The following is a 56,189-nucleotide window of genomic DNA, read 5'->3' as shown; positions in this document are numbered from 1 at the left end:
ATGATCCGGCTGAATTCCTCGGCACGTTGAAGGGCAAGGTTTTCGCCATCCACGCCAAGGACAATGCACCGGCCGGCACGGCGGAAAACGAGCGCGGCTTCGCCACACTCGGCACCGGCGTTCTCGACTGGAAAACGATCCTGCCGGCGGCCAAACATGCCGGCGCAAAATGGTTCATCCTTGAACACGATCTTCCGCTCGATGCTGAAGCCGTCGTGACCAAGGGCAACGCGTTCCTCAATGAGCACCTGCCGACCATTCAGTAAACACTGCAAGTAAAAACCAGAACCGCTCCCCGGCGGCCGGTTTCGGCGGGGAGCATGAGGTTCGACAGACGCATGACCATTTTCCGCCGCGCCGCGACGGGAAGCGCTTTGTCTTGTCGTTTTTTCCAAGCTCACATCGGAGGAGTTATCATGGCAAACAATCATTATGATGCGATTGTTGTCGGCTCGGGCATCAGTGGAGGCTGGGCCGCAAAGGAACTTACGCAAAAGGGCCTGAAGGTCCTGATGCTGGAGCGCGGCCGGAATATCGAGCACATCACCGACTATCAGAATGCCGACAAGGAAGCCTGGGATTACCCCCATCGCAACCGCGCCACGCAGGAGATGAAGGCGAAATACCCCGTTCTCAGCCGCGACTACCTGCTGGAAGAGGCGACGCTCGGCATGTGGGCCGATGAGCAGGAAACGCCCTATGTCGAGGAAAAGCGCTTCGACTGGTTCCGTGGTTACCATGTCGGCGGCCGCTCGCTGCTCTGGGGCCGCCAGACCTATCGCTGGTCGCAGACCGATTTCGAGGCCAATGCGAAAGAAGGCATCGCCGTTGATTGGCCAATCCGCTATGAGGACGTCTCTCCCTGGTATGACTATGTCGAGCGCTTCGCAGGCATTTCCGGCAGCCGCGAAGGGCTGGATATTCTCCCTGATGGCGAATTCCTGCCGCCCATTCCGCTCAATTTCGTGGAGCAGGATGTGGCCAGCCGGCTGAAGAAGGCGTTCAAGGGCACGCGCCACCTCATCAATTCGCGCTGCGCCAACATCACCCAGGAACTTCCCGATCAGGAGCGCACGCGCTGTCAGTTCCGCAACAAATGTCGGTTGGGCTGTCCCTTCGGCGGCTATTTCAGCACGCAGGCATCCACCCTGCCTGCGGCGGTCGCCACCGGCAATCTGACGCTCAGGCCTTTCTCCATCGTCAAGGAAATCCTTTACGACAAGGACAAGAAGAAGGCGCGGGGCGTCGAGATCATCGATGCTGAAACCAACCTGACCTACGAATACACCGCCGACATCATCTTCCTCAACGCCTCGACGCTGAATTCGACATGGGTGCTGATGAACTCGGCCACCGATGTCTGGGAGGGCGGTCTCGGCAGCAGCTCCGGCGAGCTCGGCCATAACGTGATGGACCACCATTTCCGCATGGGCGCCACCGGTCAGGTGGAAGGTTTCGAGGATTTCTATTTCAAGGGCCGCCGTCCGGCGGGCTTCTACATTCCACGTTTCCGCAATACCGGTGACGACAAGCGTAAATATCTGCGCGGTTTCGGGTATCAGGGCTCCGCCAGCCGCTCGCGCTGGGAACGGGAGATCGCCGAACTCAATATCGGCGCCGACTACAAGGAGGCCCTGACCGATCCGGGTGGCTGGATCATCGGCATGACCGCCTTCGGTGAAATGCTTCCCTATCACGACAACCGCGTGAAGCTCGATCATGACAAGAAGGACAAATGGGGCCTGCCGGTCCTCTCCATGAATGTCGAGATGAAGCAGAACGAACTCGACATGCGCGAAGACATGGTCAATGACGCCGTCGAAATGTTCGAGGCGGTCGGCATCAAGAACGTCAAGCCCTCGCGGGGCAGTTACGCCCCCGGCATGGGCATTCACGAAATGGGAACGGCCCGCATGGGCCGCGACCCGAAAACCTCCGTCCTCAACGGCAACAACCAGGTCTGGGATGCACAGAACGTCTTTGTCACCGACGGCGCCTGCATGACTTCGGCCTCCTGCGTCAACCCGTCTCTGACCTATATGGCGCTGACGGCGCGTGCCGCCGATTTTGCCGTTTCCGAACGCAAGAAGGGGAACCTGTGATGAACAGACGCGAACTGCTGAAACTGATAGCCATTGCCACCGGCCTTCCGCTGATCGGCGCGGATGTCCTCACGGCTGCCGAAAACGCCGCCAAGCCCGCCGGCGCTACCCACGTCTTCACCCCGGAGGAAATCCGCTTTCTGGACGAGGTGGCGGAAACCATCATTCCCCGCACCTCCACGCCGGGCGCCAAGGATGCTGAAGTGGGAGCATTCATGGCCGTCTATGCGGCCGATTGCTATACCGACGAACAGCGGACACTTTTCCTTTCGGCGATTTCCGACATCGAAAAGCGTAGTCAGGCCGAACACAAGAAGGCCTTTCTGGAGCTGACGCCGGAACAGCGGCAGGCGCTGCTTGCCGCGCTGGACAAGCAGGCCAAGGCGGAACAGACGCCGGCAAAGCCTCACGCCTTCACGCTGGTCAAGCAACTGACGCTGCTCGGCTTCTTCACCTCGAAGATCGGGGCCACGGAAGTTCTCGTCTACGACGAAATTCCCGGCGGTTTCGAAGATCGCGTTCCCTACAAGAAGGGCACGCCCGCCTGGGGCACGACCTGAAGAGAGAACCGTTGGCCCGTCCGCATTTGCAGACGGGCCACACTCAAGCGGCAAGACAAGGATGACACGATGCGCAAGACAGTAATCATCGCGGCGGCTATGCTGACCGCAAGCACCGTTCCCGCTCTTTCTGAGGGCGATGTTGCCAAGGGGGAGGCGGTGTTCAAGCGCTGTTCCGCCTGCCACGCCATCGGCGAGGGCGCGAAAAACAGGGTCGGCCCGCAGCTTAACGGTATCATTAGCCGTGCAGCGGGCGGCGTGCCTGACTATACTTATTCGGCTGCGATGAAAAAAGCGGGCGAGGACGGCCTTGTCTGGACACCGGAAGAATTGCGGGATTTCCTGAGCGCGCCGAAAAAGAAAATACCCGGCAACAAGATGGCGCTGGCCGGCATCAGCAAGCCGGAAGATCTGGACAATCTCATCGCCTATATCGAAAGCGCCGCTTCGAAGCCCGCTGAGTGAGAGCAGCACGGCTACGCGGTGGAAGTAAAACTCCTGGCGAAGGTCAGGCGCCTGCGCGCTAGACCTGGCTCACTTCGCCCTCTGCCAGCTGCGCGAGGCCCGGCAGATTGCAGACCAGAAGCTTCTGCCGCCCGCCCTGCACTAGACCCTTGCTCTCCCAACTGCTGAGGATGCGGGAAACGGTGTGCAGTGTCGTGCCGGTCATTTCGGCTATATCCTGTCGCGAGATTGGAAAGTCGATGCGGATACCGTCCAGCTCCTTGCGCCCCGCCTGCTGGGAAAGGCGCAGCACGGCGTGGGCCACCCGGCGCTCCACTTCCTGCGTCGACATTTCGCGGATACGTGTATGGGCTTCCTCGAGACGCTGGCCGATGGTCTGCATGGCGGAGACGGCGAGGTGCGGGTTCTGTTCGACGAATTGCGGCCATAGATCGGTTTGCCAGGAGAGTATCACGCTTTCGGCAGCCGTCGTGGCGGTGCCGGGATAATCCGACCTTTGCAGCGCCCGGGCAAAACCGAAGAGATCGCCGGGATGCACCACGCGCACGATGATCTGCTGGCCGTCATGGGTCACCTGCGTCACCTTCAGGCGGCCGTGAATGAGCAGGAAAAAATGCGTGGCCGGCTGGCCCTGCTCAAAAATGGCTTCGCCCGGCGGCACCAGCCGGGATGTGGCGTGGGTCAGCAGCCCGTCCAGCTCATCGTCGGCCATCTTGGCAAACAAGGCCAGCGACCGGATGACGCTTCGGTCAATCTTCACTTGCACCCTCTCCGGTGATTGGCCGCCGCCCTGGTTCCCGTAATGGGCGTCGCGGGTGTCGGCCTCTTCTGTATCCTCACAATACAGCACTATCACGGGCTGAAGAAGATCAAATGATATGAATCAACCGATTGTTTTTATTGGCGATTATCAAGAAAACAGAGCGGTTGCGCGAAGCTTTTCGAGAAGTGGCGCATACCAGCGGGTATCCCTCACCAGCCGGAAACCCAGATTATCCGGCGGCACGCCGACGGCGCAGCCGCCGCTCTTCGGGTTCTTGACGAAGGCGCTCATCGCCGCCCGGTGTTTTCCCGAGGCGACGGGAATGCCGCAGGAGGCGACGGTATCGACTACCTCGCCATCCTTGCCGAGTGTCACGCGGCGGCTGCAACTCGAGGTCCATTCCCAGACATTGCCGCCGAAATCGGCAAGGCCATATTCGTTTTCGCCGAAGCTGCCATAGGATTGCGGAACGGGGTTGCCCGAGGCCTTGCGGCTGGTCTGCCGCTCGTAATCGGCCAGCCAGCGCAAAGCGGGGTTTTCACTATCCGCAGCCACACCGAGCGTCTCATCCGGGAAAAGCGACCCGGCAGCAAAAGCAAGTTCGACATCGCTCGGCAGGCGCCAGACCTCGCCTGTCCGCTCGCTCAGCCACTTTGCATAGGCGCGGGCGTCGTCCTGGCTGATGCCGGTTGCCGGTATCGCACCACCGACCGGCGCTGCAAAGCCGGGTTCCGGCTGCTGGCAGCCGCCTTCGGCCACGCAGCGTGCATAATCCGCGCTCGACACCTGATATTTCATGATCGTCAGATTTTGCCGCATCGCCACGTCGACCATCGGCCCATCGACAGCATAACCATTGCGGAAATATTCGCCCTCCGCCCGGTAGGTGAAATGTCCGGCGGGCACGGTGACGACCTGTGGTGCCGTCATGGCGGCGCGTGGATCGGCGCCGCTGCGGATGATCCCGGACTGGAAACCGATGGCCGTTGCCAGCAGTGTGGCAAGCGAGAGCGGGAGAAGAAGCGAGACGGCATTTGGGAAATGGCTGTTGCCGGGAATGCCCATGGGAACCTGCCTGCGTCGAGAAGACGCCAGAGTTCGGGCCTGCTTTCAGGCCGCATAGCAGAAGGGGGAGCGCGCCGCACCTGCTCGCGGCGCGCTCCGGTTTGCGTCAGATGCTCGATGGGGCAAGCACCGCCTGCATCAGGTTGTTGTTCCATTCACCCGTCACCTTGAAGTGGGCGGCCGCGCCCAGTTCGAAGGCTTCGATGAGGTTGTGGTTGACATAGGCATAGATGCCGGGCTGCTCGAAGGTATAGAAAGCCGCGCCCGCTGTGCCGCCGGGGATGAACCAGGTTTCCTGGTCAAGATCCGGCGGGTTGCGGAACTTGCCCGTCGCCCAGACATAATCGCCATGGCCACCGATGAGGTGCGGGCGGGTATCACGGTTCGCCTGCGAATGGACGATCAGCACCTTCTCGCCAACAGCGGCCTGAAGGGCGTGTTCCCCGGTCAGGGCGCCGACTGCGCCGTTGAAGACGATGTGGCTCGGCGTCAGCTTGCGCATCACCTCCAGCGTGTCGGCCATGGCGTCGCCGGCGCTTTCATATTTCTTGAAATTGCCGTTCTCGTCGCGCGGGATGTAGAAGTCCTGCTCGCCGACATAATAGACCTTGTCATAAACAAGCTCCTTGCCGTGGCCGTCCGTCAGGCCCTCTCGCGGCAACACCATGATCGCGCCATTCATGCCCGAGGTGACGTGCCAGGGCACCATGCCGGGAGGTGCGCAGTGATAGACAAAGACGCCGGCCTTGGTGGCCTTGAAGCGCAGGATCGCTTTTTCACCGGGGTTGACGATGGTGAGCCCGCCGCCGCCGAGCGCGCCGGTGGCCGAGTGGAAATCGATATTGTGCTGCAGCTCGTTGCTATCGGGATTGATGAGGGTCAGTTCGACATAGTCGTCCTGATGCACCACCATCAGAGGCCCGGGAACCGAACCGTTGAAGGTCATGGCGTGGACCTCGGTGCCCTTGTCGTCGAGGATCATCTTCTGCTCTTTGATCGTGAGCGTGAACTCGACGATCTTCGGTCCACCTTCGGCTTTCTGCGTGTGGGCGTGCACGAAGGGCGGTTTGACGAGATCAACCTTTACGCGAGGTAGCGCTGCAATCTCCGCGCTCGTCAATGGCTTGGCTGCGGCCTTCTTTTCCTCTGCCGCGCTCGCTGCCGATGGCATGATGACGGGAGCTATAGCCCCTGCAAATGCTGCGCCTGCGAGAATATTACGCCGTGTGATGTGGAAGGTTTCCGTCATCATTCTTCTCCTATCCCTCTTGGGGCAGAGCATGTTTCGCTCTGTCACGGCATTTGTAGCGGAGGGGCGGAAATACAATTTGAGATGGAGCAAACTTCGCTTTCGGCACCCTGCGACATTTTGGCAGGCGGCTGAAGGCCGGTGAGGAAGCGTCGCACCGCCTCTTTGCCTGTTCGCAAAGAAGCCGGACGGGCTTGGGTCTAGACATATGTCAAGACCAAGCAAGGAGCATTAGAATGAGTGGCAGCGAAACCGTTCTCACCCAAGGGCGCAGCCGGCCAAAGGGCGGCATTCCAAGAGGGCTGGCGCGCACCGGCCCGGTTATCTTTTCTTACGGCTTCCGGCCGTTTTTCCTCGGCGGCGCCCTCTGGGCCATCGTGGCGATGGTGTTGTGGATCGCAGCCCTTTCCGGCTTCATCGACCTCGGCGGGGATTATGGCGCACCGAACTGGCATGCCCATGAGATGCTGTTCGGTTTCGCTTCGGCAGTGCTGGCGGGCTTTCTTCTGACCGCTGTGCCGAACTGGACGGGGCGGCTGCCGGTATCGGGCAAACCGCTGGTGTGGCTGTTTGCGCTCTGGTGCGCCGGCCGGCTTTTCCTGCTTGTGCCGGACCAGGTGGGCGTGGTCACCGCCGCAGCCGTGGACGGGCTTTTCCTGCCGGCGCTTCTGGCGATCTGCGCGCGTGAGGTCATTGCCGGGCGCAAATGGAAGGACCTCAAAGTGCTGGGCGGGCTGCTGGCGCTTTCCGTCGCCAACATCGTATTCCACGTTGCAGCGATTGGGGGCGATCATAGCCAGATGGCGACCCGCCTCGCGGTCTCGGCCTACACCGTGCTTGTCATCATCGTCGGCGGCCGCATTGTGCCGAGTTTTACCCGCAACTGGCTGAACCGTTTTGGCCGCACGGATTTTCCAGTCCCCTATAACGGTTTCGACACCGCAGCCATCCTCATCGGTATCGCGGCGCTGGCCGTCTGGACAATAGAGCCCGAAAGCATCGTGGCAGTGCCAACGGCGCTTCTGGCGGCTTTCATGCACGCCGTGCGTCTTATCCGCTGGCGCGGCTGGACGACATGGCCAGAGCAGGTGCTGGTGGTGCTGCATGTCGCCTATGCCTTCATTCCCGCCGGTTTCATTACCATGGCGCTGGCGGCTCTTGACGTCATGGACACGCGTTCCGTCCTGCATGTCTTCACCGTGGGCGTCATCGGCTGCATGATGCTTGCGGTGATGACAAGAGCGAGCCTTGGCCATACCGGGCGCAAGCTCGCGGCCAGCAGGGTCACCATCGCCGCTTATGTCGCGCTGATCGCCTGCGCGCTGCTGAGACCGGCAGCCGAGTTCTTCCCCGGCGCGATGATGCATCTCTACGCTTGCTCGGCGCTCTTCTGGATCGTGGGTTTCGGTCTCTTCTGCGTTGAATATGGGGCGATCCTGATGCGCGAGCGCAAACCGCTGAAAGCCTAGATTGCTTTGTTGCGATGAGGCCAAAAAAAACGAAACGCCCCGGAAGCAATTTCCGGGGCGTTTCGTTATCGAGAGATTTGTATCCGGCTTAATGCGCGCCGGCACCGGCGCGGATGAAGATGCGAAACGCCGTGCGCGCCTCGTCGAAATTGCCGGCCCATTGATGACCCCGTGCCAGAAGCTCCGGGTAAAGAAAGGTCGGCTCCTGCGGCATCAGCACGAAGATCACGGCGCCGGGCGGAAGGCGGTCGAGTGCTGTAAGCGTGCGGCTCGCCTGGCCTTCGGCCGTTTCGTCGCTGAGATCGAGATAGATGACCGGATCGGGCCATATCTGCGGCTCCTCGGCATTGCCCGCAAGCGCCGGCGACACGGAAATCTGCTCCGCTTCAGTGGATTGCGGTGTGAACAGCACTTCCCAGTCGCCGCCGCCGATTTCCCTCACCTGATGGTCGAAACCGCGCTCTGCCATCACCTTGAACAGCGGAACGGGCCGGAAGGTGGCGTATAATCGCAGCGCCTCACCGGGAGCAAGCCCGGCCACGGCTTCCATGATGGCCGGAAAGGGCTCGCCGCCGCTCAGCAAAAGCGGCCGGACATCGAGTTCCCTGATCATTTCCGTCATTGCATAACCTCATCTGTCGGCTGGCGGCGGCAAGGGCCGGCCGCCAGAGGTCTTTTCACCACAGGGCCGGGGCAGGGGTCAATGTTCGGATCCGCAGCAGCATTCGCAGCCGGACATATCGTCTTCGGAACCTTCGGCCTGTTCTTCCAGGCGGCCGATATCGAGGCGCCAGACTTCCGGGCCCTGTTCGAGATATTCCCAGCCGAACTGGCCGGGAAAATTGGTGGCCAGCTGGTAAAGCAGCGGACGGGGGTCGTGATCGCTGGTGATCTGCAGCGATTGCCCCTCGGTCAACGCGCCGAGCGCACCGAAAATGCGCGGATGACGTTCGCGATGCGGAATGATGCGCACATCGATATTGGTTGCGGTTTGGGCTTCGGACATAGGCTGGCTCCACGGCCGCGGATGGAATGATGTCCGGCGGTGCGGCCGGCCGGCGGACTGGAAAAACCTATCCGCCGTGCCGTTGGGAGACATTGTCGCCGCGCAAACAAACCTGAGATTCGTCAGGTCCGTCTGCGCGACAATCAGCCGGCAAGGCTGCGATAGATTGCCGGCAGCGCCGATGGCAGCTTGGCGATCCTGCTGACGATGGCATAACCGTTCTGGCCGAACATGGCCGGAATATAGGATTGCGCCTTGCTGTCGACAGTCACGCCGAAGACGGCGACGCCAGAGCGTCGCGCTTCGGAGACCGCGCGGCGGCTGTCCTCGATGGCGAAGCGGCCCTCATAATGGTCGACATCGTTCGGCTTCCCGTCCGTCAGCAGCAGAAGCAGCTTGCGGCGCTCCGGCCTCTCATGCAGCTTGGCGCTAGCGTGGCGGATGGCGGGGCCGATGCGGGTGTAGAAACCGGGTTTCAGCGCCGCGATGCGCCGCTCGACAGCGTGGCCCATTGGCTCCTCGAAATCCTTCACCGTTTCCACCCGAACCCAGGAACGGCGGCGGGAGGTGAAGGTCAGGATGGAGTGACTGTCACCACAGGCGGAAAGCCCGTGCGCAAGCACCAGCAGCGCTTCCTTTTCCACATCGAGAACCCGGCGATTGTCGAACCAGGCATCGGTCGAAAGCGATACGTCAACGAGGATCGTTACGGCGAGATCATGCGCCTGCGGGCGACTAGCCATATGGATGCGGTCGCTGCCCTGTCCTCCGGCGGCGATATCGCTTCTGGCGCGCACCACGGCGTCAAGATCGAGATCGTTGCCGTCAAGCTGGGCGCGCAGCATCTCGTGGCGTGGCCGCAGCACCTCGAATTGCCGCCTGACCCGGCGGATGAGGCTTTTGGTGTCTGGGTCGGGTTCCGGTGCCGTTTCGGCATCCTTCGCCGGTCCGGCGATCACCCGGCAATGGTGGGTGAGATAGGTGCCGCTGCGATAATCCCATTCCGGATAGGTGAGCTCCGCCGTCAGCGGGGTATGGTTCAGTGCTTCGGGCGGCAGGTCCAGATCGAAGCGGAAGCGGGCGGAAGGCCGCCCTTTTCGTTCACCCAGCGTCATGTCATCCAGCTCGTCGGCTGCACTGCCATCGGCATCGTCGCTGTCGTCCCCGGGACGGTCGACATTGACCATCTCCGCCATGGCTAGGATTTTTTCGAAACGGTTGAGGATGAAGGGGCTGCGTTCGGTCTGGCGGTTCTCTGTCTTTTCGCGCACGGCGATATGACGGGCCGCTTCCGCCCCCTGTGGTGCTGCGCTCACCGCCGGCTGGTCTTCGCTTTGCCTGGCCTCGGATGTTTCGCGCAGCAGCGTGTCCGGCCAGAGCGGAACAGGCAGCATCGGCAGATAACGCGGCGGCGCTTTGGCTAGAAGACCGACGGGCGGCGGATAGCCTTCAATCCCTGCTGCATCGGCCAGCATGGAAAGCACCCGCTGTTCCACCTGCTGTTCCGCCTGCGGCAGCGGCCGCTTCTGCCGCACCGCGAGCATGGCGGCGCAAAGCCGGCGATAGCGGGTCTTCATGCCGGGAAAAGTACGGGTTACGGTCTCGGCCAGTTCCGCGGCGCGGTTGAGCCGGGCAAGATCGTTGCGCAACGGGTCGGCGGCCATGACTGGTTCAAGTGGCATCATCGCCATGGCGGCAGCGAGCCAGAGATAAAGATCGCGGTTGAGGCGCGGGTCGGGAAACAGATCGAGCACCGGGGGCAGCATCAGCGTGGCATGATCGCGGCCGGGCTGGGCAAGCTTTTCTTCGCCGAGACCCATGCGCTGGCGAAGCCTCAGCCGGTGTGTGGAGGTGCGGGCGCGCGCCGGGGCGATCTGCACCGCGTGTTCACCGCCAAAACCGCGGAAACATATGGCCAGCACGGCCTGCATGTCTTCCAGCTTCACGGCATGATCCGGGAAGCGCAGCCATGTGCCGGTTTCGCCGATCAGCCTGTGCCAGGCGCGGCCGACGGTTTCTTCCAGTTCCAGAAAGTCCAGCATGGTTTATCCTCATGGCATCGGACCGGAATGCGCGGGGCAACCGCACAACCCGGTATGGATATAAAAACGCCTATCGGATGACCGCATCCGCGACTTCGTGCAGCGCTGCCTTCACATCCGGCTCGTCGGTCAGCGGTTCGATCATCGCCGCGCGCACGGCCTGACGGGCGGGAAGGCCGGTATCGATGAGGCTGGCGCAATAAACGAGCAGGCGGGTGGAGACGCCTTCTTCCAGATCGTGGCCTTTCAGGCCGCGCAGCCGGTGGGCGAGATCGACGAGCGGCTCGACATCGCGCGCATCCAGCCCGCTTTCATGCGAAACGACGGCAATCTCCTGCTCCTTCGGCAAAAAATCGAATTCAATGGCGACGAAGCGCTGGCGGGTGCTGGGTTTCAGGCTCTTTAAAAGGTTCTGATAGCCGGGATTATAGGACACGACGAGCATGAAGCCGGAGGGCGCTTCCAGAACCTCGCCGGTGCGCTCCAGCGGCAGGATGCGACGGTCGTCGGTGAGGGGATGCAGCACAACGGCCACATCCTTGCGCGCTTCCACAATCTCATCGAGGTAACATATGCCGCCCTGGCGCACGGATCGTGTCAGCGGACCATCCATCCACACGGTTTCGCCGCCTTTCAGCAGGTAACGGCCGGTCAGATCAGCGGCGGCAAGATCGTCGTGGCATGAAACGGTGGAAAGCGGCAGGCCGAGTTTCGCTGCCATATGGCTGACGAAACGGGTCTTGCCGCAACCGGTCGGGCCTTTCAGCAGCAGCGGCAATTGCCGCACCCAGGCGCTTTCGAACAGTGTGCATTCATTGCCGAGCGGTGTGTAGAACGGCGCGTCCGGCAAAGGGTGCGGCGCGGGGCGGAAAATCGTATTCATGGTCATCTCCATGGTTGATGGTAAGGACCGGCTCTCCGGGGGAAAAGGAGAGCCGGTCCGTTTCTCATTCGGCGGGCTGCACGAGGCGGGCGACGTCGCCCTGTTTCTGCTTGCCCGGCACCAGAACTGCCCAGATGAACATGATTGCCGAAATGAGAACTGCGAAACCGGAGCCGAGGCGGATCCAGTAGAAGATCGCCAGCTGGTCCTGCACATCCATGAAGCTTTCGCCCATGACGCGCTGAAGCTGGATCTGCACCACGCCGGCAAAGGTCAGCGCGAAGGTCATGACCGACATGGCCGTGCACATGACCCAGAAGCTCGTCATCGAAAGCCACTGATTATACGGCGCGCGTTTCTTCATTTCCGGTATGGCATAGGCCATCATGGCAAGGTTCAGCATCGCATAGGCGCCGAAGAAGGCGAGGTGCCCGTGGGCGGCAGTGAGCTGCGTGCCGTGGCTGTAATAGTTCACCGAAGACAGCGTGTGCAGGAAACCCCAGACGCCGGCGCCGAAGAAGGCCATGACCGAGCAGCCGATCGACCACAGAAGCGCTGCGCGGTTCTCATGCTTGCGGCCGGCCTTCCAGGTCATGACGAAGGTGAAGATGACCATGGTGAAGAAGGGGGCCACTTCCAGCGTCGAGAACAGCGAACCGATCCACTGCCAGTAACCCGGTGCGCCGATCCAGTAATAGTGGTGGCCGGTGCCGAGAATGCCCGAGAAGAGGGCAAGGCCGACGATGACATAGAGCCATTTTTCCACCACTTCGCGGTCGATGCCGTTGAGCTTGATCATCAGGAAGGCGAGGATCGAGGCCATGATCAGTTCCCACACGCCTTCCACCCACAGATGGATGACGTACCACCAGTACATCTTGTCGAGCGCCAGGTTCATGGGGTTGTAGAAGGCGAAGAGGAAGAAGATCGCCAGACCCCAGAGGCCGAAGAGCAGGATGTTGATAACGGTGGTCTTGCGGCCCTTCAGCGCCGTCATGGTGATGTTGAACAGGAACATCAGTACGACAAGCACGATGCCGACCTTGATCGCAAAGGGCTGTTCGAGGAATTCGCGGCCTTCGTGGATGCGGAACATATATCCGACCACGGCAACCGCGGCGGCCACCAGGAAGATCCAGAACTGCGCGATGGCGAGTTTCGGGCTGTAAAGCTCGGTTTCCGTTTCTTCCGGCAGAAGATAGAAGGTCGAGCCCATGAAACCCATCAACAGCCACACGACAAGTGCATTGGTGTGGATCATGCGCACGATGTTGAAGGGCAGAAGCTCGGAAAGCGTATTGGGCAGCACGTAGATCGTGGCGGCGACGACGCCGAACAGGATCTGCGCCACGAACAGCCCGATTGCGCCGTAAAAATACAGCATGGCGACTTTTTGCGTCTGGTATTTCATCTCGTCATCTCCTTGCCGTCAGCCTCAACCCGCATCGTTCGGCGGCCAGTTCTGCGTCTTGATCCGGCTCGTCCATTCGAGGAAGTCGACGAGATCATCGAGTTCCTGTTCGGTGAGATTGAACTGCGGCATCTGGCGGCGGCCCTCGATGCCGGTGGGCTGGGCGGCCATCCAGGCCTTGATGGAATCGCGCGCCGCTTCCTTGTCTTCCACGCCGCCATAGCGCTTCCAGACATTGCCGAGTTCGGGCGCGAAATAGGCGCCTTCGCCGAGCAGCGTGTGACAGTTGATGCAGGAGTTTTTCTCCCACACATGTTTGCCGCGCGCGACGCTTTCCGTCAGCGTGCTTTCATCCGTAGAGGTGGTGCGCATGTAATAATGGCTATGGGCCGTCAGCCCGACGAATATGGCGAAGAAGAAGATGGAGCCGCCGTAAAAGACGTTTCGCGCTCCTGTTTTGGTCAGGCGTTCTGCCATGCCAATGGTCCTTTCCATCCGGAAGACCGCTTATGCGGACTGGCTTGATCGAACCCTCATGCCGGGATTTGCCAGCATGCTTCGGGTCTCGCCCCTTTCTAGCCGCTGGCCGCCGGCGTTCTTTGCCATTTGGCAAACAAGTGGAGAGGTGGTGTGGTCCGCCTTTTCAGAGCGACAAAATCCCCTGCAGGAACGCCCGCAACAGGGCTGCGGCGGCAAAGATGGCCAGCCATGCCAGAAGTGCTGTGCGCAGCAGGCCACGCTCTTCGTCAAAACCCAGAAAATCGTCGATGACGCGTCTGGATTTCAGAAGCGCGAAAAGCAGCATCAGGCAGGCGGCGGCGACCGGCGGCAGAAGCGCCGCTTTCCACGATGTCACGACGGCCGTACCGGCGAGAACGAGAATGGCGAGTGCTGCAAAACTTCTCGCAAGCTGGCGGGAGGTGCGGTGGATCATGATGTCAAACCAGATAAATAACGGGAAAAATGACGATCCAGACGAGATCGATCACATGCCACAGCGTCGTCACCAGCGTGACGTTCTCGTTTTTCGGGAAGACTGCGACCAGAAACAGCAGCACGGCCACGAAGACGACATGCAGCAGGTGGAAGCCGGTGAGCAGGAAATAGAGCTCGAAGAATGCGCCATGGGCGGGATCGGAGGCGAAGGCGATTTCGGTGGAGTATTCATAGAGTTTTACGCCGACGAAAGCGAAGCCCAGCAGGCCGGCAAGCGCGAGCGCCCGCCTTCTTCCCGGCAGCGCGGTGTAGCGGCTGGCCGCGACGGCCGCCTGCCAGCCGCTTGCCAGTAAAATCAGTGTGTTGAGGCCGGCAAGTTGGGGCTGCAGATGTTGGCGCGCGGCGGCGAAGGCCTCGGGATTGAGGGCGAAGGCGATGATGAATGCGCCTGTCAGCGCGCCGAAAGCGGCAAGTTCGCTCCAGACCAGAATCCACAAAAGCAGGTTTCCGCTTTCCTCTTCCGTATTTATCGCCATGGTCTTGTCCGTAATTGTAAAACAGCAAGCCACGCTTAGGCGTCCTCAAACCCCGCTTCTTTGCGGTCGGTCAAAGAAGGGAGCGTGCAAAGCCCTATTGTCATGACAAAGCGCAACTCTGGAAAATGGAGCTTCCCATGAACGACGCGCAGGTCGGGCTGATTGTCGCAACCCCTATTATCATTGGCTTTGCGGTGCTGTTGTACCGTATGGGTGTGTTGCAGCGCATGGGTGCGGTCTCCGCCGTGCTTGCCTCCGTGGCCATTGCTTCTGTGCTGTTCCTGAACCAGTGAGAAGGCAGTCGCATGCTTGAACTTGTCGCCGCTCTTTCGCTTTTCGTGGCGCTGCATTCCATTCCCGCCGTGCCTGCCGTGCGCGGCCGGCTGATTGCGACCATCGGCAGGCCCGCCTATTTCGGGGCTTATTCCGTGGTCTCGCTTCTGACGCTGGGCTGGGTATTTTATGCCGCGCTGTCGGTCGATTATATTCCGCTTTGGGATGTCGCGCCCTGGCAGGCGCATGTCACGTTTCTCGCTGCACCAATTGGCCTGTTTTTCGTGCTGGCTGGCCTTTTCAGCGTCAATCCGCTTTCCATTTCCGTGCGGCAGGGAGATAGACCGGGGGCAATCGTGCGCATCACGCGGCACCCGGTACTCGTCGGCTTTCTATGCTGGTCGTTGGGGCATGTCGTGCCGAATGGCGATCTGCGCTCCGTCATCCTGTTCGGCGGCTTTGCACTGTTTTCGCTCGGCGGAATGGCCATGACCGAAAAACGCGCGCGGAAAAGACTGGGTAATGCATGGAGCGCGGCGGCTGCTAAAAATGCAACGATCCCTTTCGCAGCAATCCTATCAGGCAAAACGCGTCTCGTCGTGGACGGGCCGATGCTGTTAGCCGCAGCGCTGACAGGGTTGACGGTGTGGTGGCTGCTGGCCGGCGGCCATGCCGCGCTCTTTGGTGCTGACCCGATGGCCTATCTTTGATGGCTCACGACGTCTTCACCATATGCGGCTGCCATATCGGCGCCTGCGGCGCGGAAGCGATGCCGAGCTGGTCGATGGCGCGGGCGGCGAGCTGGTCGACAATATCGTTGACGCTTTGCGGCCTGTTATAAAAGGCCGGCACCGGCGGCATGACGATCGCACCTGCCTCCGTCACCGTGCACATGTTGCGCAGATGGATGATATGCAGCGGCGTCTCGCGCGTCATCAGCACAAGTTTCCGACGTTCTTTCAAATGCACATCGGCGGCGCGGGTGAGGAGATTGTCCGAAAGCCCGGTTGCAATGGCCGCAAGTGTGCGCATGGAGCAGGGGGCGACGATCATGCCGGCCGTCGGGAAGGAGCCGCTGGCAATCGCAGCGCCGATATCGTCGATGGCGTGATTGAAGCCGGCGAGCGACAACATCCGCCCCATGGCTTGCGCCCCTTCCTCATGCAACACGGTGCGTCTGGCGGATTGCGACAGGACGAGATGGATTTCGACGCTTTTCATCCCGGCAAGGCGCTCGATAATGCGCAGGGCGATGCCGGCGCCCGAGGCGCCGGTGACGCCGACCACGACGCGGCACGGGATCATGGCCGGTCTCCAAGGCCGAGATCACGCCACATCAGATCGACTTTCGCGATCACGTCAGGCGTCATGGATAGCACGCGGCCCCATTCGCGCTCCGTTTCCGGCGGCAGCTTGCGGGTGGCGTCCAGCCCCATCTTGCCGCCGAGACCGGCTTTAGGAGAGGCGAAGTCGAGATAATCGATGGGCGTATCGTTGATGATCGTTGCATCGCGCGAGGCGTCGAAGCGGGTGGAGAGCGCCCAGATGACATCCGCCCAGTTGCGCACATTGATGTCGCGATCGACCAGAATGATGAGCTTTACATAGCTGAACTGCGGCAACATCGACCAGAGCCCCATCATCACCCGCTTTGTCTGCCCCGGGTAACGCTTGTCGATGGAGGCGACCATGATGCGGTAGGAACAGGCCTCCGGCGGCATCCACAGATCGACGATTTCCGTAAACTGCTTTTTCACGAGCGGCAGGAAAATCTCGAGCATGGCCTCGCCGAGAACAGAAGGCTCATCCGGCGGCCGGCCGGTATAGGTGGAAAGATAGATCGGATCGCGACGCATGGTGATGGCCGAGAGCGTCATGACCGGAAAGGATTCGACCGAATTATAATAGCCGGTATGGTCGCCATAGGGGCCTTCGAGTGCCGTTTCCGTTGCCGAAACGGTGCCCTCCAGCACGATCTCGGCATTGGCCGGCACCGGCATCGGCACGGTTAAAGCTTTTGCGATGCGGCTTTTCGAGCCGCGCAGCAGGCCGGAGAAGCCAAGCTCGCTGATATGGTCGGGAAGCGGCATCACGGCGGAAAGAATGGTGGCGGGATCGGCCCCAATGGCGACGGTAACGGGCATATCCAGCCCGCGCGCACGCCACAACCGGTGGTGATGCGCGCCGCCGCGATGCGCCAGCCAGCGCATGATCACCCTGTCCGGTCCCAACACCTGCATGCGGTAGATGCCGACATTGATATCGTCGGGATCGTCAGGCGAACGGGTGATAACCAGCGGCCAGGTGATGAGCGGGGCCGGCTCGCCCGGCCAGCACCATTGCACCGGCAGGCGGGCAAGATCGACTGCTTCACCCGTCAGCACCTTCTCCTGCACCGGCGCGCGCGAGACGTTTCGTGGCCGCATGGAAAGTGCTGCTCTCAGAAGAGGTAGCTTACCCCACGCTTCCGCCATGGATTTCGGCGGCCGTGGCTCGCGTAATTCGGCGAGCTTTTGTCCAAGTGCGGGCAGGCCGCCAGTCTCCACCCCGAGCCCCCACTCGATGCGCCGTCGCGTGCCAAACAGATTGGCAAGCAGCGGCATTTCCCGCACCTTGCCCTCATGGTCGACGGGTTGCTCGAACAGCAGCGCCGGCCCGCCACCGGCAAGCACGCGGCGGTGGATTTCGGTGATTTCGTGCACCAGCGATACCGGCTGGCGGATTCGCCGCAGCTGCCCACGTTCTTCCAGCAACCGGATGAAACCGTGCAGATCGGCGGTGCGGACGGGTCTCGTTTCTGTTTCTTCGTCTCTCATGCCGCCTGTTTGCAGGCGCCAGTGCGGCATGTCCTTGCGCTGCCGCAAATGCGGCTCAGTGCGAACGAAGATAGTCGGCGAGAACCAGGGCGTGGTTGTGTTCGGTATCGTGGGCGGCATAAAGCAGCGTGACCCGGCCCTTCGCCATCAGCTCCTTCATGTGTGCCACGGCATCGGGATTGGCGGAAAGCTCCTCATGATAATGCCGGGTGAATTCCTCAAAGCGAGACGGCATATGGGAGAAGTTCTTGCGCAATTCGTTGCTGGGCGCGATGTCCTTCATCCACAGGGAAAGCTTTGCATTTTCCTTGCTCATGCCGCGCGGCCAGAGCCGGTCCACCAGAATGCGCGCGCCGTCATCGTCGCTGGCGGGTTCGTAAATCCGTTTGACCCTTAAATCGGACACGGGCGGCCTCCATCGCTTGGCAAGTGAATGAATTATAGCGGCTTTTGTGAAGGCGCACCCGAAAATTTCCCTGTCTTTGCGTTCGCTCAAACCGCCATCCGCGCGCTGCGGTTAGGTTGCCGCCCGCAACTGAGCCGACAGGACCTTCCATGAGACCTTTTCCCGCCGCCATCGCCCGCCCCATGAATTTCCTGCCCATTGCCGTGGTGCAGCGAGCGACGGCGGCGATGCTGGCGCAGATCATGAAGCGGCATCCGGATGTGTTCGTCCGGCTCGGTGAACATCGTGGCAAGCGCTACGCCTTTCTGCCCGTCGATCTCCCCTTCGCCTTCATGGTCGAGCCGGCAGGTCCCGCCATCACCGTCAGCCGCAAGGCCCACTTGCCGAAGGTGGATGCGGCGGTGGAAGGGCCGCTTTTCATGCTGCTTGCGCTGATGGAGGGGCGGCAGGATGCCGATGCGCTGTTCTTCTCGCGCGATCTCAGCGTCACCGGCGACATGGAGGCGATGCTGGCGCTACGCAATGCGCTTGACGATAGCGGCATCGATCTGCCGCGCGATCTCGGTGCATTTGCCGGGCCTTTCGCGCCAATGGTAACGGGCCTTGCGAACCGCCTGCGCGGCCATGTTCTATCCGAAACACGGGGAGGTGAGGCATGGAACTGATCTGTCCTGCAGGAACGCCCGCCGCCTTTCGCGAGGCCGTGGATGCCGGGGCGGATGCGGTCTATTGCGGGTTTCGGGATGAAACCAATGCCCGCAACTTCCCCGGCCTTAATTTTTCCCGCGAGGAACTCGCTGAGGCCATCGTTTACGCGAAAAAGCGCGGTGTCCAGACCTTCGTGGCGCTCAACACCTTCATGCGCGCCGGGCATGAGGATATCTGGTATCGCAGCGCGGCCGATGCGGTTAAGGCGGGGGCGGACGCGCTTATCCTTGCCGATTTCGGCCTGATGGCGCATGTGGCGGAACATCATCCGCAGCAGCGTATCCACGTCTCCGTGCAGGCCTCCGCCTCCAATGCGGACGCGGTGAATTTCCTCGTCGATGCCTTCGGCGCGAAACGCGTGGTGCTGCCGCGCACCCTGACTATCCCCGACATCGCCCGGCTGGCGCGGCAAATCCGCTGTGAGATCGAAATCTTCGTGTTCGGCGGTCTCTGCGTCATGGCGGAGGGACGCTGCTCGCTCTCGTCTTACGCCACAGGCAAGTCACCCAACATGAACGGCGTCTGCTCGCCGGCAAGCCACGTCCGCTACCGGCAGGACGGGCAGGCGCTGGTGTCGGAACTTGGCGATTACACCATCAACCGTTTTCCGGCCGGCGAGGCGGCGGGTTACCCCACGCTGTGCAAGGGCCGTTTCGAGATCGCCGATGACAGGTCCTATGCCTTTGAGGATCCGGTGTCGCTTGATGTGATGGACCAGATCGATGCCTTGCGCGAGGCAGGGGTCAGCGCGCTGAAGATCGAGGGCCGCCAGCGCGGCAAGGCCTATGTGGCGGAAGTGGTTTCCACCCTGCACCGGGCGCTGGCCGCCGGTGCGGAGGAGCGTGGCAGGCTGCTTTCCCGCCTGCGGCTCCTGAGCGAAGGCCAGCGCACTACCGTCGGCGCTTATGAGAAACGCTGGAGATGACGGCGATGGCAAAACCCGCAAAAGCCACATTGGCGCTCGGCCCGGTCCTCTATCTCTGGCAGGGGGAGAAATGGCGCGATTTCTATTTCCGCATCGCCGATGAAGCGCCCGTCAGCCATGTCTATCTCGGTGAAACCGTCTGCTCCAAACGGTTTCATTTCACCGAGCCGCATCTGGCAGAGGTGATCGAGCGGCTGGAAAGTGCGGGAAAACAGGTGATCCTCTCGACGCTTTCGCTGGTGACGCTGGAGCGGGAAAGCCGCCACCTGCGAGGCCTGATCGCCGATAGTCCCTATCCCGTCGAGGCGAACGATCTTTCCGCGCTCGGCATGTTGCACGGCACGCCGCATGTCGTCGGGCCAATGGTGAATGTCTATAATGCCGCGACCGCGCGGTTGCTGTCGTCTCGCGGCGCGAGCGCCATATGCCTGCCGCCGGAACTGCCGATGAACTCGGTGGAGCGCATCGTGGCGCAGACGCCTGATGTGGACTTCGAGATCTTCGCCTTCGGCCGCCTGCCGCTCGCCATTTCGGCGCGCTGCGCCCATGCCCGCGCCAAGGGCAATATCAAGGATAATTGCCAGTTCGTTTGCGGCGACGATCCGGATGGATTGCCGGTACGCACGCTCGACCGGCAGTCGTTTCTGGCGCTGAACGGCGTGCAGACGGTGTCGCATACCTGCCAGTCGCTGCTTGGCGAATTGCAGGATCTGGCCGCCGCCGGCATTTCCCGCTTCCGGCTGTCGCCGCAGGACTGCGACATGGTTGCGGTGGCGCAAATCCATGACGATGTTCTGGCCGGCAGGCGGGAGGCGGAGGACGGTGTTGCACGTCTCGGACAAATCTATCTGGACGTGCCCTTTTCCAATGGTTTTCACCACGGGCAGGAAGGGGCGGCCTGGATCGCCCGTGCCCGCAACACGGCGCACGGGGTGAATGCATGACGACGAACGGGCAAAGCGAGCAAACGCTGCCCGCAGCGGCACCGGGCGGAGCGGATATCGCGGCGGCAATCCATCTGGTGCGCGATATTGTCTTGCAGAGCGCGCTTGATTGCAGCTGCCGCGACAGGGTGCACGAGGCGCTGCGCGAACTCGAGGATTTCGAGCGCCAGCGCAATATCGTCAAGCTTCTGGCCGCCGCCCGCGAGGAGCGTCGCAAGATCGCGCTCTTGACCGAGATGCTCTGCGATTTCGCCGAAGACGACACGGTGGATCAAGGCGTGGTTGAAACCGCAAGCCTGATGTTTCTCGATATCGCCGCCGCCGCTCAGGAGGGCTCGCGGCTCCTGCGGGACGCGCTCTCACTCAAGAAGGGTGAATAATCCCTGTTTTTGGCCCTGTTTGATCCTGCGCAAAGAGCGGGCGCTTGCAAAATGTCATTTCCGGGGTGGTGACGCGCCGGGATCGGAAAACGGTCTGAGCGGGCGTCACGCGCATCATGGCGCTTCCGGCGCGAAAGGATCAGGACCATGGCCCATCTCACCCGTCGTCAGGCTCTTTCGGCCTTTTCCGGGCTCGCGGTCGCGACACTTGCCGCACCGCATGTTGCGAAGGCGGAAGCGCCGCTCACCTTTTATGGCCCTCCGGCCGCACCGTCGGCCGTGCTGGCCCATGCGGTAAAGGGCGGGTTCCTGAAGGATGTCGCACCCGGCGCCGTTTTCAAAGTCTGGAGAACGCCGGATGAAATGCGCGCCGCCGTCGCCTCCGGCTCCATGGGGGCGGTGGTGATGCCGAGCTACGGCGTCGCCAATCTCCATAATCGCGGTCTCGGCCTTGGGCTGTTGAACGTGCTGACCACGGGCCTGCTCTATATCGTTTCGAAAGACGGGACGCTGAACTCCCTGCAAAGCCTTTCCGGCAAGACCCTCGCTTTGCCGTTCAAGAACGACATGCCCGATTTCGTGCTGCGCCGCCTTGTTGCCGAAAACGGCCTGAAGCCCGGCGACATCAAGCTGGAATATGCCGCCTCGCCGCCTGAAGCCGTGCAATTGCTGCTGACGGGACGGGTGGATGCCGCCCTGCTGAGCGAGCCGGCCGCGACCGCCGTGCTCATCAAGGCGAAGTCTTTTTTCATGACCGTCCATCGCACCATCGATATCCAGCGGGAATGGGCGAAGGTGGCCGGCAAGGCTGAAATTCCGCAGGCTGGCCTCGCCTTGACATCGCCGGTCCAGCAAAAACTCGGCAGGGCCGGCATCGAGGCTTTGCAGGACGCCATGGAGACGGCGCTTGCCAGCGCCGTAGCCGATCCGAAGGCGGCGGCCGCTGTGGCCGCCGATGCCTTGGGTTTCCCGCCGGAAATCATCGCCGCCTCCTTTCCGACAAGTCATCTGTGCGCCCTGAAGGCGAGCGCTGCGCGCGCCGATCTCGAGGCGTTCTACGATGAGCTTGCCAGGGCCGACCCGGCAATCATCGGCGGCCGGCGGCCGGATGACGGGTTTTATCTGGTGTAGCAGGCATGAACCGCATTCTCGAAAGTCTTGGCTGGATGGGCCGCTATCTGTGGGCGGGCTGGGCCGGGCTTTCAGGCATTTTCTGTTTTCTCGCCGCCTGGCAGGCCGGGCATGAGATTTATGGCTCCTTCATCCTGCCTTCACCGGGGGAGACCTTCGCGGCAATGGGGCTTTTGGCGGCGCGGCCGGATTTCTTCGCCATCCTGTCGCAGAGCGCCGTCAGGGCCCTGACCGGCTTTGCCATCGCGGCCGGCATCGGCACGGTGGCGGGCGTGCTGGCGGGCTATTCCTTCGCGTCCATGCGGTTGATGAAGCCTGTCGTCACCGTTCTGCTCGGCGTGCCGCCCATCGGCTGGATCGTGCTGGCGCTCATCTGGTTCGGCTCGTCCGGCGGCACGGCTGTCATGACCGTCATCATCGCCTCGGCCCCCGTGTCCTTTGCCGGTGCGCTGGAAGGTGTCGCCAAGCGGGACCGTCAGCTGGAGGTGATGGCGCAGGCTTTCGGCGCTCCGTGGTTTTACCGGCTGCGCACCGTCACCATGCCGCATGTGCTCTCCTACCTCTTCCCGGCCTGGACGACGACGGCGGGAAGCGCGTGGAAAGTAACCGTCATGGCCGAGCTCCTTTCGAATTCCGGCGGGATTGGCGGCGAACTGGCCACCGCACGTGCGCTGTTCGACATCGCGCAGGTCAGCGCCTGGCTCGCCATCACCGTCGCGCTGGCGCTGCTCACCGATTACGGCCTGCTGCATCTGCTGCGCGAGGCGCTGGAACGCTGGCGCGCCGCCGGGTTGCCATGGGGTGTCAAGCGATGAGCGACCGTTCCATCCTGCGTTTCGAACATGTCGGCCACGCCTTTCTCGGCCGCAGCCTGTTCGAGAATTTCGATCTCGGCATAGCGCCGGGGGAAACCGTGGCGCTGCTCGGCCCCTCCGGCAGCGGCAAGACAACGATTTTACAGATCGCAGCCGGTATCATCGATCCTGTTCGCGGCCGCGTGCACCGCCATTATCGCCGGCAGGGTCTGGTGTTTCAGGAGCCGAGGCTGCTGCCGTGGATGACATTGATCGACAATATCGCCTACGGCCTTGCGGCGGCCGGCATGCCGAAACGGGAGCGGCGCGAAAGGGCGGGCCTTTTTGCGCTGGAGGTCGGTCTGGAGGTGGCTGATTTCGGCAAATATCCGGTGGAACTCTCCGGCGGCATGCGCCAGCGCGCGGGCGTTGCGCGGGCGCTCGCCGTGGAGCCGGACATGCTGTTTCTGGATGAGCCCTTCAGCGCCGTCGATGTCGGCCTGCGCCGTCATTTGCAGGAGCTTCTGGTGGGCGCCGCCCGTCGGCGCGGTTTTTCCACGCTTCTCGTCACCCATGATCTTCATGAGGCGTTGCTTGTTGCCGACAGGCTGATCGTGCTCTCCGGCGTCGATGGCCGAGTCGTTGCCGCGCATAAGCCCGCGGGTGCGCCGGGCCGGCGCATGGCGCGTGCGGTTTTCGACGAAGCGGAGCGCCTGTCCGAGAGCCCGGCCTTCGCCGAATTATTTTCAGCAAAGGAGCGTGTGCGATGAGGCAGCCCCCCATCCTTTCAGAAGCCCTACGGCTGTTTTTCCCTCTGGCCGTCCTGCACGGCGCGGGCTGGCCCTTCCTGTGGATCGTCATTGGTGGTTATGCCCTGCCTTTCGCCGATGCGGTGCCTGCATCGCAATGGCATGCCCATGAAATGATCTTCGGCACCTATGGCATGGCGCTTGCCGGTTTCCTTGGCTCGGCGGTGCCGGAATGGACGGATACGAAGCCGGCGCAGGGACGAACGCTGCTTCATCTCGCCGGTCTCTGGCTGCCGGGCCGCCTTATCGGCCTTCTCGGGATGGAGGCAGGGAGCCTGTTTGCAGGTTTTTTCGATCTCGCCTTTCTGCTCGCGCTCTCTGTTCTCATCGGCAGGGCGATGCTGGCGCGGCGCACGATGAAACACCTGGTGTTCCTTATCTGGCTTCTTCTGTTTACGGCGGCTGAAGCGGGTGTGCGTTATGCCTGGTGGAGCGGCGATCTCGAACTTGCAGCCCGCTTGCTGGAAGCGGCGCTGTGCATTTTTACCGTGCTGTTTTCGCTTTCCGCCGCGCGTATCAATGTGGTCGTCATCAATCTGGCGCTCGATCCGAGCGGCGAGACCACGCCTTACCGGCCTCATCCCGGCCGCCAGCATATGGCGGGCGCCATGGTGACGCTTTACATGGCGGCGATACTTTTCTTTCCGCAAAGCGATGTCTGCGCCTGGCTTTCGCTTGCGGCTGGCGCCGCCTTTTTCGACCGGCTGGCCGAATGGTTCATCGGGCGTGCCGTCTTCAAGACCGAGGTGCTGTTGCTTGGCCTCGGCAACGCCTTTGCGGGCGCGGGTTTTCTGGCGCTCGGCGCGACACGGCTCGGTTTTTCCGTCACGCCCGCCGCGGGGCTGCATCTGTTGTCGGTCGGGGCGCTGGGATGCGCCATCATGGCCGTCTTCATCATTGCCGGGCTGCGGCATACGGGCCGCAATCTGACGCATCTGCCATGGCAGGCGCATGTGGCCGCCCTTCTGATGGCGATGGCCGGGCTGGTGCGCATCCTGCCGGAATTCGATTTTGCCGCAACATTATCGCCCTATCACCATGGCCTCAGCGCCGCTTTGTGGGCGGCGAGCTTCTGGGTCTGGTTGCAGGGCTTCGTGCCTTTCATGCGCGCGCCTGGCATCGATGAGGCGGGCGCATGCGGATGAGACAGACCTTGCCCCGCTGCGCCGACATCACTGCTCCGACGAGTTTGTTTATTTTTTCGGCAAAAGCACAATGTGAAATCAGTGGCTTAGAGGAGGGATATTGATGAATGTTAGTTTTAATAAATAATCAATAAAATCAAGTGGTTGAACATATTTTCTTTTTGGTCGATTATAACTCCAACCGAATAGGGAACCGCGAATATGCCTAAAATAGTCGCGCCTCAGCACGCAGATGAAAAGCCAAGCCGGACGAGGGAACTTGTGACCTTCGCCGTTCTGGCCTTCGGAATCTGGCCCATTCTGGCGGTCGGATTTGTCGGAGCCTATGGTTTTATCGTCTGGATGTTCCAGATCATTTACGGCCCGCCGGGGCCGCCCGGACATTGAGGGCGAGATGATGATGGAAGTCTCTCTCAGCCGGCGCGATTTCCTGCGCGGCGGGCAAAAAAATAGACCACGCATCTGTCCCCCCGGGGTCGCGTTGAGCGACCTCGCCGCGTGCAGCGGTTGTGCAAAATGCGTCGAGGCCTGTCCCACCGGCATAATCGCCATGGCGGACGGTTTGCCTTGCGTGGATTTCTCCGCCGGGGAATGCACCTTCTGCGGCAAATGCGCGGAGGCCTGTCCCGAACCGGTCTTTGCCGCCCCCGCGGCACAGCGCTTCGATCATGTCATGGCGATCGGTAAGGGGTGTCTCGCCTTCGGCAATATCGATTGTCAGGCCTGCCGCGATGCCTGCCCGACCGAGGCTATCCGGTTTCGGTCCCGCCGTGGCGGCCCCTTCGTTCCGGAACTGCTGGAAGATGCCTGCACCGGTTGCGGAGCTTGTGTGTCCGTCTGTCCCGCCAGTGTGATCGAGATCAAAGAGAGAGCCACGGAGATGCAATATGCCTGAAAATACAGGCCGGTATCATGTTTCAAGCGCCGTGGTGGCGGTGATGCCCCAGATGCGGGACGCCGTGCTGGCAACGCTTTCAACGCTCGACAATGTCGAGGTTCATGGCGAGGGCAACGGCAAGATTGTCATCGTCATAGACGGCACGAGCACCGGCATGCTGGGCGATACGCTCACTTATATTTCGACACTCGACGGTGTGATTGCCGCCAACATGGTTTTCGAACACGTCGACACAGAGGAGACAAGCGGCGATGAGCAGCGAACTGACGCGGCGTGATCTATTGAAGGCCCATGCCGCCGGCATTGCGGCGGCAACGGCGGGCATTGCCCTGCCGGCCGCCGCCCAGCCGGTGCCGGGCGGGGTTTCCGCATTGCAGATCAAGTGGTCCAAGGCGCCCTGTCGTTTCTGCGGCACGGGCTGCGGCGTCATGGTCGGCGTCAAGGAAGGCAAGGTCGTCGCCACCCATGGCGACATGCAGGCGGAGGTCAATCGCGGCCTCAACTGCATCAAGGGCTATTTCCTGTCCAAGATCATGTATGGCAAGGACCGCCTGCAAACCCCGCTTCTGCGCAAAAAAGGCGGCGTCTACGCCAAGGACGGCGAGTTCGAGCCGGTGAGTTGGGATGAGGCCTTTGACGTGATGGCGCAGCAGTGCAAGCGGGTGCTAAAGGAGAAGGGGCCGACGGCCGTTGGCATGTTCGGCTCCGGCCAGTGGACGATCTTCGAAGGCTATGCGGCCACCAAACTGATGCGCGCCGGCTTCCGCTCCAACAATCTCGATCCCAATGCACGCCACTGCATGGCGTCGGCCGCTTACGCCTTCATGCGCACCTTCGGCATGGACGAGCCGATGGGCTGTTACGATGATTTCGAACATGCCGATGCCTTCGTGCTCTGGGGTTCGAACATGGCGGAGATGCATCCCATTCTGTGGACGCGCATTGCCGACCGGCGTCTGGGCTTCGACCATGTGAAGGTGGCGGTGCTTTCGACCTTCACCCATCGCAGCATGGACCTTGCCGATATTCCGATGGTCTTCAAGCCGGGCACGGATCTCGTCATCCTCAATTACATTGCCAACCACATCATCAAGACCGGGCGCGTCAACGAAGACTTCGTGAAGAACCACACGAAATTCGTGCGCGGTGTCACCGATATCGGTTATGGCCTGCGGCCCGACAATCCGGTGGAGGTGAATGCCGCCAATTCCGCCGATCCGACCAAGACCGAAGCGATCGATTTCGAGACCTTCAAGGAATTCGTCTCCGAATACACGCTGGAAAAGACCGCCGCCATGACCGGCGTGGAAGCCGGTTTCCTGGAGGAGCTGGCCGAGCTTTATGCGGACCCGAACCGCAAGGTCATGTCGCTGTGGACCATGGGTTTCAACCAGCATGTGCGCGGCGTCTGGGCCAACCAGATGGTCTACAACATCCATCTTTTGACCGGTAAGATTTCCGAGCCGGGCAACAGCCCGTTCTCGCTCACCGGCCAGCCCTCGGCCTGCGGCACGGCGCGCGAGGTGGGCACCTTCGCCCATCGCCTGCCGGCCGACATGACGGTGACCAACCCGGAACACCGCAAACATGCTGAGGAAATCTGGCGCATCCCGCACGGCATCATCCCGGAAAAGCCGGGTTACCACGCCGTGCAGCAGGACCGCATGCTGCATGACGGCAAGCTGAATTTCTATTGGGTGCAGGTCAATAATAACGTCCAAGCCGGTCCCAACACCAAGAACGAGACCTATCAGGGCTATCGCAACCCGGAAAACTTCATCGTTGTTTCGGATGCCTATCCGACCATCACGGCCATGAGCGCTGACCTCATCCTGCCCGCCGCCATGTGGGTGGAGAAGGAGGGCGCCTATGGCAATGCCGAGCGGCGCACCCATGTCTGGCACCAGCTTGTCGAGGCCTCGGGCGAGGCGCGTTCCGACCTCTGGCAGCTGGTGGAGTTCTCCAAGCGCTTCACCACGGATGAGGTGTGGCCGGCGGAGATACTGGACGCCAATCCCGCCTATCGCGGCAAGACGCTGTACGAGGTGCTCTTCAAGGACAGCGATGTCGGCAAGTTCCCGTTAAGCGAGATCAACGGCGAATACGAAAACCAGGAAGCAAAACACTTCGGCTTCTATCTGCAAAAGGGTCTCTTCGAGGAATATGCCGCCTTCGGGCGCGGCCACGGCCACGATCTGGCGCCTTACGATGCCTATCACGAGGTGCGCGGCATGCGCTGGCCGGTGGTGGATGGCAAGGAAACGCTGTGGCGTTACCGCGAAGGTTACGACCCCTATGTCAAACCGGGCGAGGGCGTGAAGTTCTACGGCAACAAGGACGGCAAGGCGGTCATCATCGCCGTGCCCTACGAGCCGCCGGCGGAATCCCCGGATGCGGAATTCGATACCTGGCTGGTGACGGGCCGCGTGCTGGAGCACTGGCATTCCGGCTCCATGACCATGCGCGTGCCGGAACTCTACAAGGCCTTCCCCGGCGCCCGCTGTTTCATGAATGCCGACGATGCGCGCAAGCGCGGGCTCAATCAGGGCGCGGAAATCCGCATCGTTTCGCGCCGTGGCGAAATACGCTCCCGCGTGGAAACGCGCGGCCGCAACCGCATGCCGCCCGGTGTCATCTTCGTTCCCTGGTTCGATGCCAGCCAGCTCATCAACAAGGTGACGCTCGACGCAACCGATCCCATCTCCAAGCAGACGGATTTCAAGAAATGCGCAGTCAAGATAGAGCCGGTCGCATGATCAGGAAACACGGATGGATCGCCGCCACGCTTCTGGTCGTGGCGCTGGCGACGGGGGCCGTTGCGCAGATGGTGCCGGAATTGTCCGGTCCGCGCGGTGACGCCATGCAGACCGAACCTGCCAAACCCCTGCCGAAATGGGTGATCGACGATTTCAGGCGCATGCGCGCCTATCCGGAGCAGCCGCCGGTGATCCCGCATTCGATCGACGGTTACCAGCTTTCGGTCAATGCCAACCGCTGTCTCTCCTGTCACAAGCGCGAATTCACGCAGGATTCCGGCGCGCCGATGATCAGCGTCACCCATTACATGACGCGCGAAGGCCAGATGCTGGCGGATGTTTCGCCGCGCCGCTATTTCTGCACGGCCTGCCATGTGCCGCAGGCCGACACACGGCCGCTCGTGCCCAACACCTTTCAGGACATGAGCGAGATGGGCGTCAAACCGGCGGGTAGCGAATGATGATCGCCCGTGTGAAAAAACTTCTCGCCTGGCTCTGGGCGGTTCTGACGACGCCGGCCGGCACGCTCAGCCTCGCCTTTCTCACCCTCGGCGGTTTCGTCGGCGGGGTCATGTTCTGGGGCGCCTTCAACACCGCGCTCGAAATGACCAACAAGGAAGCCTTCTGCATTTCCTGCCACGAGATGCGCGCCAATGTTTATGAGGAACTGACGCGGACGGTGCATTTCTCCAACCGCTCCGGCGTGCGCGCCTCCTGTCCGGATTGCCATGTGCCGCATGAGTGGACGGACAAGATCGCCCGCAAGATGCAGGCCTCGAAGGAGGTCTGGGGCAAGATTTTCGGCACCATCGATACGCGCAAGAAGTTCCTCGACAAGCGGCTGGAGCTTGCCCAGCACGAATGGTCGCGCCTGAAGGCCAATGACAGCCTGGAATGCCGCAACTGCCATTCCTCCGCCGCCATGGACTTTACCAAACAGACGCAGCGCGCCGCCGATATTCATTCCAAATATCTGCTGACGGGCAAGGCCACCTGCATCGATTGCCATAAAGGCATCGCTCATGAATTGCCCAATATGGAAGGCATAGACCCCGGCTGGAAAATGCCGCCGGCGCTCAACGACCAGCCGGGGCCGACGGCCTCTGCCGTCGACGACCTGCGGCGTGCGATGACGGATGTGCACCGGAACGTTTTCTGATCGCCTGAAAAAACGCCGTGCATCCCTTCGGGCGCACGGCGTTTTCGTCAGTAGAACCGGATCGCGGCTGTCGTGACGATCCGGTTGCCAATATGTCTGTGGCTTAGCCGATCTTCACATTGTCATCGCGCTTGATGGCGATGATGGTCGAGCGCGGCAGTTTGCCTTCGCCATCCGGGAAGGGGGCGTCGGGGTGCTGGATGCCGACGAAGTGGGTGCGCTTGTCGCCGGACCATGTCTGGCCGGTGACTTCGGAACCCTTCGGGGCGGTGAGGAAGCGCTCGATACGGCCGGTGGCCGGGTCGCCCGCCAGCATCTGGTTGTTGCCCTGGCCGGCGAAGTTGCCTTCATTGGTGTCCTCGCCATCGGTCTGGATCCAGAGCAGACCGGTGCTATCGAACATCATGCCGTCAGGCGAATTGAACATGTTGCCTTCGTTGATGTTCGAAGAACCCGCATAGGCGTCCTTGTGAACGGAAGGGTTGCCGGCCATGCAGAACAGGTCCCACTTGAACTTGCCGCCCGCGTGGTCGTCATTTTCCGGATACCAGCGCACGATCTGGCCGTATTCGTTCTTTTCGCGCGGGTTGGCGGCATTGATCGTCATGGCGTCGCCGCCGGCATTGGCGCGCAGCTTGCCGTCCTTCATTTCGCCACGGCGGCTGTTGTTGGTCAGCGCGCAATAGGCTTCGATGGCGACCGGGTTGATGGCGACCCATTCCGGGCGGTCCATCGTCGTTGCGCCCACCTTGGAAGCGGCCTGACGGGTGAAGACGCAGATTTCGTCGATCTTCATGCCGGTGGTTTCAGGCGTCAGGGCGAGCCATTCACCGGCGCCGTCGTCGGAGAATTTCGCGACGTAAAGCGTGCCTTCGTCGAGCAGCTTCGAGGTGTCGCCGCCCGGCACGTAAATGCCGTTGGAGACGAATTTGTAGAGGAACTCGCCACGCTCGTCGTCACCCATATAAACGACGACACGGCCATCGCGGGCGATGACCACGGCGGCGTTTTCGTGCTTGATGCGGCCAAGCGCGGTGCGCTTGATCGGGGTGGAGGAGGCGTCCGAAGGGTCGATCTCGACCACGTAACCGGCGCGGCGCGGTTCGTTGGGGTTCTTGGCGACGTCGAAACGCTCGTCGAACTTCTCATAGGCGTAGCGCGTCTCGGCGACGATGCCGTAACGCTTGTAGTCGTCAGGCAACTTGAAGGCGGCGTCGGTGGTGCCGAAATAGCCGTTGAAGTTTTCTTCGCACGTGAGATAGGTGCCCCACGGCGTGCGGCCGGCGCCGCAATTGTTGAAGGTCCCGAGACAGTCGACACCCTTCGGGTCGGCGGCGGTCTTGACGAGATCGGAGCCTGCGGCCGGGCCGGAAAGCTTCATCGGCGTATTGTGGTGGATACGGCGATTGAAGGGGCTGTCGAGAACGATCTTCCAGCCGTCCTTGTCTTCCGCGACTTCCATGACGGTGACGCCCTGCATGTTCTGCAGGATCTTCACATCGTCAGCCGTCTTCGGGTTGCCCTTGTCAGTGTGCGGCAGGTTGATTTCGGGGTTTACATATTCATGGTTGACCGCGATTAGCTGGTGGCTGCCGACCACGAAGAGTTCCATGCCGTCGGTGTTTTCGCCGAAGACCTTGTCGGAGTTTTCAACGCTGACGCCCTTGGCGGGGTCGAGATCGGGAACGTTGGAGAACAGCGGCTGGCCCCATTTCGCCAGCGGCTTCCAGTTATAACCTTCCGGGACATGGATGGTGTTGTCGGTGGCGGCGGCAACCGGCTTGAACGGGAAACGGCCAACGGCGGCTTCCTGCGCTTCGGCCGAGGTGCTGCTCATCAGGTTGCCGAGCGTGCCCATGGCGGCCGCGGCCGAACCGAAGGCAAGCACGCCGCCCAGAAAGCCGCGGCGGGAAATCGCGGTTTCGACCACGCGGTCGAAATCGGTTTCGGCCGGCGGCGGGTTCTGCAGTTCGTCCCACTCGTCCCAGGACAATTTGCTCGTATCGATGTCGGTCATAGTCTGTCTCCACCGTTGCTTGTTTGGAATCATTCCAGCAAGGTGCCTACCGTCCCAATATTTCATTCGGATGACGGAAAGGGCAGTATCGGCGGTCATTTTCCCTGCGCCGGGGCGGCTTTTTTCGTCAGCGCCCGATCAGGATGCGGGTGACAAGAAAGCCGTCGAAGCGGCAGAAGCGGAAGGGAATCTCCGTTCCCCTGCGCCATTCGCCTATGTCGGCGGTCAGCCGCAGCGAGGCCGAACCGTTGTCGTCGAAGCCGGATAATTCCGCCGCCTCGAAAAAGAAAAACCGTTTCACTGTCGGATAAAGCGCCTTGAACAGGCTTTCCTTGGCTGAAAAAATCAGGCCGGTCATGAAGGGGTCGATGGCGTTGCCGAGGTTGTGGCGTTCATGCGCCGTCAGGGCCTGCGCGGCGATATCGCAGGCCTCTTCCTCGGTCAGAAGCCTTTCAATATCGATGCCGATGCCGTGGAACCGCCCCGAAGAGCCGGCAAGGGCAATCGCCCGCTCATGGCTGTGGGAAATCGCGCCGATCACGCCTTCGGGCCAGATCGGCGCGCGGTCCTCACCCATACCGGGAAAGCTGGAGCGGCCGGTGAGACGGCGGATGGCTTCGGCCGCGCATCTGCGCCCGGCGATGAACTCCGCCTTGCGTTTGGGCAGGGCGTGTAAAAGCTGCGGCGGCAAGGGAGGGACCTCGCCGCCGCAACCCTCATCGGCGCTGTAATGAAGGGTGAGGCAATGGCAATCGCAGCTGTCGTCCGGCCAAGGCCAGATGGCCTCCGGTGGATCGCCGGAGACGGCTTTGCGATGAAACGCCGTTGCAATGGCCATGTCCGTCACCTTCATCCAGCGGCCTAGATCATGCGCTCACGCTTTTCGCCATCCCGCGTCTGTTCAGGCCGCAAGCGTTGCGCCGCCATCGACGACGATCTGCTGCATCGTCACGTGGCCTGCCTGATCGGAGGCGAGGAACAGCACCGTATCGGCGATATCGTCCGGCCTCGCGATCTTGCCGAGCGGAATGCCGAGCTTGAACTGATCGGGCAGGCCGGCGACCAGCCGTTCCTTGCCGGAAGGATCGCTCAACATGCCGGCAAGCATCGGCGTATCGGTGGAGCCGGGTGAAACGACATTGCAGCGCACGCCATAGGGCGCAAGCTCCAGGGCGGCGCAATGGCTGAGGCTGACCAGCGCCGCCTTGGAAGCGCAATAGGCCATCATGCCGATGCGCGGCACAACGGCGGCATTGGAGCCGACATTGACGATGGCGCCGCGCCGCTGCCGTTTGAAGGTGCCGCTCCATTGCCGCAGCATATAGAACGGCCCGGCGGCGTTGACATCCATGCATGCTTTCCAGTCCGCCGGCGTCAGGCTCTCGCTGTCGCCGAGCCGCAATATGCCGGCGGCATTGACCAGAATATCGAGCCCGCCCCATTCGCTCTCGATCGCCTTGCAGGTCGTCTCCACCGCCGCCGCGTCGGTGATGTCGAGCGCGATCTGGCGGAAGGTATCCCCCACTGTGTCGGCCAGAAGGTCGAGGCCGATGACCTCGGCCCCTTCCTCGATGAAACGTTCGGCGATGCGGCGGCCGATGCCCTGGGCCGTGCCCGTCACCAGCACGCGCCGCCCGGTAAATCTCTGTTGCGTCATCTTGTCCGTCCGCTCAGGCTGCGAGCCGCTTTTCTTCGATCAGCGCCCACCAGGCGGAAAGTGTCGGCACCCGCGCAAGCTCATCGAAGCCGACGGTGACACCGCGCTCCTTCAATTCGCCGGCGAGTTTCATCACCTGTAGTGAATCCAGCCCGTAGAAGATGAGGTTCTCATCGGGGTCGATATCGCTTTCATCCTCCACCATCTGCAGGACGCGGGCTTTCAGCCATTCGCGGGTGCCGGTGGCCTCGCCTGCGCCGACAAGGCTTGCGGTGTCGATCACCACGCCGCAGCGCGTCGCCACATATTGCAGCGCCATGCGGTGCTCGGCCTCGGAAAAATCGGCGACACCGTCACCGATCATGAAGGGCTGAATATCCTTCATGAAGGCTTCAACCGCCGTCATCATGCAGCCGATATGGGCGTAAACGCCGCCGACGATGATCTGGTCGCGGCCCCAGCCTTTCATGCGCTCAGCAAGGTCGGAACGCTGGAACGCGCTGTAGCGCCATTTGTTCAAAACCACGTCGTCGGTCGTCGGCGCGAGCTTGTCGACCACCTTCTGCAATTCCGGATCGACGACGGTGAGACCCGGCCCCCACATGTCGTTCAGGAGCGCACGGTCGCCCGGCGGCTGGTTATGCGGCTGGGCGGTATAGATGACCGGCACGCCGTTCTCTACGGCCCATGCCTTCACCTTGGCGAGATTGTCGATGAGGGCGGTCATCAACTTGCCGTCCGCCTCGTAGAACCGCAGGAAATAACGCTGCATGTCGTGGATGAGAAGCACGGCGCGTTTCGCATCGGGCTGCCATTTTGTCTTGTTGGCCGGAAAGCTCGCGGCGACCGGCATCGGATAGTCGGAAATGGTGGGGATCGTCATGATGACCTCGGTTTTTTGCTGCGCCGGCTCGGGCGGCGCGTAATCTTTGGAATTGGGGACGCCCTTTTGAGCGTCCCTTTCGGTTGGCGCTGCCTGTCAGGCGCTGATGGCGACGGGGGCCATCAGCAGGTCGCGCAGGCGCTTCTTGTCGATCTTGCCGACGGCGGTGAGCGGCATGGCCTCGATGAAGCGCACGCGGTCCGGCAGCTTGTAATCCGCGACGCCGAGACCGGCGAGATGCTGGCGGATGGCCGGCGCCTTGAGCGCGGGATTGCGGGATACGACGAAGACGCAGCTTTTTTCGCCGAGAAGCTCGTCCTGCATCGCCACCAGCGCCGCGTGCGTCACATCCGGATGGCGCAGGATCAGGTTTTCCACCTCTTCCGAGGCGACCTTTTCGCCGCCGCGATTGATCTGGTCCTTCACCCGGCCAACGACCCGCAGATAACCTTCGGGCGTGCGCTGCACGACATCGCCGGAATAATAGAAGCCATCCTTGTCAAAGACCCGGGCGCTGTGTTCGGGGGCGCGGTAATAGCCCCGGAACGTATAGGGGCCACGGGTCGCCAGCATGCCGGCTTCGCCCTCGGGCACGTCGTTGCCGTCCTCGTCAACGATGCGGATTTCGTCGTCCGGGCTGATCGGCCGGCCTTGCGTGGTGAAGACGATATGGTCGGGGTCACCGAAGCGGGTGTAGTTCACCAGACCTTCCGCCATGCCGAACACCTGCTGCAGATCGCAGCCCAGCACCTCCGGCACCTGGCGGGCGAGCGCTTCGGCGAAGCTTGCGCCGCCGACCTGCAGGAGCTTGAGCGACTTCAGCCGTTCGCGATGGGCGGGAGCCGCCTGCAGCCACAGCGCCACCGCCGGCGGCACCAGCGGCACGATATCGACGCCGTGTTTTTCGATCAGATCGAAGCAGGCAAGCGGCTCCGGATTGGCGGCCATGACCACCGCGCCGCCGGCGTGGAACACACCGAGCGCGCCGGGCGAACTCATCGGGTAATTATGCGCCACCGGAATGGCGCAGAGGAAGCGGGTCTGCGGCGAAAGTTCGCAAATCTCCGCGCTGGCCCGGGCGCTGTAGTCGTAGTCGTTATGCGTCCGGGGGATCAGTTTCGGCGTTCCGGTGCTGCCGCCGGAAAGCTGGAACAGCGCCACCTCATCGGCCGCCGAAGGGGCGTAAGCCGGTGGATTTTCAGCCGGGGCGGCCAGCTTCTGCTCCAGGCTGCGCTGCGGATCGGTTTCGCCGAGCAGCAGGGTCACGGCAAGCTTTGGAGAGACCGCCTTCAGCGCCTCCACAAATGTGTCATCGGCGAAAAGCTCGTGGCTGCGTGAGGCGATCACCAGCTTCGGCGCGATCTGCTCTGCATAGGAGGTCATTTCCAGCCGGCGATGGCTGAAAAGCGCATTGACGGGGGCGGCGCCGATTTTGATGAGCGCGAAAAAGACGAGATAGAACTCGGCTATGTTCGGCAATTGCACCAGCGCCGTATCCCCCCTGCCGATGCCTGCGGCGGAGAGATGTCCGGCCAGATGGGAGGATTGCCGGTCGAGATCGGCATAGCTGAAACGACGGTCGCCGCAGATCAGCGCTGTAGCGTCCGGCCGGCGCTCCACCTGTTCGGCGAGAATGCCGCTCAGCGGCCGGTCGATCCAGTAGCCGCGTTCGCGGTATCGGCGAACGAAATCCTCGGGCCAGCGTTGGAATTCGATTGTCATGGTTTGTCCCTGGAAAAATTAGGCCGCAAGACCGCAGGCGTTCAGCATGGTCTTGAGCTTGGTCTGCACCTCGGCCCATTCGGATTCGGGCTCCGAGGCCTCCACGATGCCCGCGCCGGCGAAGAGCCGCACGGTTTCCCGCTGCACGGTGCCGCAACGGATCGTCACCACCCATTCGCCATTCCCTTGCGAATCCGTCCAGCCGACCATGCCAGTGAAGAGGCCGCGCTCGAAAGGCTCGACGAAGCGGATGAGGCGATGGGCGCGCTCGGTGGGGAAGCCGCAGACGGCTGGCGTCGGGTGCAGCAGGCAGGCAAGCTGCAGCGCATTGGTTTCCGGATCGGCGAGACGGCCTTCGATGCGGGTCGAAAGATGCCAGAGCGCCGCCGTGTTGATGAGGGAGGGTTTTTCGGGAACATCGAGTTCCGCGCAGACCGGCGAAAGCAGCGAGCGGATATCCTCGATGACGAGGCTATGCTCGTAATGATCCTTTTCCGAGGCCGAGAGCCGATCCGCATTGGCCTTGTCCGCCGCCGGATCGATCATGCGTTTTGCCGATCCCGCCAGCGGGTTCGAGGTGATTTTCTCGCCCTGCTTGCGAATAAGAAGTTCCGGGCTGACCCCGATCAGGTCGCCGCCATCGGGCAGCGGAATGCGGAACTGGTAACCTTCGCGGTTCTGTTTGGCCAGACTCGCCAGCAATCTTTCGACATTGACCTCGGAGGCGAAAGTCAGTTCACGCATGACGGAAAGCACCGCCTTGCGGACTTCGGAATGGCGGAAATTGACGATGGCATGTTCGACGGCATGCTTGAAACCGCTCTCGTCCGGCAGGCTGTTCTGGCCGACAAGGGCGGGCATGGCCGAATCGGCGACGATCGGCTCCGCATCCTTGGAATTCCATTCATAGTTGTATGGGATATATAGGCATGAGGATTCGCTGACATCGAAGGGGATCGCGCCGATGGCGATTGGGTTCTCCTGTCCCTCCCGCTGCGCACGCTCAAACGCGCCGGCCAGTGCCTGCTGCAGCGGGCTGGCAATGTCTTCGCCGCCGCGGGCAGGAATCGCTATCTTTTCGCGAATGCCCTTGGCGCGCAATTGCCCGCTGCCGGACGTAAACAGAAATTCTCTATTAAATTCAGTAATTTCGTCGGATTCGACGTCATTCGTCCTGAGTGCTCCCGTTTTCATGGGATGCCTCCTGTGCGAGTGGTTGACGATGGCTTATACTTGAGTATGCTAATCATGTTTTGTCAACCGGTACAAACTCACATGCTAAATTTAACCCCGATGCAGGTGGCCTATTGGGTCGGCCGCGAGGCGGATGGAATACTCGGGAAAGTTACGCCGCATCTCTACCTCGAATTCGACGGGCAGGCGGTGGATGCGGAAAAACTGGCCGTTGCCGTCGAAAGGCTCTGCCGGCGTCACCCCATGCTGAGCCTCAGGATCGATGCTGAAGGGCTTCAATCCATCGATCCCGCCGGCCGGCCGCTCCGCCTCGATGTGGAGGACATGGCCACGCTTGATTCGGAGGCGCTTGCACGCCGTCTTGAGGCGAAGCGTGAGGAATGGAGCCATCGCCGGGCCGATCTTCGCTTTGCCGCACCGGCGGCGATCTCGCTCAGCCTGTTGCCGGAGGGACGTTGCCGTCTGCATGTGGACACAGACATGCTGGCCGTCGATCCGGCCAGCGTGCGGATCGTGATGGAAAACCTTGCCCGCTTTTACGAGACGGCGTCAGGCGCAGACGAAACCCGGACTTTCGAAGCAGTGACCCCGTCGTTTTTCGACTGGGCGGAACGTCTCATGTCCGATCCGGACTTGAGGGGCCTGCGCGAAAGGGACCGCCTGTGGTGGCGGCAACGGCTTGCCGATGTTCCGGACGCGCCGCCGCTGCCGTTTCTGTCCGATGACCCCTTGCGCGCCGTTCACACGGACCGGATCGCCACGCTGCTTTCAGCGGCGGAGCGCGGCAGTCTGGAGCGGACAGCGCGGCGTTTTTCCGTGACGACGTCGACCCTTCTGCTCGGTGTTTTCGCACTGGCGCTGTCGCAGGCGTCGGGCGCGGAAAAATTCCGGCTTTCCGTGCCGGGTTTCTGGCGCGCGCCGCTGGTGGAAAGGGTCGATGAGATCGTCGGCGAGTTTTCCAACGTGCTCGTGCTCGGCGTCGATATCAGGCCTGAAGAAATGCTTGAAGCGCTGCTTGGTCGGCTGTTCGATGAGATGAACGGGCTTCTCGCACACCAGTCCTATCCGGGTGTCAGCGTCATGCGCGATCTCTCCCGTCAGCGCGGTGGTTTGCAGACCTCGCCGGTGGTTTTCACCGCCGGGGTCGATCTTCCGGGCGGGGAGCTGTTTTCGGAACGGGTCGGGCGGGTGTTCGGTCCGATGGTCCACACCGTCTCGCAGGGGCCGGGGGTGGCGCTGGATGCGCAGGTGGCGGCGTTGGATGGCGGGTTGCTGATCAACTGGGATGTGCGGCTCGATGCGCTGCCGGAACGCTGGCTGCGCGCCCTGTTCGAAACCTACGTCACTCTTCTCCGCCGGATTGCGGAAAGCCCCGATCTCGCTTGCGAAAGCGTGGAGCGATTGGTCGCGCAGCGGTCGGAAACGGCAGCCGAGGCAAAAGGAAAACCCATGGAACGTCCCCTCTCACCCCTGCAACAGGCCTATCTGCTCGGGCGTGGCACCCATCTGCCGCTGAGCGGCGTGGCGATGCAGGAGTTCCGCGAATATCGCGGCGATATCGACCCGGAACTGCTGCGGTCGCGGCTTGCCGCGATGGTCGCGAGACATGAAAGCCTGCGCACCCGCATCGATGAGCGACGGCTGGTGCAGATGGTTGCCGATGAGCCGAAGATCAATCTCGATCTCGTCGATCTTTCGGCCCTGTCTCTTTCGCTAGCCGAGGCAAGGATCGACACGGTGCGACGGGATTTTTCCCATGCACATTTCGATCTCGCAGCCTCGCCATGGCAAGTCACGGTGTTTCTTATGCCGGATGGAGGGCCGACGGGGCATAAGATCGTGGTCTTCCTGCGTTTCGACGCGCTTATACTTGATGGGCGGGCCATTGCCAGCCTCGCGGCGGAACTCTTCGATGGCGTCGTGCCGCCGGAAGCCGCCGCAACGGCCGAAACGCCGAAGGAGGATATTTCGGCGGCCCGTTCCGGGGATGCCGCCTATTGGGCTGAAAAGTTGAAAGATGCCGAGGTGCCCTCGCAACTGCCGTGGAAAGCACCGCTCGAAACCATTCCCACCTCGCGTTACAGCCGCCAGAGCCTGACTGTCGAAAAACAGCGTTTCACCGCCTTTTCACGCATCGGTGCGAAAGAGCGGCTGTTCAAAAATTCGGCGCTGACGGCCGTTATCCTCGATGTGCTCTCGCTCTGGCTCAACGAAGGCGCGCTCGTCGTCGGCATTCCCGTCGCGCCGCAGGTGGAAGGCGCCTTCGCCAACCGCTCCAGCTTCATCGCCGTCCAATGGGATGCGGCCAGGAATAGCTTTGCGGAGCGGGCGGCAGGCCTCCAGACGGATGTGCTGGAAGGGCTGAACCATCTCGCCTTTTCGGGTATCGATCTCAATCGTGTACTTCTCAATGCCAATCCGGGCGGGCTCGCCTTGCCGGTGGTGATCACCAACGGTCTGACCTGGCCGACGCTTTCATCCGAATCGACGATGCAATGGACCGGCGGGCTTACCCAGACGCCACAGGTGGCGCTGGATTTCCGCTTTTCGCAGAATCCGCAGGGCGATCTCGTGCTCGATATCGACTATGCCGAGCAGGCGATCGATGCGGCGATGGTGGCGGATATTCTCGCCGCCATCGAGCGTGCGATTGCCTGGATCGCCAATAACGGCGCTTTCTCCTTCAACGCACGCGATATTGTCGACCTGTCCCACTACCGGCTGAACGGCGACGAGAGAAACTTCGCCTGCCCGCCATTTCTGGAACGGATCGCCGGCCATCTTTTCGAGGGCGACCCGTCGCGCACGGCGCTCGTCAGCGGCAAGCGACGTATCTCCTATGGCGAACTCGGTCAGATGGTGGCAGGGGCGATGGCGGGCCTTAAGGCGCGCGGCATCGGCCGCGGTGATGTCGTGGCCGTGTGCCTGCCGCGCAGCCCGGAACATACGGCCATCACGCTCGCCGTAGCGCTGATGGGTGCGGTCTGGGTGCCGGTCGATGCCGGCTCGCCGGAAGATCGCCTGCGCTATCTGCTAACCAATTGCCGCCCGGCGATCATCGTCGCCCGCAGCGTTCCGCAGGGTTTCGACGCTGTCGATCCGGCGGCGCTTCTGTCCGCGCCCGCACCGGCTGGCGCACCCGTTACCATGGAGGAGGTGGCGGCGCTCTCCCAAAGCGAGGAGCCTGCCTATTATCTCTATACCTCCGGCACGACGGGCAAACCGAAATGCGTCGTGCTTTCCAACCGCGCCACGGCCAATGTCATCGGCAGCACGCTTGCGGAATGGGCGGTGACGGATAGCGATGTGTTCATCTCCGTCACGCCGCTGCATCACGACATGTCTGTCTTCGATGTTTTCGGCGCGCTCGTCGCAGGAGCTACCCTGGTGTTGCCGGAACCGGGCGAGGAAAAGGATGCGGTGCGCTGGAACGAGCTGGTGGCCGAACATGGCGTCACCCTCTGGTGCTCGGTGCCGGCCATTCTCGAAATGCTTCTCTCCTGCCGCCGTGGCGACCAGCTTGCTTCGCTGCGGCTCGTGGCGCAGGGCGGCGATTACATCAAGCCGATGATTATCGAAGAACTTCGCCGGCTGAAGCCCGGCCTGCGGCTGATATCGCTCGGCGGCCCGACGGAAACCACGATCTGGAGCATCTGGCACGAGATCGTTGCGGAAGATGTGGCGGCCGTGCCCTATGGCCACCCGCTGCCCGCCAATCGTTACTTCGTCCTCAACGATCAGGGTGGCCATTGCCCGGCCGGTGTCGTTGGCCGCATCCATACGGCCGGCGTGAATGTGGCAATCGGCTATCTCGAAGATGGCGCGATTACCCAGACGGATTTCGTGACGGTTGCCGATCCCGAAGGAAACCCCGTGCGGGCGTTCCGCACCGGAGACCGGGGCCGTTACCGGCCGGATGGCAAAATCATGTTTGCCAGCCGCGTCAATGGTTACGTCAAGGTGCGCGGCGTGCGCGTTTCGCTGCCGGATGTGGAAAACGAGCTTATCCGCCATCCTTCCATCCAGCGCGTTCTGGTGGTGGACTACGGCGTCCAACAAAAGGGCGAGGCGGCCATCGGCGTGCTTTACGTCGTTGCGCCGGGCCTTGAACTCCCCACCGCCGATCTGCGCAATTTTGCCCGCCAGCATCTGCCGGAATCGCATGTTCCCGGTCGGTTTCTCAAGGTCGACGATCTGCCGCTTTCGGCCAACGGCAAGCCGGATCGCCGTCGCGCCCGCGAATTGCTGACCGGTGCTGCGGAACCGGCAAAAATCTCCGCCCGTGCGGCTCCCGCCGTCGATCAGGGCGACCGCCGGGTGCTGGATATCTATCTCGGCGTGCTGGGTAAAAAACCGGCGAATGTGGATGCGAACAGCGACCTGCTGGCGCTCGGTCTTCTGCCTTCGCATCTGAAAACCGTCTCGGCTGAAATCCGCACTGCCTTCGGCGTGGAGCTCACACCGCAGCAGCTTTTGCGGTGCCGCAACGCCAGACAGGTGACTTCGCTCCTGGCCGCCCGGGCGGCGTGAACCCAATCATTTCGGGTGGCACTTCGCGCCCGATAACGGAAATTGTGCAAGGAAAAACAGATGGCGCATATCGATCCTGCCGGCGGCTGGCTTCCACTGACGCAGCCGCAACTCGATTTCTGGGAGGAGTTTTCCTTCCATCCCGACGAACCGGTTTCCACCGTCGCCCATTACATCGATCTTTCCGGTGCGGTGAATGAAAGCGCGCTCATCGAGGCGATCAAACGCACCGTGCGCGAATCCGAAGTCCTGTCGATCCGTTTCCGCATCGGCGACGATGGCGAGACACCGCAGCAATGCTGCGATCCAAGCCGTGCCCCTGTGGTGGAGCTTGTCGATCTTCGCGGCGATGCCGCTCCCCTGGAGGAGGCGCTGCGGCGCATGAACGCGGATGTGGAAGCAAGGCTCGATCTCAGAACCGACAGGCTTTCGGCGCAGCTGCTCTACCGTATCGCCGACGATCGTTATCTCTGGTACATCCGCGCCCATCATATCGTCGTTGATGGTTATGGCCTGACGCTGGTGGAGCAGCGTTGCGGCCAGCTTTACGGGCACTATTGCGGCAAAGGCGAAGCGGGTCCGGATTTCCACCCCTTCGGCGATTTCCTTGCCGAAGAGGATGCCTACAGGCAAAGCCGGCGTTTTGAAAAGGACCGCGATTTCTGGGCGGCCTATCTTGCCGCACCCGCCGATCTGCCGGTGCTGGACAAGGATTGCGAGGACTATGGCGGCGGTGGCCTGCATACGGACGCGGCCTTGCCGCAGGGTTTCAGCACGCGGTTGCAACAGGTGGCGGGCGCACTGGAGATCGGCTGGCCGGACCTTCTGGTGCTGCTTTCCGGCCTTTATCTCCACCGTGTCCTGCCCCGGCCGGATCGCGATGTGCTGACCTTGTGGCTGCCCTTCATGAGCCGCTGGGGCAGCGTCGGCGCGCATATGCCGGCCATGCTCGTCAATATTTTGCCCTTCCATCTCACCATCGAGCCGGGGGAGAGCCTCGGCGCATTTCTGACGCGCAATGCCGCCAATCTGCGAAAGCAGCGCCTGCATGGCCGCTACCGCATCGAGCAGATCGCCGCCGACCGGGAAATACCGAAGGGCCGGCGCTTCTTCTTCTCGCCGCTCATCAATGTCCTGCCCTTCAGCGCGCCGGTCTTTGCCGGGCTTATCGTTGTCAGGCACATTCTCGCCAACGGTCCCGGCGACGGTTTCAACCTGACCTTCCGTGGCGAAGATGACGGCAGCGAGCTGAACCTGCATATCGATGCGGATTCGGCGCTGACGCAAGCGGAGGATTTCGCCCGTTACCGCGAGGAACTGCCATTGTTCCTCGATGCCATGCTGCGCGAGGAGGCGCGGACGCTTGCGGCGGCTGAGGCGTCCATGGCGTTCCGTCTGGCGGTTTGAGGGGGGTGACGACTGTGGGTGAATGCCAGGCCGGCTTCAGAGTGTGAGGCCGGGCATATGTTGCCGATAAAGACGGACAATCCCTTTTCCGTCATGCCGGACTAGATCCGGCATCCAGCGACGGCGCGTCTGCGCCGCGAAAGGACTCTCTCGCGATCAAGGACTTGATCGCACTGGACCCCGGACCAAGCCCGGGGTGACGGCGTGCGGATGCAGCGGCCGCGGCAATACATTCTCATCAGCATTCACAGGCAAAAATAACCCGGCTCTGCTAAGGCGAAGCCGGGTTTTTCCTGCCCAAGTCCAGCTCAGGCGAGTGTCGTCAGCACGCGGCTCGAAGCGCCGGCTTCGGCAAAGCGGCTGAAGACGCCGCTGGTGGTGTTGCGCAGCCGCTCGACGTCCTGCGGACCGTAGCGGTCCGAACGGTAGCTCATCAGCACACGAATGGAGCGCTCGCCGCCGATCGTCTCTTCCATCACCTCGAATTGCAGCCCCAGCATGGATTCATGCTTGTCGGGGTCGATCTGGCGGAACTCCACCGGTTTGCCATCCGGCCCGGCAAGGGTGCCGTTCAGCTTGTTCTTGGCGTGGATCTGGATGAATACCTCGAACAGATGGTCGCGGCCGGGCGTCATGCCCAGCGCTTCCTCGACGAGATCGATCGGGATTTCGCTATGTTCCAGCGAGCCGTTGATCGTGTTCTTCACCGAAGAAATCAGGTCGCCGACGGTCATGGTCTCACCGAAACGCACGCGATGGGCGACAACCGTGGTGAAGTAACCGATCGTATCGAAATAACCGCTATCGGTGCGGCCTGAAGCCGAGGTGCCGACCACGAGATCGCTCAGCCCGCCGAGATGGCGCAGCGATGCGGCAATGGCGGCGTAAACCACGTTGAACAGCGAGGCGCTGTTCTGCTTGGCAATGGCGTAAAGCCCGTCGCTGACATTTTTTTCCAGCTTGAATTCGATCCAGCCGCCTGCCGGTGCTTCGTCCTGCGATGCCTCGTGCGGCGTGCCATCCTGTCCGTTGAGGGTAAGGCCTTTCGGCCCATCCCGCAGCATATCGGTCCAATAGGCAAGGTGGCCGGCATTGACGCCTGACGCGACCTGTTTTCTCGCAAATTCATGGAAGGGCGCCGGCTTGGTGGCAAAGACCGGAGCCTTGCCCGCCGCCCTTGCCCGGTAGGCTTCGGTCAGCTCGTCCATCATCAGGTTCACCGACCATTCGTCGAGTACGATGTGATGGAAGAGGAAGGAAAGCACCTGGCGGCCGGTCTGCGCATCCTTAAGGAAGCGCAGCCGCATCGGCAGTTCACGCGCAAGATCGAACCGCCAGCCGGCCTCCGCGTGCCGGTCCACACCTTGGCTTTCTTCGCTGGTCCAGAACCATTTGTAACCGGGCAGATCGTGCATCGGCACGATCTTTTGCAGAACCGTATCGTCCTCGACGTAGAAATGGGTCCGCAGGCCGGGATGGCGCTCGATGATATCGAGGAAGGCGCATTCGAAGGCATTCTCATCCACGGGATCGAGGAAATCGAGCGCGAAGGGAATGTTGAAGATTTCGCCGAAACCGAAGGCGGCATAAGCCTTCCAGAGCGACATCTGCGCCAGCGAAAGCGGTGCGGTGAGCGAGCCGCTCGCGGTCGCCTCGGCCTGCGCGGGTGCCGCGGTTTCGAGCCGGGTCGCTTGTTTTGCGAGCGAAGCGGCGGTCGGGTAGCTGAACAGGTCGTTGAAGCGCAGCTCGATGCCGTGGTTGCTGAGAAGACGTCCGATGATGCGCGTCGCAATCAGCGAATGGCCGCCGAAATCGAAGAAATCGTCATCCGGCCCCATGTCGGGCGAGACGAGCGCTTCACGGAATTCCGCAAGGATCGTTGCGACGGTGTCGTCATCGTTTTCACCCGAAGCAGCCTGCTGCGGTGCTGTCGCGGCGTTTTGGGGGACGATGTCGGAAAAATCAGCGCCGCCTTCGAGATGGCTGACGAAACGCTCCAGCAGGAAGGCCGTCGCATGCGGCGATGTCTCCATACCGCCCGTCAGTTCGAGGCGGATATCGCCGGCGGCTGTCGGACCGGCGGCAAGCGTCAGGCCGAGACCGGATTGCAGGGAGGGCAGGGGCAGGTGCTCAAACTGGAGCCCATGCTCCGATATGGCCTGAACGGGTGTCGCAAGCGCCTGCAGCGTGAAGGTGGCGGTTCCGCCCTCATTGTCGTTTCGCCGCTCCAAGCCGGACAGCACGGCTTTTTCAGCCTGTTCGGGTGATTGGTCGCGGGAGATCGCTACCTGTGCCGCAGCCTCGGCTGACATCGGCATTGAAGCGCCGACGCCGGGCTGCAGGCGCAGGGTTACTGTCTCGGGACCGCCGGTTTTCGCGAGGAAAAGGGCAAAACGCGATCCGGCGCGCGCCAGAAGCGCATTCGTCGCCGCGGAACTGTTGAGGCCGAGTAAGGTGGCGGGAAGATCGACGCCATGGCTGTGGCTCGCCGGCTTGTCGATCCCGTTTTGCCGCAGCGCCACGACGGTCGAGCCGGAGGCCGGACGTTGCAGCCAGCCGAGCGGAAGCGGATCGACACTGTTACTTTCGACCGCGCGCGGCGAAAGCGGTCTCGGTGTCTCACCGGCATAGGCCGCCGTAATGCCTTCCAGCAGGATTTGCGGCGAGAGGACTTCGCCGAGCAGGCCGTGGACCAGAAATGCCAGCAGGATTTCTCCCTCGCTCAAAAGCACGACGGCCTGAAACGGCGGGTCGGTCTCGGCATCGAAGGGCCTTGCCTGCAGGTCGTGCAGCAAAGTCAGGGCCTCGCCTGCCGATGGAACATGCATTAGCTGCACGATGGATGCGGACGGGGCCTCGATGCTCTTGGTAAGCGTGCCGTCCTCGCCGAAGGCAAAGCGTGCACGAAGTTCGGGCCAGACTTCGCAAAGCGTCTTCAGCGCCGAGGTCAGGCGCAGCAGATCGCACTCTTCACCGATGCGATAGGCGAGAAGGGCGCGGAAGACCTGATCGGGATCCTGAAACTGCTCGAACCAGACCCGTTCTTCGTATTGGCTCGGCGGGGCTGCATCCCCCCTGTCGAAAGTTTCTTCGATGCGACGTGCGAGCATACGCGTATTGTCTGCTGCCATGGTCCTCTCCTTGGAAATATTCGGGAATCGCGCTCCGGCGCGAAAAGTGCTGTGTCGTGGGATCAATGTCCCGCGCGCGACCGTTCGATGAGCGCCTGCCAGGCGGCAAGCGTGGGCTGCCGGGCCAGATCCTCATAATCGAGCCGTGTCCCGGCAAGCTGGGAAAGCGGTGGCATCAGCCGCATGAGGGCAAGCGAATGAAGCCCGCGACCGAACAGGTTGTCCCCCGGTTCGATGTCGCGCACTTCATCGTCGAGAACCCTGGCGATAAGGGCCTTGAGTTCCGTCATCATCGTTTCCGCCTCCGGCATGGTGTCCGCCGCGATTGCCGGTTCACTCATCGAAATGATCGTGAACGCCGCTGGCGCCGCGCCGCCAGTAACCGGAAGCGCGAGTCCATTTGGGGTTGGCGCCGAATTCTTCGACCAGAAGGGCGCGAACCTCCTTTGCAGCCTTCGATTCGCAGGCGACCCAGCTGAAGAAATCGCCCTTCGGCAGTTCGAGCTTGCGCAGGGCGCCCACCAGCGCGTCGTGGTCGGTTCCGTTTTCCGTCTTCTGCGTCACCCAGACAATAGACGCATCCGCCTTCGTCGTGAGTTCCAGCCGGTCGGCATCCGTCTCTACCTCGATCAGCGCCACGACGCGGGTGCCTTCAGGCATTTCCTCCAGCCGACGCGCCAGCGCGGGAAGGCCGGTATCGTCGGCAATCAGCAGATGCCAGTCGTAGGTGAAGGGAACGGTGAAAGAGCCGCGCGGACCGGCGATCCACGCTTTGTCACCCGCTTTGGCGGCTTTCGCCCAGTTGCTGGCGGGGCCGTCGTGATGGGTGGCGAAATCGATGGCGAGTTCGCCCTTTTCGGCGTCGAAGCTGCGCGGTGTGTAGTCGCGCGCCAGCGGGCGCGGCGCGCCTTCCGGGAATTCAATGCCGTTCGGGCCGATCACCGGCAGGCTCGGTTCGGTTTCGCCGGGCTGGGCAAAGAACATCTTGACGTGGTCGTCGAAACCGAGGCTCGCAAAGCCCTCCAGTTCAGGCCCGGTCAGGACGATGCGGACCATGGACCGGCTGAGCTTTTCGACACGCGCGACATTGAGCGCGCGCAGCGCGACGGCGTGGCGATGGCGTTTGGGAGTGCGGTCCGGAATGGGGGAATCCATGGTTTCTGGCATGCTCATGCTGTTGTCTTTCCTGGGATATCGCCGACGGGTTCGGCGGTTTCGCTGTCCCGGGTCGGCGTGCCGGAGGATCGCGCATTGGGGAGTCTCGTCCGGCGCGATATTCCGGCGTCGTTGCGTCAAGATGCGCGAACCATAACAGGCGGTTTCGGCCCCGGCAACATAACTTTCTCCAAAAACTCAAGTTTATACCCGGCACATAAATCGTGCCGGGATTGGCTTTGGATAACGCCGTTCAGCGAAGGCCTGCCCAGCTTTCCACCTCATCCAGTGTGTGCAGGGCGCTCGGGATTGAAGGCGTCGTGACCCTGGTGGAATCGAGGAAAACGATCCTTTTCTCGCGCGCCGGTTTTACGAAACGCTCCCAGCCGGGAATGATCTTTTCAAGTGCGGCGCGCGTTCCCGCCTCACCGCGGGCGGGGCTGGTATAGCTGTTCATCACCACCAGCAGATCGGGATTGAGCTTGCCGAAGGCATCGGCGCTCAGCGGCATCATCAGGGTCGAGCCCATGCCGCCCGAAGAGGCGGCGTTGTCGATCTTCAGGCGGGTATAACCCAGATCCTCCAATGCCTGCACCGCGCCGGACATGTCGCCCACCGCATTGATCTGGTCGGTCAGCAGGATCGCGAGATAGGTCTTGCCCTTGATATCGTCGCCCAGCGTCTTTTTGACGGCGGCGAGCTTCGTGTCATAGGTCTTCCGGCGCTCGGCAAAGACATCGCTTCGCCCGACCAGGGCGGCAAGGTTTTCTTCGACGCTGAAACCGTAGGCATGGCCGGTGCTGACCTTTTGCAGATAGACGGGGGCGACGGTGGAGAGCTGTTCGGCCTTGCCGCCATCCATTTCCGTGGCGACGATCAGGTCCGGTTGCAGCGCCCGCAGTTTTTCGAGGTCGATCTGGCCGACCGCGCCGAAACCCTTCGGTTTCGTGCGGCCTTCACCGAGCACGGTGTCGACGAAATCGACGGCGGTGGCGAATTTGCCGTCGCTGTTGCGGCCATAGGCGCCGACCACATTGGCGTCGAGATCCATCAGCGGCACGCCGAGCAGCGGCTCGTGCATGACGACGATGCGCTGCGGCTTTTCCGGAACGGAGACGCTGCGGCCGGCGGCATCGGTCACGCTGCGCTCGGCGGCGAGACTCGTTCCGGCGGCCAGAAGTGCGGCGATGAGCATGGCAATTCGCATGGCATTCCCTTTATTCGATGTCTTCAGTGGCTATTGGTTCTGCGCAACGCCTGAAGGCGCAGCGTGAGGATGAAAAGCGGCACGCCGATCAGCGTCAGCGCAAGTCCGATCGGCATCGGCGTATCGGCGACCAGCCCGCGCGACAGCGTATCGGCGGTGACGACCAGAATGCCGCCGGTAAGCCCCGACAGGAAAAGCCTGGCGCGTCCGACGGCGGGCGAAACGAAGGTGGCGAGATGCGGGGCGATAACGCCGAGAAAGGTCAGCGGGCCGACGGCGGTAACCGAGGAAGCGCTGAGGATGACCGCAAAAATAATGACGAGCGGGCGCGAATGCCTGACGGTTTCACCGAGCGCCATGGCCATTTCATTGCCGAGATCGAAGACCGCGAGCGCCCGGCCGATGAGAAAAATGCCCACAAGGCTTGCGGCGAAGAGGGGGGCGAAAACGAGTATGGTCGACCAGCTGGCCTGAAACAGCGAACCCGCCATCCAGTCGGCCAGCGACAGCGAGGTTTCGGCCGGTGTGTAGAGCAGAAGCACGGAGGAGACGGAGGAAAGCGCCGATTCAATTGCGATGCCCATCAGCAGTATGGCTAGGCCGCTCGAGCGTTCCCGCCCGACGAGGGCGATGAGAAGAAAGGCGACGGCCAGACCGCCGCCGACGGCTGCAAGCGCCACCAGCGTCTTGGGTGCGGCTGGCACCAGCACCAGAAGCAGCATGATGGTGGTCATCGACCCCTGGCTTAGACCGAACAGGCCGGGATCGGCGAGCGGATTGCGGGCGACGGATTGCAGCATGGCGCCCGCCAGCGCCACGCTCCAGCCGGCCATGAAACCGATGAGGATACGCGGCAGCCGCACCGTCCACAGTGCATAGGCCTGATCGTCGCCGAGATGCCCGCCCACCAATCCGCGCAGGAGATCGGCGAGGCCCGTTTCGGTATTGCCGAGGCTGACGGACAGGGCGGCGAGCGCCAGCGCCAGCACCATCAGCGCAAGGCCGGCCTTCAGATTTCCGATGCCGATCTGCAGGCCGCTCGGAAGCCGGAGGACGGCTTTGCCGTCGGTGGCGAAATGCCGTTTCATGAAAGCCCCCTTCATGACAGCCCCCTTGCCGAAGGCGACAGATAGAAGCGCTTGACGATGACAATGAAGACAAGACCGCCAAGCAGATCCATGAACAGCCCGGTATTGACCACATAGGGCGCAAACAGGGTTTGCGCGCCAAGATCGGCCAACACGCAGAGGCCCGCGCCGACAAGCGCGGAGGCCGGCAGGGCAAGCGTGAAGTTCACCCCGACCAGCGGCCGGATCATATGCGGCACGATGAGGCCGACGAAGCCGATGGGGCCGCAGATCGCCACCGCCGAACCCGAGGCCAGCATGGTGGCGAAGAGCGCGACCCGGGAAATACGCGCGACATTCACACCGGCGGAGGCGGCCTTTTCCGCGCCCAGCAGAACCAGCGTCAGCGGCCGGGCGAGCGCCCACAACATGACGAGCGCAATTGCGCCGATCCACCAGAAGTCGAACAGGCGCTCGGCATAGACGTGGTTGATATTGCCGCCCACCCAGCTGAGGAACTCGGCGCGGCGTGTGGGGTTGGAGAGAAGCAGGGCGTTGGTCACGCCGATCAGCAGCATGGAAACCAGCGCGCCGGAAAGGATGAGCGACAGGCCGCGCGGATCGTTCGCCCGCCCGGCGAGACGCGCGACGACGAAACAGGCGGCAAAACCGAAGCCGGCGCCCGCGAGCGCGGCAAGGCCCTGCATTTCCGGAGAGAAATCGAACACCAGCGCACCGGCAATCACAAAAAGCGTCGCGCCGGCATTCAGCCCCAGGGTGGAGGGCGAGGCGAGGGGATTGCGCGCAAGCCCCTGCAGCACACAACCGCTGACGGCCGTCGTCGCCCCCACATAGATGGCAATCAGCGCGCGTGGGATCTGCTGATAGAGAAGCACCGACTGCTCATAGCTGTCGGCCTCGCCGCGCCAGAGCGTCGCCAGGATTTCGGCAGGCGGCATTTCGCCGGACATTACCAGCAGATTGATGGCGAGGATGGCAGCCAGCAGCAGCGCGGCGGCGAAAATCAGCGTTATTTTCGGGGTCATGCCGGGATGGCCTGTTCCTGCCGCACCAGCCGGGGCACGCAGATGAGCCGCCCCTGCCGGGAGAAGATATCCGCTTCGAGATCGAAGACCTCGGCGACATTTTCGGGTGTGACCGTTGTTTCCACCGGCCCGGACGCCAGAACCCGCCCGGCTTTCAGCATGATGACATCATCGGCGAAGGTGGAGGCGAGGTTGAGATCGTGCAGCACGACGATGACGGTCTTGCCATGCCTGTCCGTCAGTTCGCGCACGAGGCCGAGAACGGCATATTGATATTTCATATCGAGATGATTGACCGGCTCGTCCATCAGGATCATGTCCGTATCCTGCGCCAGCACCATGGCGATGAAGGCGCGCTGGCGCTGGCCGCCGGAAAGCGTGTTGACCTGCGCTTTCGCCTTGTCTTCCAGCCCGACGGTCTTCAGCGCCTCGGCAAAAAGCGCGCGGTCGCGTTCGGACGGGCCGCCCGCAAGACCGTAGTGGGCATAACCGGCAAGCTCGATCAGCTCACCGAGCGTCATATAGTCGGGGCAATGGCACTCCTGCGGCAGATAGGCGATGCGCCGCGCCAGTTCGCGGCGTCCGATCTCGCCGATCGAACGCTCGCCGAGCCTTATCGCGCCCGATGACAAAGGCACGAAACCCATGATGGTCTTCAACAGCGTCGACTTGCCGCAGCCATTGGGGCCGACCAGCGCGGTGACGCGGCCTGATCTGAAACGGGCGGAAATCCCCCGCAGGACGGGAACATGACCATAGCTGGCGTGAAGGTCCGTGGCGTCAAGCACCGGATACAACTCCTGTTATTCATACGTCCATGCGTCGAGACGCCGCACGGTCTTTATAAGTATTTGAATTTAAAAGTCTAACCCGTGGAAAAAGCATTTCTTTCCGGCAGGCGCGACGGTGTGGTCTTGAAGCGACACTAAACTATAGTAAAACTCTCCACAAATCGAAATTTGCCGATTCAACGTGCAGATTTCCTGCCGGTTATTTCAGTCGAGGTGCATCATGTCAGTCGCAGCCAAGCTTCATATCGGCATGTCGCTGGCCCCAACCTGGCTCAGCGGCGAGGCATGGCGGCGCGCGGACAGCGATATAAACGGGGTGTTTTCCAGCGATTATTTCGTCGATCTGGCGCAGCGCGCGGAGGCGGCGCATGTGGATTTCGTGTTTCGGCCCGATACGCTTTTTCTGCGCACCGAGGGACTTGAGACAGGCGGCGGATTTGCCAGCATGGACCCGACCATGCTTCTTGCGGCCATTGCGCGGGAAACCAGCCAGGTCGGGCTGTTGTCCACCGTTTCGACCACATTTCTGCCGCCCTATGTGGTGGCCCGCCAGATCCAGTCGCTGAACTGGCTGAGCAATGGCAGGGCGGGGTGGAATATCGTCACGGCGCTCGAGGGGCACGAAAATTTCGGCCTGAAAGAGATGCCTTCGCCGCAGGAGCGTTACGAGCGCGCAGCTGAATTTACGCAGGTGGTGAAAGCGCTTTGGGCGAGTTATCCGAACGAAGCCATCAAACTCGACCGGGAAAGCGGGCGGTTCGCCGATTCTTCGCTGGTGTGGCCGGTGGCGCATGAGGGCAGGCATTTCAGCGTCAAAGGCCCGCTCAACCTGCCGTCCCATGCCAGCCGCATTCCGCTGGTGCAGGCGGGCGCCTCTCCCGAGGGCCGTGATTTCGCTTCGTCGGTGGCCGACGCCGTCTTTGCCTCGACGCCGGATATGCAGGCGGCCATCGAACTCAGGGCGGATTTGCGGCGGCGTGCCGAGGGGCATGGCCGCAACCCCGACGGCGTGAAGCTGATGCCGGGCCTCAGCCTCTATCTCGCGGAGACCGGCAGGGAGGCGCTGGAACTCTTCGCGGAGACTCATGCCCGCGCCAACCGCGCCCGCGCTTTTGCCTCCATTCGCGATATGACGGGCCTTGATCTCACGGACTGGCCGCTCACGCGGATCGTTACCGCCTCCGACCTGCCGCCGCCGCCGGAGACACCGAGAAGCCGCACCCATGCCGGCCTGCTACGCCGGCTGATCGAGCGGGAGACGCTGAGTGTTGCGGAATTATTGCGGCGTCCGGAAGTGATGGGGTCGGGTCATTGGCAGATCATCGGCACTGTTGAGGATGCCCTTGAGGCCATCCGCGAATGGGCGGCTGCCGGTGCTATCGACGGTTTCGTCGCAGTGCCCGGCGGTTCGGTGGCGTCCATGCGGCTGGTGCTGGAGCGGCTGTTGCCGAAGCTCGCCGATGCCGGGCTTTTCCGCACGGCCTATTCCGGCCGCACCTTTGCGGAGCATCTGGCCGAATAGGCTTACGCTCCGCCGGATTCGGCCGTCGCCTGTCTAGCTGCTTCGATCAGTCGGGAAAAATGCCGTTCGGTCTCGGCGGTGGCCACGAAGGATACGGTGGTGACGACACAACAGAGTTCGCCCTGGGCGTCGAAAACCGGCGCGGCCTTGCCGGTCAGGGCGGAGAACAGATGTTCATTGAGTTCCGCGCCACCCGCTTCGCGGATGGTTTCCAGAATGCCGGCATCGGGACGGGAGCCGCGAAAGGCGGCCGGTTGCAGCCTGCGCACGGCGGCTATCCTGTCCGGTGGCAGGTAGGCCTGAAAAACTAGCCCGCAAGCGCTGTTGTCCAGCGGCAGAACATCGCCGAGCGCGACGGTGCTGATGGAAAAGCTGGCGCTTCTCGCCCACCGCACCACGGTCGGGCCGCGTTCGGTCCAGATCGCCACGCCGCAGCTGGCGCCGATCTCGGAGGCAAGCGCATTCATCTGGCGGCCGGCGGTTTCGACCGGATTGATTCGCCTGAGCGCGCTGATGCCTATGCCCAGCGCCGCAGGTCCGAGATCGTAACTGCCGCTTGCAGGGTCCTGTATCACCAGCCCCTCCCGCACGAGGCTTTGCATGTAGCGATGCGCCGTGGAGCGGCCGGTGCCGGCGCGTTTGGCCAGTTCGCCAAGTGCCAGCGCCCTGTCCGATCTGGCGAGAAGATTGAGGAAACGCGCCGCGATCGACACCGATTGAATGAGGGCAGAGCGCTTTTCGCCCTCGTTTTCCGGCAGATTGTCAGAATCGTCATCCATGGCGTTCAAGCGCGTTCCCCCGTTTTGTTGAGCATGCCTAACGCATCGCACCGGAAATCGGAATGGATTTCTGCGGACGGAACTATGCTGTTTCCTTTCGAAACGCTGCGGGTGAGCAAATGGCGGTCGGTAAACTTTGTTGTAAATATGGCACATCCCGTTACGGAAGCCTTTTTGTCCGCAATACAGAACGCATTCTCTATTGCGAAACGGATAACGCTTCCGTTACTTGAATATGACTTTAATACTCATGTTTATTAGGGGTGTGTGATGGGGTTTAGCTCTAACGGTCGTTTGATGAGCGGGGTCAGCGCTCTGACGCTGGCGACAATGTTTGTGACGCCGGTTCTCGGTCAGGATCAGCAGGCAACGACGGCGGGCACCACCGTCCTGAAGCCGATCGTCGTGACCGGTGAAAAAGTGGCGCGCGACATGAAGAACACGGCGTCGTCCGTTTCGGTCATATCCGGGGATAAAATCAAGAAGGAAAAGACCGGCGACCCGACCGTATCGGAAGCGATCAAGGATATTCCGAACGTCGTTTACACCGACAATGTCAGCGCCCCGATTATTCGCGGACAGGACACGCAGGGACCGAATACCGGCTCCATCGCCTTCTTCACCGGCACGGTGCCGCGCGCGACGATCAATGTCGACGGCCATTATCTCGGTTATAACGAGTTCATCTATGGCGCGAGCTCCATCTGGGATGTCGAAAGCATCGAGGTGTTCCGCGGACCGCAGACCACCTCGCAGGGCGCCAACGCCATTGCCGGCGCGATCCTCGTCAACACCAAGGACCCGACCTTTACGCCGGAAGCCAGCTATCAGGCGGAAATCGGCAATTATCACCAGAAGCGCGGTTCCTTCGCCTTTTCCGGTCCGCTGATCGAGGATGAACTGGCGGCGCGTGTGGCAATCGATTATTCCGGCCGCGACACCTTCATCGACTACATCAATTCCGCCTTCGCCCATACCGGTACGGACCAGAATTTCAAGGAGTTCAACGGTCGCTTCAAGCTTCTGTGGGAGCCTTCGGAAATACCTGGTCTTTCGACAAAGCTAACCTATTCCTACAATGCCTCTAACCGGCCGAGCCAGGAAGCGGCTTCGCGCCCATTCGAGGACCTGAACCACGTCACCACAACCATGCCAAGTTTCGGCCAATACACCAATACTGGCATCCTCGACGTCAATTACGATTTCGAGAACGGTGTGAAGCTGTTCAACCAGACGCAGTTCTCCTCTTCCTCCGCCGAGCGCCGGGTTGGCATTGCGAATAATGGTGACGCCGAAATCGATCTGAAGAACACGTCTCACGAAACACGCGTGACCTTCGGTGATCAGGAAGACGTGCTGAGCGGTGTCGCGGGTATTTATTACGCGCATACGAAAGCCGACGAGGTGCTTTATCTGCGCGGAACCTCGCGCTTCAACGATACCAAGGATAATCTCGGCCTCTTCAGCGAATTGAGCTATCGCCTGACCGATCAATGGACCCTGACCGGCGGCCTGCGCTACCAGCAGGACCAGATTCAGCGCGCCGGCTACCGGACGCTCTCCGCCACCAGCAGAAGCTCGGTCAATTATGACGAAACCTTCTCGGAAATCCTGCCCAAGGCGTCGCTGGCCTACGCCATCAATGACGACTGGACGGTGGGCGGCCTGATCAGCCGCGGTTACAATCCCGGCGGCGTCGCATTCGACCTGACGACCAGCAAATGGCGCAGCTTCGACAAGGAAACCATCTGGAACTACGAGCTGTTCACCCGCGCCAGCCTGCTGGACGATACGCTGACAGTGAACGGTAACCTGTTCTACATGGACATGAAGGACGCCCAGTTTAACGTGCCGGTCGTCGTCTCCACGGGCATCAGCGAGTCCTACACCGTCAATGCCGAAGAAGCTCATGCTTACGGTCTGGAAATCGGCGTGGATTATCAGGTCCTCGACAATCTGACACTGAAGGCCAGCGCCGGTCTGCTGAAGACGAAGATCGACGAGATTTCCAGCAATGCCGCCTATGTCGGCAAGGAATTCGCCAAGTCGCCGGGTTACAGCTTCACCGTCGGAGCAAGCTGGGACGTGACGGATAAATTTACCGTTTCGGGGCAGGTGCGCCATCTCGACGGCTATTATTCCGACACGGATAACAAGGCCGTTTATGCCATCGATCCTTATACGATTGCAGATGTGCGGGCGAGCTACAAGTTCCAGGAGGAGCTTGAATTCTACGCTTATGTCAAGAACGTCTTCGATGAGCGCGCACCGACGCTGATGAAGGAAAACCGCGGCATCGGCGGCATCGAGGCGAGCATGACTGAACCGCGCATGTTTGGCGTCGGTATTCGCGGCACGTTCTGAGCTGTCACCTGAGTTGAAAAGCGAAGAGACCTCCGAAATGATTTTCGGAGGTCTCGAACTGTTGACCCTCTCTCGCACTCGCCGTC

General features: G+C 61.9%; 53 protein-coding genes (1 of these 53 running past the window's edge). 25 read left to right on the top strand and 28 right to left on the bottom strand.

All coding sequences use genetic code 11. From position 1 onward, the window contains the following. The 4 genes from RAC79_RS20135 to RAC79_RS20120 form a co-directional block, all read left to right on the top strand. On the top strand, positions 1-266 hold the end of the coding sequence (locus RAC79_RS20135; protein WP_162934222.1) for a sugar phosphate isomerase/epimerase. Its footprint begins 589 nt before the window's first position; the window shows 266 of its 855 coding nt (coding positions 590-855); the start codon falls outside the window, past its left edge; its stop codon occupies positions 264-266. A gap of 150 nt (positions 267-416) precedes the next feature. Continuing rightward, positions 417-2,102: a GMC oxidoreductase gene (locus RAC79_RS20130; protein ID WP_374997465.1), complete on the top strand. Its 1,686-nt coding sequence runs from the start codon at positions 417-419 to the stop codon at positions 2,100-2,102. Beyond that, on the top strand, positions 2,102-2,662 hold the full coding sequence (locus RAC79_RS20125) for a gluconate 2-dehydrogenase subunit 3 family protein (RefSeq protein WP_374997464.1): 561 nt from the start codon (positions 2,102-2,104) through the stop codon (positions 2,660-2,662). The genes RAC79_RS20130 and RAC79_RS20125 overlap by 1 nt, the downstream gene beginning before the upstream one ends. Positions 2,663-2,731: 69 nt before the next feature. After that, positions 2,732-3,127, top strand: a complete 396-nt coding sequence (locus RAC79_RS20120) for a c-type cytochrome (RefSeq protein ID WP_374997463.1) — start codon at positions 2,732-2,734, stop codon at positions 3,125-3,127. A 58-nt stretch (positions 3,128-3,185) separates the two neighbouring features. Here RAC79_RS20120 and RAC79_RS20115 read toward each other — a convergent pair whose 3' ends face one another. The 3 genes from RAC79_RS20115 to nirK form a co-directional block, all read right to left on the bottom strand. Continuing rightward, entirely contained in the window at positions 3,186-3,887 is a 702-nt protein-coding gene (locus tag RAC79_RS20115; protein WP_078053290.1) for a Crp/Fnr family transcriptional regulator, read from the bottom strand. A 150-nt stretch (positions 3,888-4,037) separates the two neighbouring features. Continuing rightward, positions 4,038-4,955: an SUMF1/EgtB/PvdO family nonheme iron enzyme gene (locus RAC79_RS20110; protein WP_374997462.1), complete on the bottom strand. Its 918-nt coding sequence runs from the start codon at positions 4,953-4,955 to the stop codon at positions 4,038-4,040. Positions 4,956-5,061: 106 nt separating this feature from the next. Further along, a complete protein-coding gene (gene nirK / locus RAC79_RS20105) occupies positions 5,062-6,204 on the bottom strand; it encodes a copper-containing nitrite reductase (protein ID WP_065655301.1) in 1,143 nt (380 codons plus the stop codon). Positions 6,205-6,440: 236 nt separating this feature from the next. Between nirK and RAC79_RS20100 the strand changes: the two genes are divergently transcribed. After that, entirely contained in the window at positions 6,441-7,673 is a 1,233-nt protein-coding gene (locus RAC79_RS20100; protein ID WP_374997461.1) for an NnrS family protein, read from the top strand. An 88-nt stretch (positions 7,674-7,761) separates the two neighbouring features. On the opposite strand, the gene RAC79_RS20095 is transcribed toward RAC79_RS20100, so the two are convergent. The 8 genes from RAC79_RS20095 to RAC79_RS20060 form a co-directional block, all read right to left on the bottom strand. Next, positions 7,762-8,295 (bottom strand): DUF2249 domain-containing protein, encoded by a 534-nt coding sequence (locus RAC79_RS20095; protein WP_078053287.1) that lies wholly within the window; start codon positions 8,293-8,295, stop codon positions 7,762-7,764. Between the two features lie 78 nt (positions 8,296-8,373). Continuing rightward, complete coding sequence (locus tag RAC79_RS20090; RefSeq protein WP_035257647.1) at positions 8,374-8,679, bottom strand: DUF2249 domain-containing protein; 306 nt, start codon at positions 8,677-8,679, stop codon at positions 8,374-8,376. 143 nt (positions 8,680-8,822) lie between these two features. Further along, the gene (locus RAC79_RS20085; protein WP_374997460.1) at positions 8,823-10,721 is read right to left on the bottom strand and encodes a nitric oxide reductase activation protein NorD; all 1,899 of its coding nucleotides are present in this window, start codon (positions 10,719-10,721) and stop codon (positions 8,823-8,825) included. A gap of 70 nt (positions 10,722-10,791) precedes the next feature. Next, positions 10,792-11,604 carry a MoxR family ATPase gene (locus RAC79_RS20080; protein WP_080858202.1) on the bottom strand — a complete coding sequence of 271 codons (813 nt, stop codon included), beginning with the start codon at positions 11,602-11,604 and terminating at the stop codon, positions 10,792-10,794. A gap of 64 nt (positions 11,605-11,668) precedes the next feature. Continuing rightward, on the bottom strand, positions 11,669-13,015 hold the full coding sequence (locus RAC79_RS20075; RefSeq protein ID WP_374997459.1) for a cbb3-type cytochrome c oxidase subunit I: 1,347 nt from the start codon (positions 13,013-13,015) through the stop codon (positions 11,669-11,671). Between the two features lie 24 nt (positions 13,016-13,039). Beyond that, on the bottom strand, positions 13,040-13,492 hold the full coding sequence (locus RAC79_RS20070; RefSeq protein WP_003520968.1) for a cytochrome c: 453 nt from the start codon (positions 13,490-13,492) through the stop codon (positions 13,040-13,042). 166 nt (positions 13,493-13,658) lie between these two features. Continuing rightward, complete coding sequence (locus RAC79_RS20065; RefSeq protein WP_374997458.1) at positions 13,659-13,949, bottom strand: hypothetical protein; 291 nt, start codon at positions 13,947-13,949, stop codon at positions 13,659-13,661. A 4-nt stretch (positions 13,950-13,953) separates the two neighbouring features. Then, positions 13,954-14,487, bottom strand: a complete 534-nt coding sequence (locus RAC79_RS20060; RefSeq protein ID WP_174037556.1) for a cytochrome c oxidase subunit 3 — start codon at positions 14,485-14,487, stop codon at positions 13,954-13,956. 137 nt (positions 14,488-14,624) lie between these two features. Here RAC79_RS20060 and RAC79_RS20055 point away from each other — a divergent pair, with 137 nt between their 5' ends. Next, positions 14,625-14,780 carry a hypothetical protein gene (locus tag RAC79_RS20055; RefSeq protein ID WP_003520964.1) on the top strand — a complete coding sequence of 52 codons (156 nt, stop codon included), beginning with the start codon at positions 14,625-14,627 and terminating at the stop codon, positions 14,778-14,780. A gap of 12 nt (positions 14,781-14,792) precedes the next feature. After that, positions 14,793-15,470, top strand: coding sequence for an NnrU family protein (locus tag RAC79_RS20050; RefSeq protein WP_080857843.1), 678 nt, complete (start codon positions 14,793-14,795; stop codon positions 15,468-15,470). 4 nt (positions 15,471-15,474) lie between these two features. Here RAC79_RS20050 and RAC79_RS20045 read toward each other — a convergent pair whose 3' ends face one another. From RAC79_RS20045 to RAC79_RS20035, 3 genes are read right to left on the bottom strand one after another with little or no spacing between them, the layout of a single operon-like run. Continuing rightward, positions 15,475-16,065 (bottom strand): UbiX family flavin prenyltransferase, encoded by a 591-nt coding sequence (locus RAC79_RS20045; RefSeq protein WP_374997457.1) that lies wholly within the window; start codon positions 16,063-16,065, stop codon positions 15,475-15,477. Beyond that, a complete protein-coding gene (locus tag RAC79_RS20040) occupies positions 16,062-17,576 on the bottom strand; it encodes a UbiD family decarboxylase (protein WP_374997456.1) in 1,515 nt (504 codons plus the stop codon). The genes RAC79_RS20045 and RAC79_RS20040 overlap by 4 nt, the downstream gene beginning before the upstream one ends. A 55-nt stretch (positions 17,577-17,631) precedes the next feature. After that, complete coding sequence (locus tag RAC79_RS20035) at positions 17,632-17,982, bottom strand: DUF488 domain-containing protein (RefSeq protein WP_374997455.1); 351 nt, start codon at positions 17,980-17,982, stop codon at positions 17,632-17,634. 149 nt (positions 17,983-18,131) lie between these two features. Here RAC79_RS20035 and RAC79_RS20030 point away from each other — a divergent pair, with 149 nt between their 5' ends. The 14 genes from RAC79_RS20030 (at position 18,132) to RAC79_RS19965 (ending at position 29,631) form a co-directional block, all read left to right on the top strand. Continuing rightward, complete coding sequence (locus RAC79_RS20030) at positions 18,132-18,647, top strand: SCP2 domain-containing protein (protein ID WP_338808726.1); 516 nt, start codon at positions 18,132-18,134, stop codon at positions 18,645-18,647. Then, positions 18,638-19,615 (top strand): peptidase U32 family protein, encoded by a 978-nt coding sequence (locus RAC79_RS20025; protein WP_374997454.1) that lies wholly within the window; start codon positions 18,638-18,640, stop codon positions 19,613-19,615. The genes RAC79_RS20030 and RAC79_RS20025 overlap by 10 nt, the downstream gene beginning before the upstream one ends. A 5-nt stretch (positions 19,616-19,620) precedes the next feature. After that, positions 19,621-20,559 (top strand): U32 family peptidase, encoded by a 939-nt coding sequence (locus tag RAC79_RS20020; RefSeq protein ID WP_374997453.1) that lies wholly within the window; start codon positions 19,621-19,623, stop codon positions 20,557-20,559. Next, positions 20,556-20,939, top strand: a complete 384-nt coding sequence (locus RAC79_RS20015) for a hypothetical protein (RefSeq protein WP_374997452.1) — start codon at positions 20,556-20,558, stop codon at positions 20,937-20,939. Before RAC79_RS20020 ends, RAC79_RS20015 begins: the two co-directional genes overlap by 4 nt. A gap of 147 nt (positions 20,940-21,086) precedes the next feature. Beyond that, complete coding sequence (locus RAC79_RS20010) at positions 21,087-22,070, top strand: ABC transporter substrate-binding protein (protein ID WP_374997451.1); 984 nt, start codon at positions 21,087-21,089, stop codon at positions 22,068-22,070. Between the two features lie 5 nt (positions 22,071-22,075). Then, positions 22,076-22,885, top strand: coding sequence for an ABC transporter permease (locus RAC79_RS20005; protein WP_080857850.1), 810 nt, complete (start codon positions 22,076-22,078; stop codon positions 22,883-22,885). Then, on the top strand, positions 22,882-23,634 hold the full coding sequence (locus tag RAC79_RS20000; protein WP_080857851.1) for an ATP-binding cassette domain-containing protein: 753 nt from the start codon (positions 22,882-22,884) through the stop codon (positions 23,632-23,634). The genes RAC79_RS20005 and RAC79_RS20000 overlap by 4 nt, the downstream gene beginning before the upstream one ends. Further along, positions 23,631-24,818: an NnrS family protein gene (locus tag RAC79_RS19995; RefSeq protein WP_374997450.1), complete on the top strand. Its 1,188-nt coding sequence runs from the start codon at positions 23,631-23,633 to the stop codon at positions 24,816-24,818. Before RAC79_RS20000 ends, RAC79_RS19995 begins: the two co-directional genes overlap by 4 nt. A gap of 201 nt (positions 24,819-25,019) precedes the next feature. Next, on the top strand, positions 25,020-25,205 hold the full coding sequence (napE, locus tag RAC79_RS19990) for a periplasmic nitrate reductase, NapE protein (RefSeq protein WP_003585411.1): 186 nt from the start codon (positions 25,020-25,022) through the stop codon (positions 25,203-25,205). Between the two features lie 7 nt (positions 25,206-25,212). Further along, on the top strand, positions 25,213-25,713 hold the full coding sequence (locus RAC79_RS19985; protein ID WP_374997449.1) for a ferredoxin-type protein NapF: 501 nt from the start codon (positions 25,213-25,215) through the stop codon (positions 25,711-25,713). Then, a complete protein-coding gene (locus RAC79_RS19980) occupies positions 25,706-25,993 on the top strand; it encodes a chaperone NapD (protein ID WP_003520944.1) in 288 nt (95 codons plus the stop codon). Before RAC79_RS19985 ends, RAC79_RS19980 begins: the two co-directional genes overlap by 8 nt. Next, positions 25,968-28,472, top strand: coding sequence for a periplasmic nitrate reductase subunit alpha (gene napA / locus RAC79_RS19975; protein WP_078053271.1), 2,505 nt, complete (start codon positions 25,968-25,970; stop codon positions 28,470-28,472). Before RAC79_RS19980 ends, napA begins: the two co-directional genes overlap by 26 nt. After that, on the top strand, positions 28,442-28,933 hold the full coding sequence (locus RAC79_RS19970; protein WP_374997448.1) for a nitrate reductase cytochrome c-type subunit: 492 nt from the start codon (positions 28,442-28,444) through the stop codon (positions 28,931-28,933). The genes napA and RAC79_RS19970 overlap by 31 nt, the downstream gene beginning before the upstream one ends. A gap of 2 nt (positions 28,934-28,935) precedes the next feature. After that, the gene (locus RAC79_RS19965) at positions 28,936-29,631 is read left to right on the top strand and encodes a cytochrome c3 family protein (RefSeq protein WP_269313700.1); all 696 of its coding nucleotides are present in this window, start codon (positions 28,936-28,938) and stop codon (positions 29,629-29,631) included. 103 nt (positions 29,632-29,734) lie between these two features. On the opposite strand, the gene RAC79_RS19960 is transcribed toward RAC79_RS19965, so the two are convergent. The 6 genes from RAC79_RS19960 to RAC79_RS19935 form a co-directional block, all read right to left on the bottom strand. Continuing rightward, the gene (locus RAC79_RS19960) at positions 29,735-31,648 is read right to left on the bottom strand and encodes a PhoX family phosphatase (protein ID WP_374997447.1); all 1,914 of its coding nucleotides are present in this window, start codon (positions 31,646-31,648) and stop codon (positions 29,735-29,737) included. A 127-nt stretch (positions 31,649-31,775) separates the two neighbouring features. Continuing rightward, complete coding sequence (locus RAC79_RS19955) at positions 31,776-32,486, bottom strand: 4'-phosphopantetheinyl transferase (protein ID WP_078053321.1); 711 nt, start codon at positions 32,484-32,486, stop codon at positions 31,776-31,778. A gap of 63 nt (positions 32,487-32,549) precedes the next feature. Then, positions 32,550-33,305: a 2,3-dihydro-2,3-dihydroxybenzoate dehydrogenase gene (gene dhbA, locus RAC79_RS19950; RefSeq protein WP_125146456.1), complete on the bottom strand. Its 756-nt coding sequence runs from the start codon at positions 33,303-33,305 to the stop codon at positions 32,550-32,552. Between the two features lie 13 nt (positions 33,306-33,318). Next, positions 33,319-34,188, bottom strand: coding sequence for an isochorismatase (locus RAC79_RS19945; protein WP_125146457.1), 870 nt, complete (start codon positions 34,186-34,188; stop codon positions 33,319-33,321). Between the two features lie 96 nt (positions 34,189-34,284). Then, positions 34,285-35,910: a (2,3-dihydroxybenzoyl)adenylate synthase gene (locus RAC79_RS19940; RefSeq protein WP_374997446.1), complete on the bottom strand. Its 1,626-nt coding sequence runs from the start codon at positions 35,908-35,910 to the stop codon at positions 34,285-34,287. A gap of 18 nt (positions 35,911-35,928) precedes the next feature. Then, positions 35,929-37,104: an isochorismate synthase MenF gene (locus RAC79_RS19935; protein ID WP_374997445.1), complete on the bottom strand. Its 1,176-nt coding sequence runs from the start codon at positions 37,102-37,104 to the stop codon at positions 35,929-35,931. Between the two features lie 81 nt (positions 37,105-37,185). Here RAC79_RS19935 and RAC79_RS19930 point away from each other — a divergent pair, with 81 nt between their 5' ends. Further along, positions 37,186-41,634: an amino acid adenylation domain-containing protein gene (locus RAC79_RS19930; RefSeq protein ID WP_374997444.1), complete on the top strand. Its 4,449-nt coding sequence runs from the start codon at positions 37,186-37,188 to the stop codon at positions 41,632-41,634. Between the two features lie 60 nt (positions 41,635-41,694). Continuing rightward, on the top strand, positions 41,695-43,041 hold the full coding sequence (locus RAC79_RS19925) for a condensation domain-containing protein (RefSeq protein ID WP_374997443.1): 1,347 nt from the start codon (positions 41,695-41,697) through the stop codon (positions 43,039-43,041). Positions 43,042-43,349: 308 nt separating this feature from the next. Here the strand turns inward: RAC79_RS19925 and RAC79_RS19920 are convergent, their stop codons facing one another. The 7 genes from RAC79_RS19920 to RAC79_RS19890 form a co-directional block, all read right to left on the bottom strand. Next, a complete protein-coding gene (locus tag RAC79_RS19920; protein ID WP_374997442.1) occupies positions 43,350-46,172 on the bottom strand; it encodes a condensation domain-containing protein in 2,823 nt (940 codons plus the stop codon). A gap of 62 nt (positions 46,173-46,234) precedes the next feature. Next, the gene (locus RAC79_RS19915; RefSeq protein WP_078053260.1) at positions 46,235-46,513 is read right to left on the bottom strand and encodes a phosphopantetheine-binding protein; all 279 of its coding nucleotides are present in this window, start codon (positions 46,511-46,513) and stop codon (positions 46,235-46,237) included. Then, the gene (locus tag RAC79_RS19910; protein ID WP_374997441.1) at positions 46,506-47,345 is read right to left on the bottom strand and encodes a siderophore-interacting protein; all 840 of its coding nucleotides are present in this window, start codon (positions 47,343-47,345) and stop codon (positions 46,506-46,508) included. Before RAC79_RS19910 ends, RAC79_RS19915 begins: the two co-directional genes overlap by 8 nt. Before the next feature lie 235 nt (positions 47,346-47,580). Next, the gene (locus RAC79_RS19905) at positions 47,581-48,534 is read right to left on the bottom strand and encodes an ABC transporter substrate-binding protein (protein ID WP_174040381.1); all 954 of its coding nucleotides are present in this window, start codon (positions 48,532-48,534) and stop codon (positions 47,581-47,583) included. Positions 48,535-48,557: 23 nt separating this feature from the next. After that, complete coding sequence (locus tag RAC79_RS19900) at positions 48,558-49,622, bottom strand: iron ABC transporter permease (RefSeq protein ID WP_174040383.1); 1,065 nt, start codon at positions 49,620-49,622, stop codon at positions 48,558-48,560. Positions 49,623-49,633: 11 nt separating this feature from the next. Then, positions 49,634-50,647, bottom strand: a complete 1,014-nt coding sequence (locus RAC79_RS19895) for an iron ABC transporter permease (RefSeq protein ID WP_220318249.1) — start codon at positions 50,645-50,647, stop codon at positions 49,634-49,636. Next, positions 50,644-51,444, bottom strand: coding sequence for an ABC transporter ATP-binding protein (locus tag RAC79_RS19890; RefSeq protein ID WP_374997440.1), 801 nt, complete (start codon positions 51,442-51,444; stop codon positions 50,644-50,646). The genes RAC79_RS19895 and RAC79_RS19890 overlap by 4 nt, the downstream gene beginning before the upstream one ends. 214 nt (positions 51,445-51,658) lie before the next feature. Here RAC79_RS19890 and RAC79_RS19885 point away from each other — a divergent pair, with 214 nt between their 5' ends. After that, positions 51,659-52,960 carry an NtaA/DmoA family FMN-dependent monooxygenase gene (locus RAC79_RS19885; protein WP_374997439.1) on the top strand — a complete coding sequence of 434 codons (1,302 nt, stop codon included), beginning with the start codon at positions 51,659-51,661 and terminating at the stop codon, positions 52,958-52,960. Positions 52,961-52,962: 2 nt separating this feature from the next. Here RAC79_RS19885 and RAC79_RS19880 read toward each other — a convergent pair whose 3' ends face one another. Beyond that, a complete protein-coding gene (locus tag RAC79_RS19880; protein ID WP_078053254.1) occupies positions 52,963-53,739 on the bottom strand; it encodes an IclR family transcriptional regulator in 777 nt (258 codons plus the stop codon). 297 nt (positions 53,740-54,036) lie between these two features. Between RAC79_RS19880 and RAC79_RS19875 the strand changes: the two genes are divergently transcribed. Continuing rightward, on the top strand, positions 54,037-56,103 hold the full coding sequence (locus RAC79_RS19875) for a TonB-dependent receptor (protein ID WP_078053253.1): 2,067 nt from the start codon (positions 54,037-54,039) through the stop codon (positions 56,101-56,103). Positions 56,104-56,189 lie beyond the last annotated feature (86 nt).

It is taken from the genome of Agrobacterium sp. LR_9 (assembly GCF_041954855.1).
In the GTDB taxonomy this organism is placed as follows: domain Bacteria; phylum Pseudomonadota; class Alphaproteobacteria; order Rhizobiales; family Rhizobiaceae; genus Agrobacterium; species Agrobacterium leguminum.
Note: the sequence above shows the minus strand (reverse complement) of the source record. Positions and strands in the feature narration are given on the sequence as shown.

What these genes read in the sequence shown, in the direction of transcription:
- RAC79_RS20130 (WP_374997465.1), top strand. Translation starts at nt 417, where the DNA reads ATGGCAAACAATCATTATGATGCGATTGTTGTCGGCTCGGGCATCAGT.
- RAC79_RS20125 (WP_374997464.1), top strand. Translation starts at nt 2,102, where the DNA reads ATGAACAGACGCGAACTGCTGAAACTGATAGCCATTGCCACCGGCCTT.
- RAC79_RS20120 (WP_374997463.1), top strand. Translation starts at nt 2,732, where the DNA reads ATGCGCAAGACAGTAATCATCGCGGCGGCTATGCTGACCGCAAGCACC.
- RAC79_RS20110 (WP_374997462.1), bottom strand. Translation starts at nt 4,955, where the DNA reads ATGGGCATTCCCGGCAACAGCCATTTCCCAAATGCCGTCTCGCTTCTT.
- nirK (WP_065655301.1), bottom strand. Translation starts at nt 6,204, where the DNA reads ATGACGGAAACCTTCCACATCACACGGCGTAATATTCTCGCAGGCGCA.
- RAC79_RS20100 (WP_374997461.1), top strand. Translation starts at nt 6,441, where the DNA reads ATGAGTGGCAGCGAAACCGTTCTCACCCAAGGGCGCAGCCGGCCAAAG.
- RAC79_RS20095 (WP_078053287.1), bottom strand. Translation starts at nt 8,295, where the DNA reads ATGACGGAAATGATCAGGGAACTCGATGTCCGGCCGCTTTTGCTGAGC.
- RAC79_RS20090 (WP_035257647.1), bottom strand. Translation starts at nt 8,679, where the DNA reads ATGTCCGAAGCCCAAACCGCAACCAATATCGATGTGCGCATCATTCCG.
- RAC79_RS20085 (WP_374997460.1), bottom strand. Translation starts at nt 10,721, where the DNA reads ATGCTGGACTTTCTGGAACTGGAAGAAACCGTCGGCCGCGCCTGGCAC.
- RAC79_RS20080 (WP_080858202.1), bottom strand. Translation starts at nt 11,604, where the DNA reads ATGAATACGATTTTCCGCCCCGCGCCGCACCCTTTGCCGGACGCGCCG.
- RAC79_RS20075 (WP_374997459.1), bottom strand. Translation starts at nt 13,015, where the DNA reads ATGAAATACCAGACGCAAAAAGTCGCCATGCTGTATTTTTACGGCGCA.
- RAC79_RS20070 (WP_003520968.1), bottom strand. Translation starts at nt 13,492, where the DNA reads ATGGCAGAACGCCTGACCAAAACAGGAGCGCGAAACGTCTTTTACGGC.
- RAC79_RS20065 (WP_374997458.1), bottom strand. Translation starts at nt 13,949, where the DNA reads ATGATCCACCGCACCTCCCGCCAGCTTGCGAGAAGTTTTGCAGCACTC.
- RAC79_RS20060 (WP_174037556.1), bottom strand. Translation starts at nt 14,487, where the DNA reads ATGGCGATAAATACGGAAGAGGAAAGCGGAAACCTGCTTTTGTGGATT.
- RAC79_RS20055 (WP_003520964.1), top strand. Translation starts at nt 14,625, where the DNA reads ATGAACGACGCGCAGGTCGGGCTGATTGTCGCAACCCCTATTATCATT.
- RAC79_RS20050 (WP_080857843.1), top strand. Translation starts at nt 14,793, where the DNA reads ATGCTTGAACTTGTCGCCGCTCTTTCGCTTTTCGTGGCGCTGCATTCC.
- RAC79_RS20045 (WP_374997457.1), bottom strand. Translation starts at nt 16,065, where the DNA reads ATGATCCCGTGCCGCGTCGTGGTCGGCGTCACCGGCGCCTCGGGCGCC.
- RAC79_RS20040 (WP_374997456.1), bottom strand. Translation starts at nt 17,576, where the DNA reads ATGAGAGACGAAGAAACAGAAACGAGACCCGTCCGCACCGCCGATCTG.
- RAC79_RS20030 (WP_338808726.1), top strand. Translation starts at nt 18,132, where the DNA reads ATGAGACCTTTTCCCGCCGCCATCGCCCGCCCCATGAATTTCCTGCCC.
- RAC79_RS20025 (WP_374997454.1), top strand. Translation starts at nt 18,638, where the DNA reads ATGGAACTGATCTGTCCTGCAGGAACGCCCGCCGCCTTTCGCGAGGCC.
- RAC79_RS20020 (WP_374997453.1), top strand. Translation starts at nt 19,621, where the DNA reads ATGGCAAAACCCGCAAAAGCCACATTGGCGCTCGGCCCGGTCCTCTAT.
- RAC79_RS20015 (WP_374997452.1), top strand. Translation starts at nt 20,556, where the DNA reads ATGACGACGAACGGGCAAAGCGAGCAAACGCTGCCCGCAGCGGCACCG.
- RAC79_RS20010 (WP_374997451.1), top strand. Translation starts at nt 21,087, where the DNA reads ATGGCCCATCTCACCCGTCGTCAGGCTCTTTCGGCCTTTTCCGGGCTC.
- RAC79_RS20005 (WP_080857850.1), top strand. Translation starts at nt 22,076, where the DNA reads ATGAACCGCATTCTCGAAAGTCTTGGCTGGATGGGCCGCTATCTGTGG.
- RAC79_RS20000 (WP_080857851.1), top strand. Translation starts at nt 22,882, where the DNA reads ATGAGCGACCGTTCCATCCTGCGTTTCGAACATGTCGGCCACGCCTTT.
- RAC79_RS19995 (WP_374997450.1), top strand. Translation starts at nt 23,631, where the DNA reads ATGAGGCAGCCCCCCATCCTTTCAGAAGCCCTACGGCTGTTTTTCCCT.
- napE (WP_003585411.1), top strand. Translation starts at nt 25,020, where the DNA reads ATGCCTAAAATAGTCGCGCCTCAGCACGCAGATGAAAAGCCAAGCCGG.
- RAC79_RS19985 (WP_374997449.1), top strand. Translation starts at nt 25,213, where the DNA reads ATGATGATGGAAGTCTCTCTCAGCCGGCGCGATTTCCTGCGCGGCGGG.
- RAC79_RS19980 (WP_003520944.1), top strand. Translation starts at nt 25,706, where the DNA reads ATGCCTGAAAATACAGGCCGGTATCATGTTTCAAGCGCCGTGGTGGCG.
- napA (WP_078053271.1), top strand. Translation starts at nt 25,968, where the DNA reads ATGAGCAGCGAACTGACGCGGCGTGATCTATTGAAGGCCCATGCCGCC.
- RAC79_RS19970 (WP_374997448.1), top strand. Translation starts at nt 28,442, where the DNA reads ATGCGCAGTCAAGATAGAGCCGGTCGCATGATCAGGAAACACGGATGG.
- RAC79_RS19960 (WP_374997447.1), bottom strand. Translation starts at nt 31,648, where the DNA reads ATGACCGACATCGATACGAGCAAATTGTCCTGGGACGAGTGGGACGAA.
- RAC79_RS19955 (WP_078053321.1), bottom strand. Translation starts at nt 32,486, where the DNA reads ATGGCCATTGCAACGGCGTTTCATCGCAAAGCCGTCTCCGGCGATCCA.
- dhbA (WP_125146456.1), bottom strand. Translation starts at nt 33,305, where the DNA reads ATGACGCAACAGAGATTTACCGGGCGGCGCGTGCTGGTGACGGGCACG.
- RAC79_RS19945 (WP_125146457.1), bottom strand. Translation starts at nt 34,188, where the DNA reads ATGACGATCCCCACCATTTCCGACTATCCGATGCCGGTCGCCGCGAGC.
- RAC79_RS19940 (WP_374997446.1), bottom strand. Translation starts at nt 35,910, where the DNA reads ATGACAATCGAATTCCAACGCTGGCCCGAGGATTTCGTTCGCCGATAC.
- RAC79_RS19935 (WP_374997445.1), bottom strand. Translation starts at nt 37,104, where the DNA reads ATGAAAACGGGAGCACTCAGGACGAATGACGTCGAATCCGACGAAATT.
- RAC79_RS19930 (WP_374997444.1), top strand. Translation starts at nt 37,186, where the DNA reads ATGCTAAATTTAACCCCGATGCAGGTGGCCTATTGGGTCGGCCGCGAG.
- RAC79_RS19925 (WP_374997443.1), top strand. Translation starts at nt 41,695, where the DNA reads ATGGCGCATATCGATCCTGCCGGCGGCTGGCTTCCACTGACGCAGCCG.
- RAC79_RS19920 (WP_374997442.1), bottom strand. Translation starts at nt 46,172, where the DNA reads ATGGCAGCAGACAATACGCGTATGCTCGCACGTCGCATCGAAGAAACT.
- RAC79_RS19915 (WP_078053260.1), bottom strand. Translation starts at nt 46,513, where the DNA reads ATGAGTGAACCGGCAATCGCGGCGGACACCATGCCGGAGGCGGAAACG.
- RAC79_RS19910 (WP_374997441.1), bottom strand. Translation starts at nt 47,345, where the DNA reads ATGAGCATGCCAGAAACCATGGATTCCCCCATTCCGGACCGCACTCCC.
- RAC79_RS19905 (WP_174040381.1), bottom strand. Translation starts at nt 48,534, where the DNA reads ATGCGAATTGCCATGCTCATCGCCGCACTTCTGGCCGCCGGAACGAGT.
- RAC79_RS19900 (WP_174040383.1), bottom strand. Translation starts at nt 49,622, where the DNA reads ATGAAACGGCATTTCGCCACCGACGGCAAAGCCGTCCTCCGGCTTCCG.
- RAC79_RS19895 (WP_220318249.1), bottom strand. Translation starts at nt 50,647, where the DNA reads ATGACCCCGAAAATAACGCTGATTTTCGCCGCCGCGCTGCTGCTGGCT.
- RAC79_RS19885 (WP_374997439.1), top strand. Translation starts at nt 51,659, where the DNA reads ATGTCAGTCGCAGCCAAGCTTCATATCGGCATGTCGCTGGCCCCAACC.
- RAC79_RS19880 (WP_078053254.1), bottom strand. Translation starts at nt 53,739, where the DNA reads ATGGATGACGATTCTGACAATCTGCCGGAAAACGAGGGCGAAAAGCGC.
- RAC79_RS19875 (WP_078053253.1), top strand. Translation starts at nt 54,037, where the DNA reads ATGAGCGGGGTCAGCGCTCTGACGCTGGCGACAATGTTTGTGACGCCG.